Here is a 56,930-nt window from a genome sequence, read left to right as displayed (position 1 = left end):
AGGAGGCCGTTGGCGCCGAAGGGCGCGCTCGCCGCCTGCTCGAACAGCGCCTCGTAGCCGTCCTCCGCCATCAGCATCTCCTTGACGAAGGCAAGGCTGGTTCCGGACGAGAAGATCGAAGTGGCGGAGATGACCTGGCCCGGCACGACATGGGCGAAGGCGAAGGGACGGACGCGGCTGTCGAGCACCGGCTTCGCCGACGACACGGTGAGCCAGCTCGACGAGCCCATCGAGCCGTAGAAATCGCCTTCCGAGAAGGTGCGGGCGCCGAGCGCCATGCAGCTGTTGTCGACGCCGCCGGCGACGACGACGACGTCGCCCGGCAGGCCGAGTTCGGCGGCGATCTCCGGCAGGACCGTTCCGAGGATGGCGGTCGACGGCACTATCTCGGGAAAGAGCGCGCGGTCGACGCCGGCCGCGTTGAGGATTTCGTCCGAGAAGGCGCGGGCATGCAGGTCGTAGGCGCCGCTGCCCGAAGCATAGGACGGGTCGGTGGCGTGGATGCCGCAAAGGCGCAGGTTGATGAAATCCTTGCTGCCGGCGATCGAGCGGGTGCGGGCGAAGATTCCGGGGTGGTTCGCCTTGAGCCAGAGGATCTTGAACAGCGGATAGAGCCCGGCCGGAAAGCCATTGCCGGTCAGGCCATACCAGCGCTCATAGTCGAAGCGGCGGAAGAAGTCCTCCGCCTCGGCGCCGGCCCGTGCGTCCGACCAGATCGGCACGCGCTGCATCAGCGGCCGGTCGTCGGCGTCGAGCGGGATGCAGCCGAGGCTGTGGCCGGAAATGCTGATCGCGCCGACGGCGGCGCGGTCGACGCCTTCGGCGTCGAGCAAAGCGCGGATGCTGGCCGAGACGGCGTCCCACCACTCGCCGAGATTCTGCTCGTGCAGGCCCGGCGCCGGGAAATAGGTGCGGTAGTTTTGTACCCTCTCGGCGAGGCAGGCGCCGGTCGCGTCATAGAGCGCCGACTTGACGCCGCCGGTGCCGAGATCGAGCGCCAGGACCGTCCGGGCCATGATGGTCAGGCCCTCTCGTTGGCGGGGGCGATGGCGAGCCGGCCGCCCGGCAGCGCGTCGACCTGCTTCACCAGCTCGATCGCCGAGGCGGTGTTGATGCCGAAGCGGGTGACGCCAAGCGCCACCATCTCGGCGACGGTGGCGAGATCGCGGATGCCGCCCGAGGCCTTGATGCCGGCGCGGCCGGCGACGACCGCGGCGATAAGGCGGATGCGCGGCAACGTCGCCGCCGCCGGCGTCCAGCCGGTGCCGGTCTTGACGAAAGCGGCGCCGCTCGCGGCGACGATGTCGGCCGCCGTCTCGATCTCGGCATCGGTCAGGTGATGCAGTTCGAGGATGACCTTGAGCGGCACCGGCGCGGCCGCTTCGATCACCGCCGCGATTTCGTCGCGGACATAGTTGAGGTCGCCCGACTTCAGGCGGCCGACATTGATCATCATGTCGAGTTCGTCGGCGCCGGCCTCGCGCAGCGCCGCCGCCTCGGCGACCTTGATCACCGTCATGTGGCCGCCGGACGGGAAGCCGATCGGCCCGCCGACCAGCGTGCGGCCGCCGGCCGGCACCAGCGAGCGCAGCAGCGGCACGAAATTCGGCAGCGCATGCGCCGCGATGAAGCCGTTCTCGACCGCGAGCGCCGCGAGCGAGCGGATATCGGCCTCCGCGTGGAAGGTCTGGACCGCGCTGATGTCGATCCTCTGCGCGAGGTCGGCGGCGCTGAGGCTGGTGGGGGTCTTGAACATGGGGCCGCTTTCTTCGGTTTGGTACTGTCGCTACGGGCATGGCGGGGCGTGGCTCGGGCTCGCCCAAGCCGGCCCTCTTGGACTGCCGCGTCTAGATCCGGGCCGTCGAGCGCATGTGGCTCAGCGTCTTCTTCATCCGCTTGAAGCTCTCGACATGCGCCTCGCCGCGCCGGAGCGCCACGGCGGTCGACAGGATGTCGACCACGACGAGGGCGGCGATGCGCGAGATGGTCGGCGTGTAGATGTTGGTGTTTTCGAGCGTCTCGGTCAGCAGGACGATGTCGCAGGCGTCAGCGAGCGGCCCCTCATTGCCGGTGATGCCGATGACGGTGGCGCCGTTCTCGCGGGCGAGCTTCGCCACCTCGACGGTCGAGCGCGTCGTGCCGGTATTCGAGATGGCGACGGCGACGTCGCCGGGCTTCAGGAGCGAGGCGACCATCACCTGCTGGTGCGAGTCGATCTCGGCGCCGCAGGGCACGCCGAACAGCGGGAACTTCTGCTGCGCGTCGAGCGCGACGATGCCGGAGGCGCCGAAGCCGAAGAACTCGATCCGCTGCGCCGCCACCAGCGCGTCGACGGCGCGGGCGAGCGCCGGCGATTCCAGCCGGTTGCGGGCCCAGTCGAGGCTGGTCATCGTGTAGTCGAAGATCTTGCGCGCCACCTGGTCGGGACTGTCGGCGTCGGTGATGACCGAATGGGTCGCCGGCACGCCGAGCGCCAGGCTCTGCGCCAGGCGGAGCTTGAAGTCCTGGAAGCCGTCGCAGCCGATCGCGCTGCAGAAGCGGATCACGGTCGGCTGGCTGACGCCGGCGAGCAGCGCCGTCTCGGCCACCGTCGCGGAGAGAATGCGACGCGGGTCCTCGAGGACGATGTCGCAGACCTTGCGATCGGACTTCCTCAGCTCGGCGCGGAGCCCGCGCGCGACTTCGAGGATGTTGCCGGTCCCGCCGACCGAGGCGGAGACGTGAGTTTGCATGGTCGTTTGATCCTTGCGCCTGGGCTTGGCGCTTACCGCGTGCGTGATCGGAAGACGAAGAGCAACGATTGCATGACGTTGGCATGCCGGAAAGAGCCCTGCCGGAACTGGTCGAAGATGGCGGCGAGCACGATCACCAGGCCGACGCTCATCTGCTGCAGGAAGGGCGAGAGTTCCAGCAGGATGAAGGCGTTGCGCAGCGCGCCGAGCAGATAGGCGCCGAGCATGGCGCCGAGGATCGAGCCGCGGCCGCCGGAAAGGCTGGCGCCACCGATCACCACCGCCGCGATGACGTCGAGCTCGAGGCCGGTGCCGGCTTGCGCCTCGGCGACGCTGACCTGCGCCGTGTAGACGATGCCGGCGACGGCGGCGAGGGCGCCGCTCGCCACGAAGACGGCTATGCGGGTGGCGTTGATCGGGATGCCGGAAAGGCGGGCCGCCTCGTCATTATCGCCGACGGCGACGATGCGCTGGCCGACGACGCTGCGGGTCAGGATGAGCTGGAAGGCGATGCCGAGGCCGATGAAGATCAGAACCTGGACGGGGATGTCGAGGAAGCTGCCCTGGCCGATGAACATCACCGAGGGGTCGACCATGATAGGCAGGCCGCCGGAGATCACCTGGGTCAGGCCGCGCGCCACCGAGAGCATGCCGAGCGTGGCGATGAAGGAGTTGACGCGGAACACCACCACGACGATGCCGGTGACGAGACCGGCGGTGGCGCCGACGCCGATCGCCAGCAGGATGGCGAGCCAGGGCGACAGGCCGGCCGCCATCAGCCAGGCGCCGCAGAGGCCGGAGAGCCCCATCACCGAGCCAACCGAGAGGTCGATCTCGCGGGCGATGATGACGAAGCACTGGCCGATCGCCATGATGCCGACCACCGCCACCGCGACCAGCACGTTGCGGAGATTGTCCGTCGTCAGGAAGCTCGGATTGAAGAAGGAGAAGGCGATGGAGAGGCCGATGATCACGCCGATCAGCCCGGTCTCCTGACCTCGCAGCAGAGGCAGACGCTTCAGGCTGGCGATACTCATCCGATTACCCTTGTTCATGGTTTCTGGGCCGCTGGCGCGCGACGGCCGGTTCGAGGTTGCGCTCATGTCAGGTCATGTCCGAGGCGAGGGCGGTCGTCGCCGCGTCCTCGATCTTCTCGCCGAGCGCCGAGGCGACGACGCGCGCCGCCTCCGGGCCGCGGGCGAGGCTGTCGGCGATCTGGCCGCCTCGCACGACGACGATGCGGTCGGCAAGCTGCAGCACCTCGTCGAGCTCCGAGGAGACGAACCACACCGCCAGCCCGCGCTCATGCGCCAGCGTGCGGATCAGGCGGTACATGTCCGCCTTGGTGCGGACGTCGACGCCGCGCGTCGGCTCGTCGAGGATTACCAGCGACGGGTTGGAGGCGAGCGCGCGGGCGAGCAGCACCTTCTGCTGGTTGCCGCCGGAAAGCGTGCGGATCGGCACGTCGACATTGTCCGCCTTGACGCCGATCTCGTCGGCGCTCTTCTGCGCGAAGGCGCGCCGCCGGCGCGGGCTGAAGAAGCCGAAGCGGCCGAAGCGGTCGAGCACGTTCGAGGTCAGGTTGAAGGCGATGTCGTGGCCGTAGAAGACGGAGGTGCGCCGTTCCTCGCTGATGAAGGCGATGCCGCCCTTGAGCGCGGCGCGCGGCGAGCCGAAGCGGACCGGGCGGCCTTTGAGGCGGATGTCGCCTGAAAACAGCGGGTCGGCGCCGAGGATGGCGCGGATGATCTCGGTGCGGCCGGAGCCGACGAGGCCGGCCATGCCGACGATCTCGCCGGCGCGGATGTCGAAGGAAACGTCGGAAAAGGCGAGGCCGGAGGCGTTGCGCACGGAAAGCACCGGCTCGGCGCCGGCGGCGGGCGGCGGCGGCGCGCTCTCGGCGAGGTCGAGCGCCGCCTTCAGCCGTTCGCCGGCCATCAGCTGGATCGCCTTCTGCTTCGGCAGTTCGTCGACCGGGCCTTCGCCGACCTTGCGGCCGTCGCGCATCACGATGACCTCGTCGGAGATCTCGTAGACCTCGCCGAGGCGGTGGCTAACCAGGATGACGGCCGTGCCGCGATCGCGCAGCCGGCGCACGATGTCGAACAGGCGGTCCGTCTCCTTGCGGGTCAGGCTGGAATTGGGTTCGTCGAGGAAGAGGACGTGCGGGTCGTCGGCGAGCGCGCGGGCGATCTCGACCAGCTGGCGCTCGGCGGCGGAGAGGCCGACGCAGCGGGCGCCGAGATCCGGCAGCTCCTTGTCGAGGCCGAGGCCGGCGAGCAGCCGCTCGGCCTCGGCGACCAGGCCCGAGCGGCGATGGAGGGAAGTACCGCCGCGCGAGCCGAGCCGGGCCAGGAAGATGTTCTCGGCCACCGTCATCTGGGTGACGAGCTGCGGCTCCTGGTGGACGACCGCGATGCCCTTCGCCTTGGCGGCGAGCGAGTTCTGCAGGCGCTCCGCTTTGCCCGAGACGCGGACTTCGCCGGCATCGGGCTGGTGGACGCCGGAGCAGACGCGGATCAGCGTCGACTTGCCGGCGCCGTTCTCGCCGAGCAGGGCGGTGACCCTGCCGGCGCGGAACTGCATGCTGACATCGGCGAGCGCCTGAACCGAGCCGAAACGCTTGTCGACGGAGACGACTTCCAGGGCGATTGGATTTTCCATGGCGATCTGGTCTTCGACGGGCATTCGTTCGGCTCGGTCCTGCATGGCGATATCTTCGATCAGAGCTTCGGAACGGTGCCGACCGGCAGCTTTTCCGGATCGAGCTGGTCGACATTGTCCTTGGTCATGAACAGGCTGACGGCCGGCTGCAGGACCGGCTCGGCCTTCTGCTGCGCCACGATGTTGTTGAACAGCGCGATCGCCACGTTATAGCCCTGGCCGAACTCGTCCTGGCCGGTGACGCCGAACATGCTGCCGTCACGGATCGCGGCGACGTTCTCCTTGGTGAAGTCGTAGCCGATCACCTTGACGCTGTCCTGCTTGCCGGCCGCCTTTACGGCCTGGGCGGCGCCGAACGGTCCGCCGGCGGTGGCGTAGATCGCCACGAGATCCGGGGTCGAGGTCAGGAAGTCCTTGGCCGAGGCGAAGGTGGTGCCGGCCGAATCCTTGGCTTCAACGCCGTCATTGACGACGGAAAGCTTCGAGCCGGCGAGGCCCTCGACGAAGCCCTTGCGGCGCTGCTCGGAGCCGGGCGCGGTGAACTGGCTGACGATGACGCCGACCTTGCCTTCCTTGTCGCCGACGGCCTTGATCAGCTCGGCGGCGGCGTTCTTGCCGGCCGCGACCTGGTCCTGGGCGTAGTTGATGACGCCGCCGGCTTCCTCGACGCAGGGGAACAGCGTGTTGTAGGCGCCGATCGAGATCTTCTTCTCAGCGATCAGGTTCTTGACCAGGGCGCAGTTGCCTTCGCCGGCGATGAAGAAGCCGATGCCGTTATAGCCCTGGGTGGCGGCGGCATTGATGGCCTGGTTGACGGTGGGCACGTCGATATTGGCGCCGCCGACGATCCAGCGCACTTCGCCGCCACGCGACTTCAGCACGTCGTTCGCGGTCTCGGCGCCCTTCTGCACCGCGACCCAGTACGGATTGTTGGCGAAGCCGATGATCGCGATCTTGGCCTTGGTGCCAGCCTCGTTGGCGACGGGCTCGGGGCGGCCGGCGATCGGCGCAACGTCCTCGGCGGCGGCGCTGCCGGCTGCCGTCAGCAGGGCGGCGGCGGAAGCGAGCGCCAGCATCGAGGCGCGCAGGCCGAGGGCCGGCTTGGCGATGGTATGGGTCATGTAGCTCCTCCCAGAGCTGTGAGACGCGGCCGGCTCGACGCCATGGGCCGCTGAGTTTCCCGAAAAAGCGATGACCCCACGAGCGAGGCCGGCATGTTTGGGCGACGAACGCCTGCGCCCGGCAGGCCCGGCAGCATCGGCGCCGGCTACGTACTGATACTACATAAATTTGGCATGACAAGACGGAATTTGCACCGAAACCATCCGAAATTATTCCTGTATCGCCCAAATCGATTGCATTGCGATACCGATTGAGTAGTGTTGCTACCGATTTGGAGACCCCTATGGCCATTGCCCCCACTTCCCACCGCATCGATCCCCAAAGCGGCGTTTTGTCCGCCGCCACCGGCCGCTACGAGAAGCGGCTTGCCGATCTCGACGGTATCTACGCCGACAACGCCGCCTTCGCGGAATCCGTTGCCCGCGAAGGCGACCGCGTCGTCTACTACGTCCATGAAGTCCGCCCGGCGGCGGCGCGCGGCGACCTGATCTTCGGCACTACCTTCATGGAGCCGGGCCGGATCGGCGACGAATTCTTCGTCACCCGCGGCCATATCCACGCGATCGGCAACCGCCCCGAGACCTATTACGGCGAGGCGGGCGAGGGGCTGATGCTCTTGGAATCGCCGGAAGGCGAGACGCAGATCCTCGAGATCGCGCCGCGCGTGATGGTCTATGTGCCGCCGCTCTGGATCCACCGCTCGGTCAATACAGGGGCTGCGCCGCTGGTCATGAGCTTCTGCTACCCGAGCGATTCCGGCCAGGACTACGGGCTGATCGCCCGCTCCGGCGGCATGGCGATACGCATCGTCGCTGACGGCGCCGGCTGGAAGGCCGTGCCGAACGCTGCCTACCGGCCTCGCAGCAAGGCCGAGATCGACGCCATCCTCGCCACGCAGGACTGACCTCCGATGTCCATCTTCGACAGAATTTCCGCCCATGCGGTGGTGCCGGTGATCGCGCTCGACGATCCCGCCGCCGCCCTTCCGCTCGCCGATGCGCTGATCGAAGGCGGCCTGCCGGTCGCCGAGATCACCTTTCGCACCTCCGCCGCCCGCGCCACGATCGAGGCGATCGCCAGGGCGCGGCCGGAGCTGCTGGTCGGCGCCGGCACCGTGCTCGACGAGGCGCAGCTGGACCAGGCCGTCGATGCCGGCGCCCGCTTCGCCCTGTCGCCCGGCCTCGACGCCGCCGTGCTCGCTCATGCCGCCAAGCGCGGCCTGCCGTTTGCGCCCGGCATCATGACGCCGACCGATCTGCAGGCGGCGCTCCGGGCCGGCTGTTCCATGGTGAAATTCTTCCCGGCCATGCCGGCCGGCGGCCCGTCGATGCTCAAGAACATCGCCGCGCCGTATCTCCATACCGGCATCCGCTTCAATCCGACCGGCGGCGTCAGCATGGACAATCTGGCCGAGTGGCTGGCGATCAATGAAGTCGCCGCCGTCGGCGGCACCTGGATCGCCAGCCGCGCCGACATCGCCGCCGGCAACTGGTCGAAGATCACCGCCAATGCACGCGCCGCCGTGGCGCGCGTCGCCGAGATCCGGGGGAATTCATGAGCTACCAGCCCGCGATACGGCCGACCTTCTATTTCATCGGCGTCACCACCGCGAAGTCCTCGATCATGAAGGTGTTCCCGGAATGGGCGCGCCATCTCGGCCTCGGCGACGTCGAGATGAAGGGCATCGATTTCGTGCCGCATGACGAGCCGGAGCGCTACCGCGAGGCGGTCGCCTTCCTGAAGAGCGATCCGCTCTCGCTCGGCGCGCTGGTGACGACGCACAAGCTCGATCTCTTCGCCGCCTGCCGAGACATGTTCGACGAGATCGACCCGCATGCGCTGTTGATGGAAGAGACGAGCTGCCTGTCGAAGCGCGACGGCCGGCTGATCTGCCACGCCAAGGACCCGATCTCGTCCGGCCTCTCGATCGACGGCTTCCTGGCGCCGAACCATTTCGCCGATACCGGCGCCGAGCTGTTCTCGATGGGCGCCGGCGGTTCGACCATCGCGTTGACCTGGCACCTGATGCAGCGTTCGCGCGGCGCCGACCGGCCTACGCGCATCGTCGTCTCGAACCGCTCGCAGGCCCGCCTCGACCATATCGCCGCGATCCATCGCCAGCTCGGCACGGACATCCCGGTCGAATATCGCCTCGCGCCCCGGCCGGAGGACAATGATGCGATCCTCGCCGGCATGAAGCCCGGCAGCCTCGTCATCAACGCCACCGGCCTCGGCAAGGACGCGCCCGGCTCGCCGCTTACCGACCAGGGCGTGTTCCCGCAGCGCGCCGTCGTCTGGGAGCTCAACTATCGTGGCGACCTCGTCTTCCTCGATCAGGCGCGCGCCCAGGAAGCGGCGCTGCAGCTGCAGGTCGAGGATGGCTGGACCTATTTCATCCATGGCTGGACGCAGGTGATCGCCGAGGTGTTCGACATCGAGATCCCGGTCTCGGGTCCGGAATTCGACGCGATCGCCGCCATCGCCGCGCGGGCGACGGGGCGCGGCTGATGGAGCGCATCCTGATCACGCCGCGCTCGCTGTCGAAGGGCGGCCATCCGGCGCTCGCCCTGCTCGAGGCGGCCGGCTATTCGCTCGCCATGCCGGCGCCGGGCGCGATCCCGGATGAGGCGGCGCTGATCGCGGCGCTGCCCGGCTGCGTCGGCTGGCTCGCCGGCGTCGAGCCGGTCAGCGAGCGCGTGCTGGAAGCGGCCGATCGGCTCCGCGTCATCAGCCGCAACGGCACCGGCGTCGACAACCTGCCGCTCCGCGCCATCGAGGATCGCGGCATCGAGCTGCGCCGGGCCGAGGGCACCAATGCGCGCGGCGTCGCCGAGCTGGCGCTCGCTCTGACGCTGGCGGGTCTCCGGCAGATCGTCTGGACGCATGAGGGCATGCGCAAGGGCGAATGGCCGCGCCAGATCGGCCGCGAGATGTGCGAGGCGACCATCGGCATCGTCGGCCTCGGCGCCATCGGCGCCACGCTGGCGCAGCTCTGCCTCGACCTCGGCGCCAAGGTGCGCGGCTACGATCCCTTCGCCAATGCCGAACGTGTCGTGCACGCGAACTTCACCCGCGTCGATCTCGAAGAGGCGATCACGGGCGTCGACGCGATCAGCCTGCATGCGCCGATGCCGGAGGACGGCCGTCCGCTGATCACTGCGGCGCGGCTCGCCGCCATGGCGCCGGCGACCGTCCTGGTCAACACGGCGCGGGCCGGGCTCGTCGATGCCGGGGCGCTGCTCGCGGCGCTCGATTCCGGCCGCGTCGCCTGCTACGCGACCGACGTGTTCGAGACCGAGCCGCCGATGCCGTCGCCACTGTTCGGCCACCCGAAGGTGGTACTGACCAGCCATATCGGCGGATTCACCGACGCCTCCGTCGAGCGCTCGACGGTGCGCGCCGTCGCCAATCTCCTCGACGCGCTCGCCCGCGATGCGCATTGAGCGCCGGCCGGGCTTCCCGGCGCCCGGCCGCCCCGGCCTTTACTGGCTGGGGCAGGCCGGCTTCTGGATCGAGACGGGCCGGCACCGGATCCTGATCGATCCCTATCTCTCCGACAGCCTGGCGAAGAAATACGCCGGCAAGCCGAACGACCATCGCCGGATGATGCCGGCGCCGATCGCGGTCGAGCAATTGCCGCGCCCGGATCTCGTCCTCGTCAGCCACGCCCACACCGACCACATGGATCCCGACACGCTGCGGCCGCTGGCGACCCGCTTTCCGGACGTGTCCATCGTTGTGCCGGCGGCAAGGATGGATGTGGCTCGGGAGCGGATCGGCGCGGGGGCAAAGCTCATCGGCGTCGATGCGGGCGAGACTTTTGAGCCGGTCGAGGGCGTCACCATCACGGTATTCCCGGCGGCGCACGAGACGCTGGAGCGCGACGGGGAGGGGCGGCATGTCTTCGTCGGCTACGGCATCCGCGCCGGTGGCATCCGCCTCTATCATTCCGGCGACACCATCCCGTTCGAGGGCCTCACCGAATTGGTGCGCGCGTTCCGGCCCGATATCGCGCTGCTGCCGGTCAATGGCCGCGACGCCCAACGTCTCGCCGCCGGCATTCCTGGCAATTTGACCCTCGCCGAGGCGGTCGCGCTTGCCGGCGCGGCGCAGGCGGCATTCCTCGTGCCGCATCATTTCGGCCTGTTCGCCTTCAACACGGCCGACGAGGCGGCGATCGACGCCGCCGCGCTTGCGAGCGTTCGCCCGAAAATCGTCAAGCCGGCCGCCGACGAGACGCTGGCGCTTTTCGACGATATCGGCCCGGCGGAATAGGCGGAGCCGCGATCCCGTCGCGGTTTGGCGCAGCCGGATCTAGGTTTTCTGGCGCAGCATTTCGCGCATCTTGGCGAGGTTGTTGCGGTTCTTTTCAAGCAGCGTGGTCATTACCGCTCGCGCGGCGTCGGCGTCGCGGCGCTGGATCGCCTCCGCAACCAGCAGGTGGTCGTCCGGATATTGCGTGGCGGCCAGGTCGACCTCGATCGCCAGCGAGAAATTGGAGCGCAGCACCACCGCCACCGTCTGCATGAGGCTCAGCAGCATCTTGTTGTGGCAAGCCTCGAACATGCGGCGATGGAACAGGATGTCCGCTTCCACGCCGGCCAGCTTGTTGGGCGCCTTCTCCATCATTTCATAGGCTTCGAACAGCCGGAGGATCTCGATGGTCGTGCCGACCCTGGCTGCCATGGCGGCGACCTGCGGCTCGACAAGCTCGCGCAGCGTGTTGAGTTCGTCGACCAGATCCTCGTTGAGCGCTGGCTGGCTCAGCGACCATCCGAGCAGGTCCGGGTCGAGATAGTTCCATTCCTTGCGCGGCAGCACGGTCATGCCGGAGCCGCGGTCGGTGCGGACCAGCCCCTTGGCGGAGAGCAGCTTGATCGCCTCGCGCAGGACATTGCGGCTGACGCCGAGTTCGGCTGAGATCGTCGCTTCGACCGGCAGGTGCGTTTCCTCTGGATAGCGACCCTGCACGATCGCCGTGCCGAGGTCGTCGACGACCCGGTCAACCAGCGACACCTTGCGGTCGGGCTGCGCGTCCGCGGCCTTGCGCCGAGCCAATGCTTCCTTCACCTGCGGCGGTTCCCTCTGCAGAAGAATCAGATGACGTAACGCAAGGCCTACCTCATTTGCCCTGGATGAGCGATACGGCCTTGCTGCCGAGGGCGAGGGCGATCGCGTTGGTATTGCCCGAGGGGATGAAGGGCACCGAAGCGCAATCGATCACCCGCAGGGCCTCGACGCCGCGCACGCGCAGCTGGCTGTCGAGCACGGCCATGGGATCGCTGTCCGGTCCCATCTTGGCGGTGCCGCAGGGGTGATAGTTGGTCTTCACGAAGCGATAGCAGTGCTGAGCGAGGGCCTCGTCGCTCTCGACGTCGCGGCCCGGCAGCATTTCGGCCGCGATGTTGGATGCGATCGGTTCGGCGGCGAGCAGCCGCCTCGCAAAGCGCAGCGAGCGGATTGTCGTCTGCAGGTCCTCGTCCTCGCCGAAGAAGTTCGAATCGACGATCGGCTGGTCGGTGGCCCGGTCCGAACGCAGCTTGACCGAGCCGCGGGCCTTCGGGCGCAGCAGGCACGAGGTCAGCGTGACGCCATGCGTCGACTTCATGTCGGTGATGTCGCGGTCGAGATAGACGATCGGGGCGCAATAGAGCTGGATCGTGGGCCGCTCGCCGCCATCGGGATCGTAGAACAGGCAGGATTCGATGCCGGTCGTCGTCACCGGCCCCGTGCCGAACAGCAGGTACTGGAGGCCGTTGCGGATCATGTTCCAGCCCTTGTCCTGGCCGAAATAGCCGCTGGCGCGTCGGCTCGAGCAAATGACGGGGACCTCGTGGTGGTCCTGCAGGTTCTGACCCACGCCCGGCAGGTCGGCCTCGACCCGGATGCCGTGCTCGGCCAGATGCGAAGCCGGCCCGATGCCCGACAGCATCAGCAGCTTGGCGGTGTTGTAGGTGCCGGTGGCGACCAGCACTTCCTCGCTGGCCGTGGCGCGCTCGCTGCGGCCCTCATGGGTATAGTCGATGCCAACCGCCCGACCGTTCTCGACGATGATTCGGGAGACCAGCGCGTCGGTGACGACGGTCAGCCGCTTGTCGCGCATCGCGTCGGCGAGGAACGAGAAGACGGCGTCGCTCCGCCGCATCGCGCCGCCGGCCTTGCCCATGGTGTGCTGCATGATGCCGACGCCATTTTGCCGGCTGCCGTTGAAGTCGGCATTGAAGGGCAGGCCCATCGCCTGTGCGGCGAGGATGAAATCCTCGGTCATCTCGCAGAGCTGGCCGGGATCGGAGACCAGCAGCTTGCCGCCCGTGCCGTGATAGGCGTCGTTCAGGCGCCGGTTGTTTTCGAGCGAGGTGAAATGCGGCAGCAGGTCCTTGTAGGACCAGCCGCTGTCGCCGCCGAGATAGGTGTCCCAGTGATCGTAGTCCGCCTGCTGGCCGCGCATGTAGACCATGGCGTTGACCGAACTGCCGCCGCCCAGCACCTTGGCCTGCGGCACGATCGGCGCGCGGCCGTTCAGCCGCGGCTGGGCCACGGTCTTGTGCATCTCCAGGAAGTCTTCGCGGCCGAGATATTTCATGTAGCCGGCCGGCATGCGCATCAGCCGCGCGCAGCGGGCCGGGCCGCGCTCCACCAGGAGGACGCGCGCGCCGAATTCCGACACGAGCCGTGCCGCCGCGACGCAGGCAGACGAGCCGCCGCCGGCAATGATGTAGTCGTACTTCACGCTTGTCCCCCCGGAAAAATGCCCCGCGCGGCCGGGCCGCGCGAGGCCTGTCATCGCATCAGCGGCTGGTGTAGCCGCCATCGACCGGAATGACGGCGCCGGTGATATAGGCCGAGGCCGACGAGCACAGGAACACGGCCGCGCAGGCGACATCCTCGGGCTGGCCGGGCCGCGCCATCGGCGTCATCGCCTTCCAGGTCGGCGCCATTTCCGGGTCGGCGAGACCGCCGGCGGTCATGTCGGTGACGATGTAGCCGGGGGCGATCGCGTTGACGCGGATGTTCTCCGCCGCATAGTCGCTGGCGAGGCTCTTGGTCAGCATGTGCACGGCGGCTTTCGAGGCGTTGTAGGCGGCCTGGGGCTGCGGCACGAGCGAGACGAAGCCGGCGATGGAGCCGATGTTCAGGATTACGCCTTCGCCCTGCGCCCGCATCGGGCCGAGCGCCGCGCGGCAAGAGCGGAAGACGGAATCGAAGTTGACGGTCATCGACCGGCGAAAGCGCTCGTCGGAAAAGTCATGCGTATCGCCGTGGTCGGCGATGCCGGCATTGTTGACGAGTATGTCGAGGCGGCCGGCGAGGCGGACCGCTTCGCGCACGAGCTCTCCCGGCGCCTCGGGATCTTCCATGTCGGCCTGGACATAGTCGACCTCGACGCCGTGGCTGCGCAGGCGGTCGAGCGCGGCCGGGTTGGCGGTGCGAGACGACACGATCAGCCGGGCGCCGGCTTCCGCAAAGGCTTCGGCAATGGCGAAGCCAAGTCCACGGGTGGCGCCCGTGACCAGGGCGACCTTGCCATCGAGACGCAGTTTTTCGGTGAGGACGGACATTCTGTCTCCTTTTTCGGTCGGAATGGGCGCGTCTGCGGCGCGGCCTCAGGAAGTCGTATCGGTTGTCGCGGGTATCTGGCGGCGTCTGGCGCGGGCCTCGTTCCAGAACCTGCGCAACCGCGTGATCAGGACCGAGTCGCTGGCGACGGCAACAAGGATGAGCAGGCCGAGCAGCGCGTCGAGCCAGAACTGGTTGATCTGGAGGCGGAACAGGCTCTGTTCCAGCGTGCCGATCAGGATGGCGCCGAGCGTCGCGCCGATGATCGAGCCGGCGCCGCCGAAGATGTTGACGCCGCCGACCACGACGGCCGCGATCGATTCGAGTTCCAGCCCCATCGCCGCCTCGACGGTGATGGTGCCGAAGCGCGCCAGCGTCATGAAGCCGGCGAGGCCCGACATCGCGCCCGAGAGCAGGAAGGCCGAGAAGATCACGCGACGGACCGGCAGGCCGGTGAAATGGGCGGCGTCCGGGTTCGAGCCGACGGCATAGAAATGGCGGCCGACGCGCAGCACCGACATGCCAAGCTGGAACAGGATGATCGTCACCAGCGCCAGCGCCACCATGGCGCGGATGTCGAAGCTGCCGATCGACAGCACGGTCATCTGCGGCAGGTTGACCAGCCAAGACGGCAGGTTGGCGGTGGTGATCGACTTGGCGCCGGAGAATTCGACCAGCAGCCCGCGAAACACCGCCATGGTGCCGAGCGTGACGATGATCGACGGAATGCCGGCGAAGACGACGAGGGCGCCGTTGATCGCGCCCATCGCGGTACCGATCGCCACGGCGAGGGCGATTGCCAGCACGGGCGGCAGGCCGTGATTGGCGGCGAGCAGCGCGCCGGTGAAATAGGCGACGCAGCCGACCATGGCGCCGACCGACAGGTCGATGTTGCGGGTCAGCACGACCAGCGTCTGGCCGGCGGCGACGACGGCGATGATGACGACGCTCGAGGCGATGCGGTTGAAGGTGCGCGGCGAAAGATAGCCGTCGATGATGGTGGCGAACACCAGCACCGCGACGACGATGATCGCCAGCAGGCTGAGCTCCCGGACGCGTTCGGGACGCAGGCGTAGTCCGTTCATGGCGACTTCCTATCTATGCGGCCTGGTCGCCCTGGCCCGTGGCATGGGCCATGACGACCTGTTCGGTCGCGTCCTTGCGATCGAGGGTCGCCATCTGCTTGCCCTCGCGCATCACCACGATGCGGTCGCTGAGCGAGAGCACTTCCGGCAGATCCGAGGAGATGAGCATGATCGCCATGCCTTGCGCGGCCAGTTCCGAGATGAACTGGTGCACTTCCGCCTTGGCGCCGATGTCGATGCCCCGGGTCGGCTCGTCGAGGATCAGCAGGCGCGGCGCGGTATTGAGCCATTTCGCCAGCAGCACCTTCTGCTGGTTGCCGCCGGACATCCGGCCAACCGGCGCCTCGACCGAAGCGGTCTTGATGTGCAGGCGGCGGCGGAACTCGTCGGCGACCTCGGCTTCCTTCCTGCGCGACAGCATTCCGAGCATGCCCTTGAAGCGATCGAGCACGGGGAGAGAGATGTTGGCGGAGGACGACATCGGCAGCGACAGGCCCAGCTGCCGCCGGTCCTCGGAGACATAGGCGATGCCGCCGTCGATCGCCTGGCGGGGCGAGCGCGGCGCATGCGGCCGGCCGTCCAGCGTGGCGCGGCCGCGATGGGCCGGCGCGATGCCGAACAGGGCCAGGCCGACATCGGTCCGCCCGGCGCCGACGAGGCCGGCGAAGCCGAGGATCTCGCCCTTGCGGATCTCGAAGGAGACATCCTCGAAAACACCGTCCCTTCCGAGGCGATCGACCGACAGGACGACGCCTTCGGCGGCGGTCGTGGCGCGCGGGGCGAGCAGGCCCATCTCGCGGCCGACCATCTCCGCGATGGCGGATTGCGGGGTGACGTCGGCGCGTGGGCGGGACGAGATGTGCCGGCCGTCGCGGAACACCGTTACCGTGTCGGAGAGGCGGAAAACCTCGTCCATGCGGTGGCTGATGAAGACGATCGAGACGCCGCGTCCGCGAAGATCCTGCATCAGCTGGAACAGGCGCTCGGATTCATAGGCCGACAGCGATGCCGTCGGCTCGTCCATGATCAGGACGCGGACCTTGAGCGAAATGGCCTTGGCGATCTCGATCGATTGCTGCTCGGCAAGCGTCAGCCCGCGCGCCGGGGCGCGGACGTCGATCTGCACGCCGATCGAGGCGAGGATCTGGGCCGCTTCCTCGTACATCGTCGACCAGCGGGTGAAGGGCCCGCGATCCTGATGGCCGATGAAGATGTTCTCGGCGACATCGAGATCTGGAAACAGCAGCGGTTCCTGATAGATGGCCGCGACGCCCTTGCGCTGCGCGTCGGCGCTGCTGGCCATCTGCACCGGCGCGCCGTCGAGATGGATGGCGCCGCGATCCGGCTGGTGCACGCCGGTCATGATCTTGATCAGCGTCGACTTGCCGGCGCCATTCTCGCCGAGCAGCGAATGGATCTCGCCCGGGCGGAGCGTCAGCGAGACGTCCTGCAGCGCGTGGGTCGCGCCGAAGCTCTTGCTGATGTTCAGCAATTCCATCACGGGCGAGCCATGATTCTCGACTGGCAAAGCGGCCACTTGAACTCCCCCTCAAAGCCGTCGCGCAGGCTTGAACACCCGACCAGACGCCCCTCCAGGCGCCCGGCAACGACGACATCTTCCTCGGATCCGCGGGTTCCGCAGTGTCCGATATCCTCCCGAATTGATCCTATCAATATCGAGATGAATCCTACTTGCAATATCAAAAAATAGGATCTATCCAAAAAAGGAGAATTGGACCGGGTTAGTGGCCTTGCGGCTCAGACTAGCCATCCAATATGGGGCAGCTTCGATGCGGAGGGGCAGATTTATCTGCTTATTCGTTGCGGCTCGGAGGGAAAATGCAGCTATCAAAGGCCTTTCGCGGCTGGGAGATTTTCCTTCTCCTATTGCTCGCAACGACTATTGTCGCAAACATGTTCATGTCCCCGCATTATATTTCGGGGTCAAACATCATTAACCTGTTTCAACTCTCCATAGAGAAGATCGTCGTCGCGCTGATCATGGCGCTGCTGATCATCAATGGCGAGATCGACCTCTCCGTCGCCTCGGTGATGGGCTTTGCCGCCTGCCTGCTGGCCTATCTGACGTCGCAGGGCGTCGGCATGCCTCTCGCGATCACGGCAGCCCTGCTGGGTGGGCTGGCGGCCGGCTGCATCAACGGCTTCTTCGTCGCCTATGTCGGCCTGCCGTCGCTGGTCGTGACGCTGGCCGGGCTGATCGGCTTCCGCGGCCTCGCCCGCGTGTTGCTCGAGGACCGCGCGATCGGCGGCTTCCCGCAATGGTTCACCGACCTCGGCCAGAAAGCCTTCCTCGGTCCGCTGCCGTTCGCCCTGATCGTCTTCGTCGCGGTGCTGCTCGTCGCCGTCGCGATCCTGCACCTCTCGACCTTCGGCCGGAAGATCTACGTGATCGGCAACGGCGTCGATGTCGCCCGCTATTCGGGCGTCGCCGTGGCGCGGGTGAAATTCTCGCTGTTCCTGATGTCGGGATTCATCGCCGCGCTCGCCGGCGTCCTGTATGCCGCCCGGCTCGGCTCGGTCCGCGGCGACCTCGCCCAGGGTTTCGAGCTGGAGATCATCACCATGGTCCTGCTCGGCGGCGTCAGCATTTTCGGCGGATCTGGATCGCTGCTCGGCGTCTTTCTCGCGATCCTTCTCGTCCTCAATCTTCGAAACGGCATGGGTCTCGCCAATCTCACCGGCAATTCCCAGTCGATCGTGATCGGCGTTCTGCTGATCCTGTCGGCGGCGGTGCCGTTCCTCGTCTCGAAAGTTCGTTCCAGGGTAGCATAGGGAGGAAAATACCCATGAAAGCGAAGTTGTTGGCTGCCGCCGCGGCGATTTCCATGCTGGCGGGCTCGGTTGCGGTTGCACAGGACGCCGGCGCGGGGAAGCCGGTCGACATGGTGCTGCTGCCCAAATATCTCGGCATCATCGTGTTCGACCAGGCGAACAACGGCGCCCAGGAAGCCGCCACGGAGCTCAAGAACGAGCGTCCGCTGCAGTTCCTCGGCCCGACCCCGGAGAACAGCGTCGCCGGCCAGATCGAGATCGTCACCAACGCCACCACGCAGGGCGTCGGCGCGATCATGATCTCCAACAATTCCGGAGACCAGATCGCCCCGGCCGCCAAGGCGGCGCACGACAAGGGCATCAAGGTCGTCACCTGGGATTCGCCGATCCCGTCGGCCGAGGGCGAGGACGTCTTCGTCGCGCAGGTCGACTTCGACGAGACCGGCCGCGTGCTCGCCGACATGGCGCTGAAGATCCTGGGCGAGGCCGGCGGCGAGTTCGCCATCCTCTCCGGTTCGGCCGATGCGGCCAACCAGAATGCCTGGATCAAGTCGATGAACGAGGTGCTGAAGAGCGATCCGAAGTTCGCCTCGCTCAAGCTCGTCGACACCGTCTATGGCAACGACCAGGCCGAGACGAGCTATAACCTCGCGCTGGCGCTCGTCGACAAGCACCCGAACCTGAAGCTCATCGTCGCCCCGACCACAGTCGGCGCGCCGTCCGCCGCCAAGGCGCTGCAGGACGAGGGCCTCTGCGAGAAGATCAAGGTCACCGGCCTCGGCGTGCCGTCCGAGATGCTCTCCTACACGCAGAACGGTTGTGCGCCGGAATTCGCGCTCTGGAGCTTCAAGGATCTCGGTTATCTCGCCTACCAGACCGCCTATGCGCTGGCGACCGGCACCGTCAAGGCCGAGGAGGGCGCCGTGGTCAAGGCCGGTCGTCTCGGCGACCGCACCATCACCAAGGATCCGACCCGCGAGAAGGGCCTGCGCATCCTGATGGGACCGTTCTCGCTCTACAACGCCGAGAACGTCGAGGCCGCGGCCAAGGAGTAGCAAACCTGGAGGCGGCGCTTGCGCCGCCTCCGCCCATCCCGGCGGTGCATGCGGATAGGCGCCTCATCCGTTCAGGATGCGGTCGACCGCCGTGGCGCAGGCGAGCAGGTCCGCATCGCCGAAGCGCGGCCCGACGAGTTGAAGCCCGAGCGGCAGGCCCGAAGATCCGCTGAAGCCCGGCAGCGCCACGCAGGGCGCATGCAGCGCCGACCACATCTTGTTGAAGCGCGACGATCCTGTCCCGTCCGCCCATGATGGCGCCTCGCCCGGCGCGCCCGGCGCCAGGATGGCATCGAGGCGCGGGCCGAAGAGGCCGTCGAAAAGCGTCCGGCAGCGGGAGATCCGTGCCGCCGCAGTCCAGATGTCCGCGCGGCCGATGCCGCGCGCGTTGGTCGCGATCGCAGCGAGATCGGGGTGGAGCGCCGCCCCGTGCCTCACATGCTCGTCGCGCAGCGAGAGATGGCCCTCGCCATACATCACCACTTCCTGGTCCGACGTCAGGGCGTCGAAGCTTGCCGGCAGATCGACGGGCCGGATTTGCATTCCCGCCCGCCGCAGGCGTCGCTCGGCTTCGAGCAACGCCAGTTGCATGTCGGGTGCGGCGCCTGCCCAATGCGGCCCCCTGCAGATCCCGATGACCCGGCCTGCCGCCGGCACTCGCGTTTCCTGCATCGGATCCGGCGCGGCGAGCGCCGCGAGCAGGAGCGACAGGTCGTCCACCGACCGCGCAAACCAGCCGATCGTGTCGAGCGAGGGGGCAAAGGGGCTCATGCCCTCGCGCGCGACGGTGCCGAATGTCGGTTTCAGGGCGTAGATGCCGGTGAAGGCGGCCGGCCTGATCTGCGAGCCCCCGGTCTGGGTGCCGATGGCGAGCGGAACCATGCCCGCCGCAACCGCCGCGGCAGAGCCCGAGGACGAGCCGCCCGGGCTGCGTGCGGGATCGCGCGGATTGCGCGTCGGCGGGACCGCGCCGGCGGCCGCGAAGGCGACGGTCTCGGTCTTGCCGACGATGACCGCTCCCTGCCGGCGCAGGAGGGCGACGACCCGCGCGTCGCGCTCCGCGATCCGCGGCGCCCGGTAGGTCACGCCATGTCCCGTCGGCATGCCCCGCACATCGATGACGTCCTTGATGGCGACGGGAACGCCGCAGAGCAGGCCGGGCCCTTCGCCCGTGGCGGTCGCTTCCGTTCGTCTCGCGTCGGCGAGACGGGCCTCGGCCCGCGCCGCCTCGACATCGACATGGCAGAAGGCCCGGATCGTTGCGTCATGGCGGGCGATGGCGGCAAGGCAGCTCTCGAGCAGATCGACGGCCGAGAGCTCTCCCGAAGCCATCGCCGACAGGGCCCCGGAGGCGGGGAGGCCGGCGCCGTCGATCAACCGGCCGCCTTCTGGTCGGTCGAGAGTTCGGCCGTCAGCAGCTTCTTCGTGTAGGCCTCGCTCGGCGTCTCGAAGATCCTTTCGGTCTCGCCATATTCCACGATCTTGCCGAGATGCATCACCGCCACCTTGTGCGCGAGCGAGCGGACCGAGTTGAGGTCATGCGTGATGAAGAGCGCCGACAGGCTCATCCGCGTCTGCAGATCGCGGATGAGGTCGATGATCTGCGCCCGCACGCGGATGTCGAGCGCCGTCGTCGGCTCGTCGAAGACGACGAAATCGGGCGTGGTGGCGAGCGCCCGCGCAACCCCGACGCGCTTCTGCTCGCCGGCCGTCAGTTCGTGCGGATAGCGGCCGGCGAAAGCGGGATCGATATGCACGGCCTCGAGCAATTGCGCGACCCGCCTGGCGCGCTCGCCTCTTGTCATCGGATCCAGCAGACGGAACGGTTCCGAAAGCAGGTCGGCGACCCGCCAGCGCGGATTGAGCGCCACATAGGGCTCCTGGAACACCATCTGGATCCGCCGCCGCAGCGGCCGGAACTGGCGTTCGGACATGTCGGAGACGTCGGTGCCGTCGAAGAAGATCCGCCCGTTGGTCGAATTCAGGAGGCGAAGGATGCACTGGCCCGTGGTCGTCTTGCCCGAGCCGCTTTCGCCCACCAGCGCCAGCGTCTCGCCCCGCGCGATCGAGAAGCTGACGCCGTCGACGGCGCGGATCGGTCCGGCATTGCCGGAGGTGGCGAAATGCATGGTGAGGTCGCGCACGTCGAGCAGGTTCCGCTGCCTGTCGTTCCGCTCCGGCGACCGCATGGCCGGTCGGGCGCGTGCGGCCGCGACGAGTTCGCGGCTGTAGTCCATCGCGGGACGTTCGAGGAACGCCTCCACGCTGCCCGTCTCGATCAGCTTGCCGCCCCGCATCACCGCGACGCGGTCGCAGTAGTGGCGGACGATGCCGAGATCATGCGTGATCAGAATCGCCGCCATGCCGCGTTCCCGGCAGCGCCGCACGAGATTGTCGAGAACCTGCGCCTGGACGGTGGCATCGAGCCCGAGCGTCGCGTCATCCGCCAGCAGGACCTTCGGGTTGGCGACCAGCGCCATGGCGATCACCACGCGCTGGGCCATGCCGCCGGACAATTCGTGCGGATAGGCGGCCGCGCGCTCTTCCGCATTGGTGATGCCGACATCCTGCAGGAGGGCGATCGCCGCCGCCCGCGCCTCCGGCCGGCTCATCCTGCCATGCGCCCGCGCTACCCGGGCAATCTGCTTGCCGACGGGCACGACGGGATCGAGCAGGGATTTGGCATTGGTGCCGATGATGGCGATGTCGCCGCCCCGGAGCTGGCGCATTTCCGATCGCGACATGCCCGAGACGGACTTGCCGCCATAGGTGATGTCGCCCTTCAGCAGGCGCCCGCCCTTCGGCAGCAGGCCGAGGATCGCCTGGGCGAGCAGCGACTTGCCGGCCCCCGTCTCGCCGACGACCCCGAGGATCTCATTGGCGCGCAGCGCGAGCGAGATTCCGTCGAGGGCGAGCCGGTCGCCTTCGAAGCCGACGCTGACATCGTCCAGACGGAGCACGGATTCGGCCGCTTGGCCCTGCCGTGGCGCCGGTGCCGGCGTTTCGTTCGCATCACGCATTTTGGCCGGCCTCGCTGTGGGTGCGCGGATCGAGCAGCGTGCGCGTCGCTTCCGAAACCAGCGCGAAGGAGAGCACCGAGAGAACGATGGCGACGCCGGGGAACAGTGCGATCCACCAGATGCCGAGGATCATCTGCTGCGATCCCGAACTCACCATCAGCCCCCACTCCGGCGACGGCATGCGCACGCCCGCGCCGATGAAGGAGAGGCCGGCCGTCAGCAGGATCGCCATGCCGAGCGCGATCGAGATCTGCACGATCACCGGCGTCATCGCGTTGGGCAGGATATGGCGGAACATGATCGCCGCATCGCCTGCGCCGCTGCACCTCGCCGCCGTGATGAACGGGCGTTCCCGGAGGGACAGCACCTCGGCCCGGACCAGGCGGGCGAACATCGGCACGAAGAGAAAGCCGAGAACGATCGCGACGCTCCAGATCTCCTGTCCCATCACGGCGACAAGCGCCATGCCCAGCACGAAGACGGGAAAGGACTGGATGAAGTCGAACACGCGCATGACGAGCGCGCTGAGGATGTTGCGGTAGTAGCCGACCAGCAGCCCGAGCGTGACTCCGGCGAGGAGCGAAGCGAAGACCGCCACGAAGCCGATCAGGAGATTGACGCGCGTCGCGTAGACGACGCGGGAAAAGACATCCATGCCCACCTCGTCGGTGCCGAACCAGTGCAGCTCGCTCGGCGGCTGCATGGCGTCGAGCAGATTGGCCTCGACCGGCGAATAGGGAGCGATCCAGGGCGCGAACAGGATGGCGAACAATTGCAGGGTCAGCAGCGACAGGCCGATCAGCGCGCCGGGACGCGCTGCGAGTTCGCGCAGGAGAGCTTTCCACGTCAAGGATCAGATCCTAATCCGGGGGTCGGCGATCTCGTAGAGGATGTCGGCGACCGAATAGACGATGAGGATGAAGGCGGACGAGACGAGCACGAAGCCCTGCAGCGCCGCGTAGTCGCTGTTGATGACCGCCTGCACGGCGTACTGGCCGAGACCGCCCCAGGAGAACAGGGTCTCGACCAGCACCGCCGCGCCGAGCAGGAAGCCGAAGGTGAAGCTGGCGATCGTGATGATCGGCGGCAGGCTGTTGCGCAGGCCGCTCAGGATGATCTGCGGCTCGGTCAGGCCGCTGGCGCGCATGTGGCGCACGAAATCGGATTCATAGACGCCGCCGAATACCGTCTGCGCCATCTTCATCACGGCGCCGGCGTTGACGGCCGTGATGGTCAGGACGGGAAGAACCAGTCGGCCGAGCGCCGACCAGAGATTGGTCCAGTTGCCGGAGGCGAGGCTGTCGAGGGTGTAGAAGCCGGTGATCCGCACCGGCGGGGACAGCATCGGATCGATGCGGCCGAACGGGGCAGGCGCCCAGCCGAGCAGGTAGAAGAAGACGAAGATCAGGATCAGCGCCATCCAGAAGTCGGGAATGGCGCCGGCGGCGAGACCGTAGAGGCGGGCGCCGTAGTCGACGACGCCGCCCTTGCGCACGACCGAGACGACGGCGATGCCGATCCCGATGATCAGGGTCAGGATCATCGCGCAGGTGATGAGCTCGAGCGTGGCGGGCGCGCGTTCGGCGAGGTCCGTCAGGATCGGGTTCGAGGTGAAGGGCGACGTCCCGAGATCGCCCCGGAACACGTTCTCGACATAGGTCATGAACTGCGTCCAGACCGGCTTGTCGAGGCCGAGGCGCTCGCGGTAGAGCGCGATCGAATCCTCGGTCGCGAAATTGCCGAGCATCAGCCGGGCGGGATCGCCGGGTAGCATGCGCACCAGCAGGAACGTCACCAGCATCACGCCGAACATCTGCGGGATGATCAGCGCCAATCTCGTCAGGACGATCCTGCTGACGCGCGGCATGCGCCGCCAGACGGCCAGGATATTCATGGTCGACCTCGTGGCTTGCTAGGCTTTCCGGCCGCGGCAATTGCCGCGACCGCCGGCGGGCAGGAAGGGCCCGGCGCCGGGGCGCCGGGGCCGGCAGGGATCACTCCTTGTGGAAGTCGAACCACGCATTGCCGTTCGGCGTGTACCAGGAGTAGCCCTTGATGTTGTCACGCAGGGCGAGCTGGTAGCCGGGGTTGAAGAGGAACACCCAGGGTGCGTTCTCGACGACCAGTTCCTGCACCCGCTTCATGTCGGCGAGGCGCGCGGCCTCGTCGGTCGCCGTCAGGTTCTTGTCGATGAGCTTGTCGACTTCCTCGTTCTTGAAACGCGAGAAATCGACCATCGAGGCGCTGTTGAGCCAGAGGTTGGTCACATAGGCCGCATCCGGCACGATCGCCATGTCGCGCAGGAAGTACATCGGGATCGTGCCCTTCGAATAGCGCTCGACGAGCGTCGAGCTCGGCAGCTTGTTGAGCTGCACGTCGATGCCGGCGCGGGCGAAGGCGGTCTTCAGGATGACGGCGATCTGCTCCTCGATCTCGTCGCCCGTGCGATAGCCGAGCTCGGTCTTGAAGCCCTCGGCCAGTCCGGCCTCGGTGAGCAGCGCCTTCGCCTTCTCGACGTCCTCCGAATAGGCGAAGAACTCGTCGGTGTAGCCCGGATAGATCTCGGAAACGGGGCTCTTCGTCTGGCGCGCCGTGCCGAAGTAGATCGCCTTGCCGATCTGGTCGCGCGGCACCAGGTAGTTCAGCGCCTGGCGGACCTTGGGGTTGGTGAAGGGCTCGATCGTGTTGTTGAGATCGATGCGGTGGATGTAGTTGCCGAAGACCTTCTCGACCTTGACCTTCGGGGCCTTGCTCAGCAGGTCGAGCTCACGCGGCAGCAGCCATTCGGCCACGTCGATCGAGCCCGCCTGCAGGGCGGCCACGCGGTTCGACGAGTTCGGGATCTCGCGGAAGATCACCTTCTTCAGCTTCGGCGCGCCGCGGTAATAGTCGTCGTTCGCCTCATAGACGATCTCGCGGCCCGGCGTGTAGGTCGTGACCTTGTAGGGCGAATAGGAGGCGGTGTTGGTCGACAGCCAGGTCTGGCCGACCGGATCGGCGTCCGTCAGGTGCTTCTTCACTTCGGTCGCGTCGATGATGCCGAGGTCGGAGTTGACCCAGAGCCGTTCGATCAGCGGCGACGGGCCCGGGAGCTGGACCTTGACCGTCATGTCGTCGATCTTCTGGAACGCCGTGTCGAAGTCCTGGATCTTCAGCATCTGGTGCATGTACCAGTAGAAGGTCGCCTTCAGGTCCCAGCCGCGCTTGAACGTCCACATCACGTCGTCGGCGGTCAGCGTGTTGCCGGCATGGCTCTTGGCCGGGCGCAGCTTGAAGGTGATGCTGGTCCGGTCGGGCGAGACTTCCCAGCTTTCGGCGAGCGCGCCGACCAGCTTGTCGAAGTTCTCGACCATGACGCCGTCTTCGTTCTTCACCATCTCGTAGGCGAGAAGGCGCTCATAGACGTTCTTGCGCGCCTCCTGGACGGCTTCCGTTGACGGATAATCCAGCTCGAGCGACTCGGGCGTGCGCGGCCCGGCGACGACCAGTGTCTCCTTCACGTCCTGCGCAAAGGACGGCACTCCTGAACTCAGCGCAAGCGCCGAGGCTAGCATTACAGATCGCAACAACTTCATAGCTCGTCCCACTCTCTTTTGTATCGTTTTGATCGATGTATAAAAGGTATAGTCTGGATGCTACGCTGCCTCTGACTTGCCGTATCCCCCGCCACCCCCGGTTTCGATTATCAGGACATCGTCCTTTTGGAGGTGGATATTGTAGAACTTCGACGGGCTCTTCAGGCCGTACCATTCGGCCAGATCCTTGGTGATGCCGTCGCGGCGGAGCGTCCAGCGGTTCGGCGCGCCCGGCTCACCGCCGGAGAGCCCCCAGGGCGCGACCCGGTGGCGATCGCCGAGGCCGGAGAGGTAGTGGTCCTGCAGGAGCTTGTATTCGTGCACCGTGCCGCGGCCGCCCTTGTGCTTGCCGTTGCCGCCGGATCCATCGCGCAGGCCGTAGCGTTCGACGAGCACCTGGTACTTGTGCTCCCAGACCTCGATCGGCTGGTTGTGCGAGGTTTCGCCCCAGAAATAGACGGCGTCGTTGCCGTCCGCGGCGGTCGTCGCGCCCTGGCCGCCCTCGTAGTAGTTGTACCAGACGAGGTCTTCGCCGGTCTTTGGATCGACGGCGCGTCCGGCGAGATTGTTGCCCGATGCATGGCTTCCGGCCGCCACGCGCTCCGGCACCTTGTCGGCGAAGGCCTTCAGGATCGTCTCGGGTACGCGCTTCGCCATCTCGAAGGTGCAGCCATAGACCGGCGCCGGCCAAGCGGCGTTGACGATGCTGCGTTCCGGCGCGCGCATCTCGATCAGGTCGAAGATGCCGGCATTGACCGGGGTCGCCGGATCGACGATCGCGACGATCGCGGCATAGGCGGACGCGCGAGCCGAGGTGAAGGTGGCGTTGACCGGGGTCGGCGCCTGCGGCGCCGAGCCCTCGAAATCGATCAGGAAGCCTTCGGGGCTCTTGGTGACCTTGACCTGGATCGGGTAGCGGGCGTCGGAAAGTCCGTCGTCCTCGATGTAGTCGACCGCCTCGTAGACGCCGTCCGGCACCTCCTGCATCTTGGCGAGGAAGCGGGCGCGCGAGTAGTCGATCGACGCGCTCATGCCGTCGATCACGGCGTCGACGCCGTAGCGCTCGGCGAGCGACTGGATGCGCTGCTCGGCGATGGCCGTCGCCGAAAGCTGGCTCATCAGGTCGCCCCAGTCATCCTCCGGCAGGCGCACATTGGCGAGGATGAAGTCGCGCGTTTCCTCGACCAGCACGCCGGCGCGGAACAGCCGCGACAGCGGGATGATGAGGCCGTCCTGCACGACATGGGTGGAGGTGCCGGCGCAACCGCCGGCGCTCATGCCGCCGATATCGGTCCAGTGGCCGATATTGACCGCGAAGCCGACATGCTGCGCCTCGCAGAAGATCGGCCGCGCGACGATCACGTCTGACTGGTGCGTGCCCAGATAGGGGTTGTTGGTGATGAAGACATCGCCGGAGACCGGTTCGGGGAACTTCGCGACCATCGCCTGCATGGCGCCGACGAGCGAGCCGAGGTGCACGCCGACGCCGCGCGACTGGATCACCATCTTGCCGGAGCGGTCGAACAGCGCGCAGGAAAAGTCGAAGCCTTCCGAGAAGGTCGGCGAATAGGCCGTCAGCACCGTGGTCTGGATCATCTCCTCGGTGGTCGAGAAGAGATAGTTGCGGATGATCTGCTGGGTGAAGGGATCGAGGTTGGACATGGTCTTTTCGGTGCCCTTCAGGTGGCGATGATCAGGTTGCGGTAGGCGTCGACGGTTCCGACCATGCCTTCCGGGACGTAGAAGGACGTGTCGACCTCCTCGACGAGGCAGGGTCCGGCAAGTCGCATGCCGGGCAGCAGGGTGGTGCGGTCGAAGACGGCGACCGGAGCGTCGACGCCGGTCAGCGCGGTCCGCGAGGTCGGCACGGCGTCAGTTTCGACAGCGGCCGAATCCGTGCCCAGCGACAGGCGCGGGAGCTCCGAGATGGCGGTCAGGCGCCCGGTCACCACCGAGACGGCATGGCCGAGGCGCGTGCCATAGAGCTGGAAGTGGCGATCCTCGAAGGCGGTGGTGATCTGCTCGTTCGACCAGTCCTCCTCGACGACGACGCTGATCTCGTGCGCCTGCTTCGAATATTTGAGGTCGAGCACGCATTCGAAGCGCGGCGGTCCCGCGTCGATGCCGGGCGCGGTCGCCGCGACCTCGGCCCGGAGCGCCGCGAAGAATGCCGCGCGGTCGGCGACGGTCAACTCGGCCAGGGGCTTCATGATACTGGCCGAGCGGCTGATCTTGATCGGCGCGCTCACCATGCCGAAGGCCGAGAAGACGCTCGGCATGTTGGGAAGCAGGATGGTGGGAATGCCGACCTCGCGCGCCAGCACCGCGGCATGCTGGCCACCGGCGCCGCCGAACGGCACCAGCGCGAAGCTGCGCGGATCGACGCCCTTCTCGACGGTCATCTGGCGGATCGCCGACGCCATCAGCGCATTGACGACGCGGTAGATGCCCTCGGCCGCTTCCTGGATCGAGACGCCGAAATGGTCGGCGATCTTCTTTACCGCCTTTTCGGCCAGGCTCTTGTCCAGCGGCATCAGCCCGTCCGGCTTGATCAGGCCGAGCACGAGATTGGCGTCGGTCACCGTGCATTCGGTGCCGCCGCGGCCATAGCAGGCCGGGCCGGGCTCGGCGCCGGCGCTCTGCGGTCCGACGCGCAAGGCGCCGCCCTCGTCGATCCAGACAATCGAGCCGCCGCCGGCGCCGATCGTCTTGATGTCGATGGTCGGCGTCTTGACCGGCAGGCCCCATTCGATCTCGAAGGTGTTCTTCAATTCGAAGCGGCCGTCGCGGATCACGGCGACGTCAAAGCTGGTGCCGCCCATGTCGACGGTGACGAGGTTGCGATGGCCCGTCATCTCGCCGACGAAGGCGCCGCCGAGGACACCGCCGGCGGGACCCGAGACGCAGAGCGTGACGGGACGGCGGGCGGCTTCCTCGCCGTCCTGGATGCCGCCTTCCGAGCTCAGATAGTTGACCAGGCTGTCGCTGCCGACGCGCTCGCGCAGCGCCGAGACATAGCGGCGGACGCGCGGCATCGAATAGACGTTCGCGACCGTGGTGTTGGCGCGCTCATATTCACGGATCTCGCGGCAGATCGCCGACGAGATCGACACATGCAGGTGCGGCGCCTTCGCGCGGATGATTGCCTCGACCATCTGCTCGTGGCTGGGATCGAGATAGGCGTGCATCAGGCTGACGGCGATGCCGTCGACATCCTCGGCGAGGATGCGGTCGACGACAGCAGCGACGTTTTCCGGATCGAGCGGCCGCACGACGGTGCCGTCGGCCATGATGCGCTCGTCGATCTCGAAGCACATGGCGCGCGGGATCAGCGGCGTCGGCTTGCGCCAGCCGAGGTCATAGGGAAGGGGGCGGGTAGCCCTCATGATCTCGAGCACGTCGCTGAAGCCGTGCGAGGTGATCAGCGCGACGCGGGCGCCGTCGCGCTCCAGGATGAGGTTCGTGACGATCGTGGTGCCGTGCACCAGCGCCCTGACGTCGTCGACGGCGACGCCGGCCTTCTCGAGCGCGTTGATGAAGCCATCCTCGGGGGCACTCGGCGTCGACGGCGTCTTGGAGCGGCGGACCTGTCCCGTGCTCTCGTCGAACACCACGATGTCGGTGAAGGTGCCGCCGATATCGATTCCAACTCGTTGCATAATCTGGGTACCAGTTCCTGTTTTTATTTGCCGGCGAAATATCGATCGAAGACATCGACGGTGCGGTCGATGTCCTCTTCGGTGTGGGCGCCGGAGATCAGCAGGCGCTGCGTGCGGCGGGGCTTGGCGTAGATGCCGTTCTCGAACAGGAACGAGGCCAGATCGACGGCATCCGACATGTCGTGGTAGCGCCAGATGTCGCCGAACGAGTTCACGCGCACATTCGTCCTGTGCAGCGCGACGACGGAGCCGTAGTTGCGGACATTCGCGACCGCGCCGTGCCTGGCGATCGACGCCGCGATGCCGGCCCGCATGCGCTCGCCCAGCGTCCAGATCCTGTCGAAGACCTGTCCGTCCGACAGGCGCTCGATCGTGGCGAGCGCGGCCGCGACCGAGGCGGCGTTGCCGTTATAGGTGCCGGAGAAGAAGGCGCGACCGGCGGGAGCGAGATGCTCCATGACATCGCGGCGGCCGCAGAGCGCGGCGATCGGGGTGCCGTTCGAGATGGCCTTGCCGAAGGCTGCGAGATCCGGCGTCACGCCGAGCAGTTTCTGCGCGCCGCCGAGGCCGTGGCGGAAGCCTGTCAGGATCTCGTCGAAGATCAGCAGCGCGCCATACTGCGTGCAGACCTCGCGCAGCTTCTCCAGGAAGCCCGGAAGCGGATCGATGTTGCCCGTCATGGGGCCGTGCATCACCGGCTCGACGACGACGCCGGCAATCTGGTCGCCTTCGGTGCGGAACAGTTCCTCGATGGCGGCGATGTCGTTGTATTCGAGGACGCGGATCTGGGCCCGGGTCTCGTCGGTGATGCCGACCGATTCGGCGATCGGCTGGTACTGGCCGCGATTGTCGGCCGGCTTGTCATAGGACGAGACATTGAACAGCAGGTCCTCGTACCAGCCGTGATAGGAGCCGGCGAACTTGACGAGGATCTTGCGGCCGGTGGCGGCGCGGGCGAGGCGCGCGGCCATGTAGAGGATGTCGGAGCCGGCATTCAGGAAGGCCGAGACCTCGGCGCAGGGAATGATCTCGGCGAGCTTCTCGGCCAGCTCCACTTCGAGCTCGTGCGGCGCGCAGAAGACCGATCCGCGCGTCCGCATCGTCTCGGCCACGGCCGCATCGACGAAGGCGTCGGCATGGCCGAGCACGCAGGGGCCGGCGCCGTTCCAGTAGTCGATGTATTCGTTGCCATCGACATCCCAGAGGCGGGATCCGGCGCCGCGCGCCAGATAATGCGGATAGGGCGCATAGAACTTGCCGTCGCCCTGGGCCCCCATCGGCGCAACCCGGCTGGCCCTTTCCCATAGTGCCTTGGAGCGGGCGGTGCGCTCGCTCGGGATATAGTTCGACGTCAGCATGCGTTGCCTTCCTTCCAGCCTGTCGCGGTCCGGCGCCCGACAGGCCGTCGCCGCGATCCGATATTTGATATGATATCAAACCGGAGAGCGCATATTGGGCAAGATTGAATTTTGTGCACGATGGGCGCTATATGAGGCGGCCGACCTTCGAGCCTCGAGGCGCTGCCGGGCGGATGCGCAATCCGCCGCGGAAATGGGCCATGGCTGCGACTTGTTGGTGCAACCGGCGCGAGCGTGCCCGGAAGGCCTGCGCCGAGGCGTCGGTCGGCCCGGCTCCCGCCGATCCGCCGGTTGACACTCGGAGCTTCGTAGCGGACAGGATGGCAACGGGATTTATCGAATGGACAGGCCCGAACCGTCGCCGAGGCGAGCGCCCTAGATGAACTTTTCCAAGACCCAACACGCCTATGAGATGATCCGCAGGCAGATCCTGGACGGCGTCTTCCGTCCGGGCGATCCGCTGCGGCTCACGCATATCGCGCGCGAGCTCAACCTCAGCGAAATGCCCGTGCGCGAGGCGCTGCGCCTCCTGCAGAAGGACGGGCTGGTGATCATGAACCTGCACCGCAGTGCCGAGGTCGCGCGCCTTTCGTTCCGCACCGCGTGGGAAATCGAGGAGGTCCGGCTGCATCTCGAAATCACCGCCTGCGTGATGGCGGTTCCCGAGCATGACGCCGAATCGATCCGGCAGTTGCGCGCCCTGATCGAGGAACTCGAGAAGGATCTCGATCATCCCGTCACGGTGGCGCGCCGCAACCGCGCCTTCCACACGGCGGTGATGGCGCGGACGCCGAACGCCTTCTTGCGCGAGCATGTCGAGGAACTGTGGGACAGGGCTTGGCAGTCCTCGTCCGCCTCCTTCTTCGACCTGATGCCCGAGCGCAAGCGGCTCCTGCCGGTCGAGAACCGTCGCATGGTCGATCTGATCGAGGCCCGCGATTCGGCCGGACTGGAGCGGCTCTTGGTCGACCGGCTGAGCGCGATCAAGGTGGCGTGGGCCCGGGCGCTGATGAGCGCGCGGGCAAGCGAGGAGCGAGTCTAGGCGGGCGGCACGGGCCATCCGCACGCGGACAGCCCGCCGACCCCGGAGAACCGCACGGCAGCGAAGGCCGCCTACGCCCCCGGAGGGGGAAAGTTGGCGCGCCAGTGCCGGGCGATATCCGCCCGATTGCAGACCCACACGTCCTTGTGCCGGGCGACGTGATCCAGGAAGCGCTCGAGGCCGGCGGCCCGGCCCGGGTGGCCGACAAGCCGCAGATGCAGGCCGACGGACATCATCTTCGGCGCCGTCGCCCCTTCGCGATAGAGCATGTCGAAGCTGTCGCAGAGATATTCGGCGAACTGCTGGCCGGTCGACATGCCGCCGCGCGCAAATTTCACGTCATTGGTGCCGAGGCTGTAGGGAACGACGAGGTGCGGCTTGCCGTCCACTTGCGTCCAGTAGGGCAGCTCATCGTTGTAGGCGTCGGAATCGTAAAGGAATCCTCCATGCTCGACCAGCAGGCGCCGCGTGTTGAGGCTCGGCCCGTAGCGGCAATACCAGCCTGCCGGCGGGCTGCCGGTGGTGGCCTCGATGCTGGCGATGGCGCGCGCGATATGATCGCGCTCCTCGGCCTCGCTCAGGTTCTGCACCCGCTCCCAGCGCAGGCCATGGCAGCAGACGTCGAAGCCTAGCTTCGGGATCGCCTGGGCGAATTGCGGATTGCGCTCCAGCGCGACGGCGCAGCCGAACACGGTCGCCGTCATCCGGCGCGCTTCCAGCAGGCGCACGACGCGCCATATGCCGACCCGGCTGCCATATTCGTACATCGACTCCGCCGCGAGGTCGCGGCCGGCGAAGCCACCGGCGCCGCCCTCCGTCAGCGCGGACTCGCTGACCCCGTCGCCATCGGGGAAGGAGGCTTCCGAGCCTTCCTCGTAGTTGATGACGAGGTTGAGGGCGAGGTGGGCCCCATTGGGCCATTTCGGGTCCGGCGTCATCGGGCCGTAGCCGACGAAATCCCGTTCGAGATGGGCGTCGTCCATGTCAGTTCCCCATCAGGCCGGTGACCGGCACCGGCGTTGAAAGCTCGGCCCATACGGTGTCGCGGCCATCCGCGCGCAGCCCCATGACGATGAAGACGTCGCTGCCACGGCCGAGCGCTACCATGCCGTGGTGCCAGGTATCGCGGTGGTAGATGACGCCGCTTCCCGGCGGGACGCGGAAGGCGCGGAGCCCGCTCGCGTCCGGGCCGCCATCCGCCGCCGTCGGCGCGACCACGGCGAGCAGCCCGTCGCCGCCCAGCGTGACGAAGGCCTGCGTCGAAGCGGGGTGACGCTCCAGCGTCGAGACGACGAGCCCGTCGCCCGGATGCCCGGCGAGGCGCATCGTCCAGTTCCGCGCCCGCAGATCCTCGCCCGCCGTCAGGTCGAGCGGCAGGTAGTCGCGGTCGTCGCCGCCGGCATGGGCGACGATCGACCCGAAGGGCGCGAAGGCGATGGCGTCGATCGATTCTACCAGAACCGGCTTCATGTCGCGGCGCCCAGGCGGCGCTGCTCGTCCTGATACCAGTCGAGGATCTCGGCGCCGGTCCACGTCACCACCTTCTCATGGCCGAGGATGTGGTCGAGCAGCTTCTCCAGATATCTGATCCGGTGCGGCGCGCCGGTCAGATAGGGATGGATGGTGATCGCCATGACGCGCGGCGCGGCTTCGCCGTCGAGATAGAGCCGGTCGAACTGGTCGACGCCGCGCCGGAAGATCTCGTCGGAAGGCTGGTTCTGCACGGCGCTCATCACGACGTCGTTGATCTCGACCGTGTAGGGCACGGAGACGATCTGCCCGCCCGCGGCCTGAAGGGTCACAGGCTGGTCGTCGAGGCACCAGTCGCAGACATATTCGATGCCGGCCGCCTGCAGCAGGTCGAGCGTCGCCATCGTCTCGGTCAGGCCGGGACTTTCCCAGCCGCGCGGCGGCTTGCCGGTGAAGGCGGTGATCGCTTCGATGGTGGCGCGGATGGCTTCCGCCTCGTCGTCGAGCCGGTGCATCGGTCGCTGGACATAGCCATGGCCCATGAAGTCCCAGCCGGCTTCTAGCGCCGCCCGGCAGGCCGGCTCATAGAGCGAGAGCGCGCTGCCGTTGACGGCGAAGCTCGCCTTGATGCCGCGTTGGCGCAACACTTCGACGAAACGCCAGAAGCCGACCCGCATGCCGTATTCGTGCCAGGCCCAGTTCGGAATGTCGGGCAGCAGCGGCTGTCCCATCGGCGGCGGCAGCACCGTGCGCGGCTGCGGCGCGGCCGGGCTCCAGTTCTCGACATTGACGATGACCCAGACGGCGACGCGCGCGTCGCCCGGCAGGCGCAGGGCGGGGCGGTCGGTGATCGGGGAATAGGGAATGCGCGCGCGAATCCGCGCCGCGTCGCTGTCGATGGCGGTCATGCTCATGGCGCTCCGGGATCGGGATGGGATGATGGGCTGTCTCCGGGCCCGATCCTCGCTCCGGCGCGACAGCCTGCGATCCGGTTCCTGCGACGGAGCGCGGCCGATGCGGCGGCGCTTCCGCGCCCGGCGCCGATCCGGCCGTGAAGCCGCTTGATCCGAAGGGAAGTTGCCGATGGGAGGATGGAAGACAACAAGCGAACCGGCCGACCTGGGACAGACACGGTCGTGATGATAATCAGATATGATATCACAAAACAAAGTGAGATGGCGGGCATTGCGCCCGTTTTGTGAGCAGCAAGCGCCCGCTAGTCGGCTGGTCGGGCCTGTTGCCCGGCGCGCAGCGCGCGGCCAGGGCGTTCCGGTTTTGCGCGTCGGCTGCTCAGCGCGTCACCGCTGCTTCACCTGATCGAAGTGCAGGTCATAGCGGGCGAGATACTTCGTCAGCCGATCCGCGTCATTGTTGCTCCTCTTCGCTTCGCGCGAGCGGGCGAACAATTCGCGACCGGCGGCGCTCGCACTGGCATGACGTCGACACGCATGCAGGACCGCCGCGAGTTGCACGGCGTCGAAAGGGTCGATCCGCGCCGCCGCTTCCGTTCCGAGCACCTCCGTCAGGATGGCGTCTGCCGCCGGTCGGGAGGCGGGCCACCAGGCCGCCCGTAGCCGCCCGATCTCGTCGTCGACCACGTCGGCGGTGATGCGCCCCAGCGCGGCCAGCGTCGCCATGCGGGTGACAGATGCCGACAGATCGCGAAAATTCGCGCTCCAGCTGGCCTCCGGCCCGGTCGCGAAGGCGAGATAGCGCTGTCGGCTTTCCTTGTTGAAGGTGACGTTCTGACCCTCGCGCTCGAGGAAGCGCCTGAGCTCGAATTCGATGTTCGGCTCGATATCCTCCTTGCGCTCGCGCAGCGCCGGCAGCCGAAACGTCCAGAGATTCAGCCTCGCGAAGAGATCCTCCCGGAACCGGCCCTGGCGCACCGCCTCGCCCAGATCGCGATTGGTGCCGGCGATCAGCTGGAAATCGGCCGAGGCCTCCCGGTCGCTGCCGACGGGGAGGAAGCGCTTCTCCTCGATCGCGCGCAGGCACATGGCCTGCTCGTCGAGACCAAGCTCGCCGATTTCGTCGAGGAACAGCACCCCCTTGTCCGCGGATCTGAGAAGTCCGGCCCGATCGGTGGCCGCGCCGGTGAAGGCGCCCTTCACATGGCCGAACAGCGTCGACATCGCCTGGTCGCCGCGCAGCGTGGCGCAGTTGACCTCGACAAAGGCGCCTCCGACCTTTCGCTGCGACTTCTTCAGCTCGTAGATCCGCTTCGCCAGTTGCGACTTGCCGGCGCCGGTCGGTCCCATGAGCAGGACCGGGGCGGCGGAGCGGATGGCGACCCGTTCGATTTCATCGATCATCCGGTTGAAGGCGGGATTGCGGGTCGAGATGCCGGACTTCAGGAAGGATGTCGCCTCCGCCTTTTCCGATGCGAAGCGCCTGGCGATCTCGTCGTAGCGCGAGAGGTCCAGGTCGATGACGGCATGCGTGCCCGAATAGTCCCCTTCCGCCTGCCGGTCCCGCGGCGGCGACAGCTGCAGCAGTCGCGCCGGTATGATCCGCGCCTCGGTGAGGAGGAACCAGCAGATCTGGGCGACATGGGTCCCGGTCGTGATGTTGACGAGATAATCCTCGGAATCCGGGTCGAACGGATAGCCATGGGCGAAGTCGCGGAGGCCGGTATAGACCTCCGAGAAATCCCAGGGATCGCGGAAGTTGAGGATGTGCTGGCGCACGTCCGTGGCCGGCGAGACGGTCTCGATGTCCTTGATGATGCTGCGCGCCAGCGGCTCCGCCCTGTCGTCGTGGATCAGGATCAGCCGGTCGATGAAGAGGCCCGATTGCTGGCAGAGCGCCACGTTCGGGCGCCAGCGTTCCCACCGCTCCGGCCGACGGCCGACATCGAGGGTCGTGCCGAGGATGCTGATCGCGACGCGCCGTTTCATGGCTTATCCATTTCGATATTTCTCTATCTCTCTGGATAGAATAATGGAGCATCCCCACCGCCGCAAATTCGAATGGCTGCTGCTTCTCTGGCAGATATTATCTATATAATTCATATAGATAGCAGAAAATTCGGTGCTGGAAAGGCAGCGTTGCTTCGGTTGGCACATCGCTTGAAATGATCCGGGCGTGACCGGAAGCGAGGGATGAGCGGGGTCATCCGCATTTCGTCCATTCCCGTCGCCGCCGTCATTCGAGCGATGCACGACAAATGAAAACCAGAAGGACTGCGACAGAAGCAGAATGTGAAATGATCGAAGTAATCAGCGGACAGGACCTGATCGATGCGGGCATGGCGCAGGGCAAGTGGTTTCGCCCGGCGCTCGACGCGGCCAATGCGATCCTGAGGCAGGGCGGCTCGATGGCCGATGCCCTCGCGGCGGCGCGACGTTTTGAGCCCGCGCCCGCTTTGCCCCTGAAGGGTGAGAATGATGTCCCGATCTACGCGAACATTGCCGCGGAGACGGCCTATGAGCTCGGCAATGTCGAGAAGGTCAGCGCGACGATGCGCGCCCTGGTTCGCACGCCCGTGGTGCGCGCGGCCGCGATCATGCCCGATGCCTGCCCGGCTGGGCCGGTGGGGACGATCCCGGTGGGCGGTGTCGTCGCGTCGGACGGCATTCACCCGGGCATGCATTCCGCCGACATCTGCTGCTCCATGGCGATCTCGACCTTTCCGGGGCTGGATCCGGAGTCTGTTCTCGATGCGATCCATGCGGTCACGCATTTCGGTGCGGGAGGGCGCTCTCCGATGGGGCGCTTCCGTCCCTCCGACGCGACGCTCGCCGCTTTTTCGGAGAACCGCTATCTTTACAGCGGCCTGGAGGGAGCGATCGCGCATTTCGCGACTCAGGGCGACGGCAACCACTTCGCCTTCGTCGGCACGCTGAAGTCGAGCGGCGAGACCGCGCTCGTGACCCATCATGGATCGCGGGGGCCGGGAGCCCGCCTCTATGATCGGGGGATCAAGGTCGCGAACCGGTTTCGCGAACGGCTCTCCCCGGAGACCGCGCCGATCAACGCCTGGATCCCGGCCGATACGGAAGAGGGCGAGGCCTACTGGTCCGCCCTGCAGGCGATCCGCCTCTGGACCAGGGAGAGCCACTATGCGCTGCACGACATGGCGGCGGAAAAACTGGATACGCGCGTTGGCGACCGCTTCTGGAACGAGCACAACTTCGTCTTCCGAAAGTCCGACGGGTTGTTCTACCACGGCAAGGGGGCGACGCCGGCCTTCGACGGCTGGGCCGACGACGCCACCGCGCTGACGCTCGTTCCGCTCAACATGGCGGAGCCCGTGCTCGTCGTCCGCGGATCGAATGCGGCGCGGGGCCTCGGCTTCTCGCCGCATGGAGCCGGACGCAACGTCTCGCGCAGCGCCCATATCCGGGCGCTTGTCGAGGAACATGGCGCCGATTCCCGGGGGCTGAGCCCGAACAACATCGCCGCGATCCTGGCCAGGGAGACGGCAGGCCTCGACGTCCGCTTCTTCTGCGGCAACGCCGACGTGTCCGAGTTGCCGAGCGCCTACAAGAACGCTGCGGCCATGCGGGCGCAGATCGAGCACTATGGCCTGGCCGAGATCGTCGACGAGGTGTTGCCCTATGGCTGCATCATGGCCGGCGATATCGGGAGAGATGCCCCCTGGCGCCGCCGGAAGGCGCAGAAGGCTGGCTGATCGTGGCTCCCGGCCGTCGCGCAGGCGACGGCCGGGAATGGCAGCAGGAGGGTTCCCTTACGAAAGTTTCTTAACCAGGCTGCTCTAGCGTGAGTTGCAGGGCGCTGGATGACGGGTGGCGCCAATCTTTGATCTGGCGGCTGGACCCATGACATCGATGTTCGCAATGCGGCGCCCTCTGACGCTTTCCCGGCGCGGTCTGCTTGGCGGGGCGCTGGCCGCCATCGCCATGCCGCGCGCCTTCGCGGAACCGCTCAGCGATCTCTCCCGCATCTATCGCGAGACGCCGCTCAGGGTCGCGATGCCGAGCTTCGCGTCGCCGCCCTTCTTCGAGGCCGCCGGCGCCGACAATGCCGGTATCGACGTCACGCTCGCGCAAGCGATCGCGCGCACGCTCGAGGCCGATGTCACCTTCGACCGGCAGCCGAGGACCTTCGACGAAGCGGTCGACCAGATCGCCGACGGCGCCGCCGATCTCGCCATCTGCAAGCTGAGCCGCACGGTGCGGCGCGGGCGCCTGATCCGCTATTCGCGGCCCTATGCGGTATTCAACCACGGCCTGATCGCCAACCGCGTCCGGCTGGCGCGCATGGCCGGCAGCCAGCCGGTGGAGCCGGTCATCCGCGATTTCAGCGGCGTGCTGGGCGTCATCGGCCACTCGGCCTTCGCCGAATTCGCCGGCGCAAGTTTCCCGAAGGCCAGCATCCGCGAGTTCGCCGACTGGACGTCGATGATCGACGCGGTCCGGGCCGGAGAGATCGACATGGCGTATCGCGACGATTTCGAGATCAAGAAGCTGCTCGTCGACGATCCCTCGCTCACCGTCGTGGCGCGGTCGATCACGCTGAACGACAAGACCGACACGCTGGCGATCGGCATCCGCCCGGATGCCGCGCATCTCGCCGCCTTCGTCGACCTGTTCCTCGACATCTCGCAGGGCGGCGCCGTGATGAAGACCGATGAAATCATCGCGCGCTATCGCGCCAGCCGGGGTGTTTGACGTGGCGACGGACGAAACCCTCGCAGAGCCGGTGCCGCGCTCGAAAGGCTTCACCCTGTTCAAGCGCGTGCTGCGCTCGCCCGTCACCACGCTGGTGCTGATCGCGGCCGGCATTCTTTGCGGCATCCACGCGCCGGCGGTCGCCCATGCGCTGGCGCCGGTCGCCAAGGTCTATCTGAACCTGCTGACGATGGTGGTGCTGCCGCTGCTCGTCTCGTCGGTGATCTTCTCGATCACCTCGATGGTGCAGGATCCGCGCTCGGTCCGCTATCTCGCCCGCATCGCGCTCGCGGTCGTGGTCGTCTCGGTTCTCGGCGTGGCCCTGATCGGCATGCTGTCGCTCGTCCTGCAGCCCGGCCAGATCGACGATCCGCAGTCGCGCATCGGCCTCGGCATGTTCATCAATTCGCAGGGGGCGGTGTCGACCGACCTGCAATTGTCGCTGGCCGAGCCGGAGAATGCCGGCCAGCAGGCCGGCCCGCTCGGCATCTTCCTCCAGCTCGTGCCGAGCAACGTCTTCGGCGCGCTCGCCAAGGGCGAGACGATCCAGGTGCTGCTGTTCTGCCTGCTTTTCGGCCTCGCCGTCGGCCAGGTGCCGCAGAAATCCGCGACGAGCCTGGCCCAGGGCCTCGATGCGATCTACCGCGCCTGCATCATCCTGACCAACTGGTTCGTCTGGGGCCTCCCGATCGCGACCTTCATCCTGATCGCCGAGCAGACCGCGCAGGTCGGGCCGGAACCGCTGACCCTGATGGGCCGCTTCCTGCTCGTGATGGGGCTTTCGACCCTCGCCGTCATGATCGCGGCGGTCACCATCGTCGCGGTCCGCTCGCGCCGCGGCTACTGGTCCACCATCAAGGCGTTCCAGCCGCTGCTGATGGTGGTGATCACCACGCGCTCGACCATCGCCTCGATCCCGTGGATCATCAACCTGCTGGTGGAGCGGCTGAAATTCAGCCAGGTGATCGTCGAATTGCTGGCCCCGCTGCAGGCGGCGCTGCTGCGCACCGGCGCGATCTTCCTCTATGTCGGCGGCGTCATCTTCATCGCCCAGCTCTACGGACGCACGCTCTCGATCCCCGACCTCGCCTTGATCGGCGTGTCCTCGGCGCTTCTGGCGCTCACCACCACCGGCATGGCGGGGCTGGTGATCCTGTCGCAGATGTCGATCCTCTGCAGCTATCTGCAACTGCCCTTCGAGGCGGCCTTCGCCCTGTTCGTCGCCGTCGACGCGGTCACGGACACGTTCATGACGCTTGCCAGCGTGTCGACGGTCACCGCCGCTACCGCGGCGATCGCCCCGCATTCGCGCGAGATCGACGAGACCGAGGCAATCCCGGCGGGGTTGCAGCCCGTGCAGGACGCGACGGCCTGACCGCCGGCCGGACCTGCGCCGCCCCTCTATCCCGCCTTTCTCTCCCTGTCTTTGCTGCCAGGCTCCTCGCGACCGCCGACACCGGCGGGCGCGGGGCGTCGTCCCTTGGCCCGATTGTTGCTGCCCCGGCGTAGTCGCCGGGTCGCGCTTTCCTTCGTGCCGCGCCGCCGAAGAATAATTTCGCGGCAAACCAGCGAGACCGCTTGAAATCCGGAAACCTGCTTGTACAGTTGACTGGACAAGCTAGGAGGAAGCCATGGCGGCAGGAATGCGGGACCGCGACGGTCCGCTTTATCTGCAGATCGCGGATCGGCTGCGCGAGGACATCGCCTCGCTCGGCGAGGGCGCGCGGATTCCGAGCGAGCCGCAGCTCGCCCGCGACTGGGGCGTCAGCCGCTTCACCGTGGCGAAGGCGGTCGAGCAGCTCGCCGACGAGGGGCTGATCACCCGTCGCCAGGGCAGCGGCTCGTTCGTCGCCGCCGCGCCGCTGCGCCGCCAGCCCGGCTATCTGCTGAGCTTCACCGAGGCGGTCGAGGCGGCGGGCCACAAGGCCACGCACCAGCTGCTCGCCTTCGGCGAGGCGTCCTGGCAGCCCGGCCTGCCTTATCCGGAAGGGACGGCGCTGGTCCGGCTCGATCGCCTGCGTCTCGTCGACGGCATGGCGGTGGCGCTGCACCGCTCGCTGATCTCGGCCGAGCTGGCGCGGTCGATCGGCCTCACCCGCGACGTCGCCGCGTCGCATTCCTTCTCGCTGTACCGCTTCTTCGAGGAGCGTGGTCTTTCGGTGCATGGCGCCACCGAGCGCCTGATCGCCTGCACGGCCGAACCCGGCGACCGGGAGCTGCTCAACCTCGGCGCGGACGCCGTCGTCGTCGCGGTGACGCGACACTCGTTTGCCGCCGACGGCACGCCGCTCGACGCCGTCAACGCCGTCTATGACGCGCGCCGCTACTCCTACGAGGCGACGCTTGTGCGCCAGCCGCGGAACCACGCATCCAACATGGAGAAGTCAGATGAAATCCACTTCGATGGCGCTCGCCACGATGGTCCTCGCCTCGGCCCTTGGAACGGCTAGCGCCCGCGCCGAGGACAAGCCCGTCGCCCTGATCGTTTCGCAGGGCGGCCTCGGCGACCAGTCCTACAACGACCTCGCCCATTCCGGCTTTCTGCGCGCGCTGAAGGAGACCGGGCTCGAGGGCAAGGCGGTCGAATCCAAGGAAGTGGTTTCGCAGGCGACCGAGATCCTGCGTCGCGCCTCGGACGCCGATTTCGGCCTGATCGTCGATCTCGAATATGCCCATGGCGAGCCGATGCTCGAAGTTGCCAAGGATTATCCGGATACCAAGTACGTCATCCTGAACCAGGTGCGCGAAGGCTCGAACATCGCCTCGGTGCTGTTCCAGGAGCAGGAAGGTTCCTACCTCGCCGGCACGCTCGCCGCCCTGGTGACGACCGATACCTCGATCAAGGGCATCAACGACAAGCCGGTGATCGGTGTTATCGGTGGCACCAAGTCGGCCGGCATCGACAAGTTCATCGCCGGCTATGTCGAGGGTGCCAAGGCGGCCAATCCCGAAATCGTCGTCAAGATCGCCTATTCCAACAATTTCGGCGATCCGGCCGTCGGCCTGCAGATGGCCAAGGCGATGATCGAGGAAGGCGCCGACGTGATCTACCACGTCGCCGGCGGAACCGGCATGGGCGTCATCCAGGCGGCCAAGGAAGCCGGCGTCTACGCCATCGGCGTCGATACCGACCAGGACGGCATCGCGCCGGGCAATGTGCTCACCAGCATGGTCAAGCATTCCGACAACGCCGTCGAGGCGGTGATCAAGGACTACGCCGCCGACAAGTTCCCGGGCGGCCAGACGATCACGCTCGGCCTCAAGGAGAACGGCGTCGGCCTGTCGGAGATGAAGTACACCAAGGACCGCATCCCCCCGGCGATCCTGGAAAAGGTCGAGGCGGCGAAGCAGGACATCCTCTCCGGCAAGATCAAGGTCTGGAACGTCGTCGACCAGGGCTACCCGGACTTCCTGAAGTAAGCACGATCCACGCGTAGGGACGGTCCATGTCGATGGATGAATTTCAGCCGGACACGACGATCCGACTGGGGGCGCAGGGCGTCACCCGCCGGTTCGGCGCGCTGGTCGCCAATGATGGCATCACCTTCCGCGCCCATCGCGGAACCATCCATGCCATCGTCGGCGGCAATGGCGCCGGCAAGTCGACGCTGATGCGCATCCTGCAGGGCATGGACCGGCCGGACGAGGGCGTCGTCCTCGTCGACGGCATGCCGACCGTCTTCTTCGGACCCGCCGATGCCTTCCAGAAGGGCATCGGCATGGTGCACCAGGAATTCATGCTGGTGCCGGGGCTGACACTGCTCGAAAACCTGGTGCTGGCGCAGGAACCGCTCGACGGCCTGCGCCGCATCGATCGCCGGAAGGCCCTCGACGCGGCGCGCAAGCTGGAGCGCGAGGCGGGCGTCACGCTCGACTGGGACATGCCGGTCGACGACGCGCCGGTGCATGTGCGCCAGATCGTCGAGATCCTGCGCCTGCTCTATCGCGGCGCCGACGTGCTCATCCTCGACGAGCCGACGGCGGTGTTGGCGCCGGCGCAGGTGCAGGGACTGATCGTCCTGCTCCAGAAGCTGCGCTCGGAAGGCCGCACCATCCTCTTCATCAGCCACAAGCTGGACGAGGTGATGGCGCTCGCCGACGAGATCACCGTCATCCGCGCCGGCAAGGTGATCGGCGCCATGAAGACGGCCGAGACCAGCAAGGCGGCCCTCGCCGAGATGATGATCGGCGAGATCCTGAGCCGGCCGAACGCCCGGCCGAGCGCGGTCGGACGCACCGTGCTGGAGCTGCGCGGCCTCGCCGCCAAGGATGCGCGCGGCGTGCTGCGCCTGAAGGAACTCGATCTCGATATCCGCGCCGGCGAGATCGTCGGCATCGCCGGCGTCGCCGGCAACGGCCAGGACGAGCTGATCGCCGCCGTCACCGGCCTCGGCCGGATCGAGCGCGGCTCGGTCCGGCTCGACGGCGAGGATGTCACCAGGCTCGGCCTGCGTGACCGGCGCGAACGGGGCCTCTCCTATCTGAGCCCGGACCGCGCGGCGGAGGGGCTCTGCCTCGCCGCGCCGATCTCGGAAAACCTGATCGCCGGCCGGCATCGCGCGGCCGCGCTCTGCAAGGGCGGCGTGCTGCAGAAGGGCGCCATCAGGCGCCATGTCGAAACCCTGCTCGACCGCTTCTCGGTCAAGCGCGCCTCCTCGGCGCTGCCGATCTCCAGCCTTTCGGGCGGCAACCAGCAGCGCGTCGCCATGGCGCGCGAGCTCGACGGCGATCCGAAGCTCCTCGTTGCCTGCCAGCCGACGCGCGGCGTCGACATTCGCGGCATCGCCTTCATTCACCAGTGCCTGCTCGATTACCGCGAGGCGGGCGGGGCGGTGCTGGTCATTTCGGAAGAACTCGATGAACTCATCGCGCTGTCGGACCGCATCGTCGTCCTCTATGACGGCCGCGTCACCGGCGAGGTGTCGCGCGGCTCGGCCAAGGTCGAGGAGCTCGGTCGCATGATGCTGGGCGAAACCCGCGCGGAGATCGCCGCATGAGCGCCGTTGCATCCACGGCCCGGACGGCGCCTGCTGTCGGCTGGCGCGATGTCGCGCTGGCGGTCGCGCCGCTCGTGCTGGCGCTCGTCGTCGCCGGCATCGTGCTCGCCGTCGCCGGCCACAATCCGCTCGAAGTCTACTGGCTGCTGCTCAAGGAATCCTTCGGCGGCGTCAAGCGCATCGCCGCGACGGTCGCCGCCTCGACGCCGCTGATCCTGACCGGCCTCGCCACCGCCGTGGCGTTCCGCTCCGGCGTGTTCAATGTCGGCGTCGAGGGCTGCGTGCTCGTCGGCGGCCTCGCCGCCGCCTATGTCGGCTTCACCTTTGTCGGCCTGCCGGCCACGCTGCTGCTGCCCTTCGCGCTCGGCGCCGCCGTCATCGCCGGCACGCTCTGGATGCTGGTGCCGGCGCTCCTGAAGGCGCGGCTCGACGTCGACGAGGTCGTGACGACGCTGATGCTGAACTTCATCGCCGTCAGCCTCACCGCCTGGCTGGTCAACGGCCCGCTGCTGGCGCCGGGCTCGGCCAATTCGGCGACGCCGATGGTGGTCGAGGCGGCGCGCCTGCCGCGCCTGATGCCGCCCTCGACGCTGAATGCCGGCTTCCTGATCGCGATCGCGCTGCTCGTGCTCTACTGGCTCTGGGGCCGCGGCACGGCGCTCGGGCTCGAGACCCGGCTCGCCGGTCTCAACCCGCGCTTCGCCATCGCGTCCGGCATCAACGTGCCGATGCTGATCATCAAGATGATGCTGCTCTCCGGCGCCATTGGCGGCCTCGCCGGCGGCATCCAGGCGCTCGGCACCGTCAACCGCTTCGTCGTCGGCTTCTCGCCCGGCTACGGCTTCACCGGCATCGCCGTGGCGCTGCTCGGTCGAGGCTCGGCGATCGGCATCCTGCTCGCCGCGCTGCTCTTCGGCGCGCTGGCGACGTCCGGCGCCACCATCCAGCTCTTCAGCGACGTGCCGATCGAGATCGTCAACATCCTGCAGGGAACGGTGATGATCTTCGCGGTCGCCCGCTTCGGCTGGCTCCTGAAACAGCGGCAGGGCGGCAAATGATCGACAACATCATCCATGCGGCGTTCCTCATGACGACGCCGATCCTGCTGCCGCCCTCGGCGGACTGGTCAATCGCGTCGCCGGCCTCGTCAATATCGGCCTCGATTCCATGATGCTGGCCGGCGCGCTGGTCGGGCTCATGGTCGCCTCGCAGACGGGAAGCTGGCCGGCGGCGCTCGTCGCCGCCGCCCTCGTCGGCGGCCTGCTCGGCCTCTTGATGTCGCTCACCGTCACGCGGCTGCAGGCGAACGAGATCATCGTCGGCCTCGGCTTCAACATCGCCGTCGCCGGGCTGGTGCGCTTCTTCCTGAAGAGCTGGTACGGCACCTCGGGCACGCTCAGCCTGCCCGACGTCGCCATGCTGCCGCGCATCCACATCCCCGTCGTCGCCGACATCCCGGTGCTGGGCGCGATCTTCTCCGACCACGACCCGCTGACCTGGGCCGCCTGGCTGCTGGTGCCGGCGACGGCCTGGTTCCTGGCGCGGACCCGTCTCGGCCTTCGCCTGCGGGCGGCCGGCGCGGCGCCGCAGGCGGCGCGTGCGCTCGGCCTCAACCCGCTCAATCTGCGCGACGCCTCCACCGTCTTCGCCGGCGCGATGTCGGGCCTTGCCGGCGCCTATCTCTGCATCGGCGTCGTCGGCATCTTCAACGAGGGCATCACCGCCGGACGCGGCTTCCTGGCGCTCGCCGCCTTCTATTTCGGCCGCAACCGGCCCTGGCCGACGGCGCTCGGCGCGCTGCTGTTCGGCCTGTTCGACGCGATCCAGATCCGCCTGCAGGGCCGTGGTCTGCCGGCCGAGCTGGTGCAGACGCTGCCCTACGTGATGGTCATCGTGATCCTCGCCCTGGTCGCCATCACCCTGAAGCGTGCGCGGAACAAAGGAGCCTGACATGGTCGAGACGACAAAGACCGCGCTCATCCTGGTGGATGTCATCAACTCGTTCTTCGAGCCCGGCCAGCCCAACTATTATGCCGGCGTCGAGGCGGTGCTGGAGCCGATGCGGGCGCTGCTCGACGCGGCGCGGAAGTCGGGCACCATCGTCGTGCACGCGGTCGAGAAGCACCGGCCGGCCGGGTTCGACGATTTCGAATGGCGGAAGCTCCCGGTCCATCACCTGGAAGACGCGCATGACGCCGCCTTCTTCGCGGAATTCCGCCCCGAGGGGCCGAACGAGACGACGATCTTCAAGCGCCGCTTCAGCGCCTTCTTCGCCACCGATCTCGCGCTGTTCCTGCACGAGCAGAAGGTGACGCGCGTCGTCATCGCCGGCGTCAAGACCAATGTCTGCATCCGCGCCTCGGCGCAGGACGCCTTCGCCAACGGCTTCGAGCCGGTGGTGCCGCGCGAGGCGACCAACTCCAACCGGCCGCATCTGGCCGAGGCGTCGCTGGAAGACATTGACCGCTATATGGGTCGCGTCGTGCCGCTCGGCGAAGCGCTCGGGATGCTGGCATGACCACCATCGCCATCACCGGCTTTGCCAGCCTCGACCATGTCGCTGTTCTCGACGGCGCGCCGAGGGCCGGCCGGACGACGACCATCCTGCAGCGGCCGCAGGACGCCTGGCCTCGCCTCGGCGGCGGCCCCGCCTTCGTCGCCATGGCGCTGGTCGCCGACGGCATCGCGCAGGCGATCCCCGTCAGCTGGATCGGCGACGATACGGCGGGCGACGCCTATCGCGACCAGCTTGCCGCCAGGGGCGTGCCGGATCGGGGGCTCGACGCCGTCGCCGGCGCCCGCACGCCCGTCTCCGTGCTCGCCTATGAGCCGGACGGCGGCTGCATCTGCCTCTACGATCCCGGCATGCCGGCCGGGCTGACCCTGTCGGCCGCGCAGCGCGAGCTGGTCGGCACGGCCGACTGGGTCTGCATCACCATCGGCCCCGCCGCCGTCAACGACGCCGTGCTCGACGCGATCCGCCCCGGCACGCGGCTCGCCTGGATCGTCAAGCACGACCCGCGCGTCCTGTCGGTGGCGCAGGCGGCCCGCTTCGCCGCGCGCGCCGACCTGATCTGCTTCAGCCATGCCGAGGCCGGCTTCGTCCAGCAGGCGCTGGCCGGGGCGGGCGCGGCGCGGCCGGGCCAAGTGCTGATCGAGACGCGCGGCGGCGCCGGCGCGACCATCACGCGCGACGAGCGCTCCATCGCGGTTTCGGCCGAGCCCCTCGCCGTTACCGATCCGACCGGCGCCGGCGACAGCTTCGCCGGCGGCGTGCTGGCGGCGCTCGCCAAGGGCGAGACCGATAAGGGCGAGACCGATCTCGCCGCCGTCGTGCGCTCCGGCCATGCCGCCGCGCGCCGGCTGCTGCTCGCACGCCAGACTTCCGAAAATGAAAGTGCATTGAGAGAATGACCAAGCAAGACGAAAAGACCAATACCGCCTGGTACATCGGCGCGAAGCGCGACCAGGTCGGCAGCGGTGCCATTCTCGTCGGCGATCCCGCCCGCATCGGCCGCATCGCCGAGCACCTGAGCGATGTCGAGTTCCTGCCGGAAAACCGTGGCCTCCGCACGGTCACCGGCACCCGCAACGGCCAGCGCATTACCGTCAGCGCCTTCGGCATGGGCGCGCCGATCGCGACCATCGTCCTGCACGAACTGTTCGCGCTCGGCGTGCGCAGCTTCCTGCGCATCGGCACCGCCATGGCCGTGCCGCCGGCGAAGCTCGGCGATTTCGTGCTGGCGGATGGCGCGCTGCGCGCCGAGGGAACCTCCAACACCTATGCGCCGCTCGGCTTCCCCGCGATGGCCGATTTCGAGCTGAACACGACGCTGCGCCAGCATCTCGGCCGCTCCGGCCGCACCTGGCACGCCGGCGTCTACGGCACCTATGACGGCTTCTATACCGAGATGTTCGGACTTTCCGGCCAGAGCCGGGCGATGATCGAGACGCTGAAGCAGGACATCCAGCGCCTCGGCCTGATCGGCACGGACATGGAGACCTCGGCGCTGCTGGTGGCGGCCCGCGTGCTCGGCGCCAGCGCCTCGACGCTCTGCGTCGCGACGGTCGACGCCTTCAGCCAGGAGAAGATCGACGACGCGGCGATGGCCGTCGCCGAGCGCGAATTGTTCGAGGTCGCGCTCGATTCGATCGCGGAATTTGCAACGAAGAAGAACGAGGTGACGTCATGACGTCGATGGTCGACCGCTATTTCAACACGCTGGCCGAGCGGCTCGAAAGGGTCCGCACCACCCAGGCCGCGGCCATCGAACAGGCGGCCGAGCTCTGCGCGGCGAGTATTGCCGCCGACAAGCTGGCCTTCACCTTCGGCACCGGCCATGGCGCGCTGCCGGCTCTCGAAAGCTTCCCGCGCACCGGCACGATCACCGGCTTCCGGCCGATCGTCGAGAGCACGATGATCTCGTTCCACCGCGTGCTCGGCGACATGGGCGCGCGCCAGTATCGCTTCATCCACGCCGTCGAGGGCTATGGCAAGGCGATCCTGAACTCGCATCAGCTCGACCCGCTCGACACCATGGTGCTGTTCTCGCATTCCGGCATCAACGCCGTGATCCTCGACATCGCGCTCGAGTGCAAGGCGCGCGGCATGAAGGTGGTCGGCGTGACGTCGCTGCCGCATTCGAGCGTCACCCCGTCGCGCCACTCCTCCGGCAAGCGCCTGTTCGAGGTCGCCGACGTCGTCATCGACACCGGCATTCCGAAGGCCGACGCCTCGCTCGTGATCGAGGGCCTGGAGCATCCGGTCGGCGCCAATTCGACCAGCGTCACCATCGCGATCGCCCATGCGATCGTGGCGACGACGGCCGAGAAGCTCGTTCAGCAGGGCATCAAGCCGTTCGTGATGGTCAACCCCAACACGACCAGCAAGGCCGAAGCCAACGCCCAGAACGACCGCAACTACGAGGAACTGTGGCGGAGACTGAAGTCGCGGTGAGCCAGATGGAACGAGGACTTTTCATCGGCGGCGCCTGGCGCGACGCCGCCAAGGGCGAGCGGATCGAGATCCGCGATCCGGCGACCGGCGAGCTTGTGGGCTCCAGCGCGCTGGCGTCGAGGGCGGATGTCGACCTCGCCGTCGCCGCTGCCGGCCGCGCGCTACCCGCCTGGGCTTCGATGCACGCCGACCAGCGTGCGAAGATCCTGCACCGCGCCGCCGATCTCGTCGCCGAGCGAATCGACGCCATCGCCGCGACGCTGACGCGCGAGCAGGGCAAGCCGGTGCCGGACTCGAAGAAGGAGATCGGCTTCGGCATCGAGGTCATCCGCTACTATGCGGAGGAGGGGCGTCGTCTCGGCGGCTCGATCCGGCCGTCGTCGCGCGCCGACATCAAGAGCATCGTCACGACCGCGCCGGTTGGCGTCGTCGGCGCCATCGTGCCGTGGAACTATCCGGTCGATCTCTATTGCTGGAAGATCGCGCCGGTGCTGGCGGCGGGCTGCACGCTCGTCGCCAAGCCGCCGCACGAGACGCCGCTGGCGATCGGCATGGTGGTGCAGTGCTTCGTCGACGCCGGCGTGCCGGAAGGCGTCGTCAACGACATTCCGGGCACCGGCCCGGAAGTGGGCGCGGCGCTGGCCGAACATCCCGACATAAGGATGATCACGGCGACCGCCTCGGTGCCGGCCGGCCAGTCGATCATGCGCGCCTCCGCCGGCACGCTGAAGCGGCTGTCGCTGGAGCTGGGCGGCCAGAGCCCGTTCGTCGTGCTCGACGATGCCGATCCGGTCGAGGCGGCGGCGGCCGCGGCGCGCCGCTCCTTCTCCAACATGGGCCAGATCTGCATCGCGGTGAACCGCATCCTCGTCTCGAAGGGCATCCACAAGGAGTTCGTCGAGGCGCTGGTGGCGGAAACGCGCAAGATCCAGCTCGGCAATGGCAGCCTGCCCGGCGTGCTCTATGGCCCGATGCTGCATGAGGGCGTGCGCCAGCGCGTGACGACCCATGTCGCCGACGCCGTCGCCAAGGGCGGCAAGCTGCTGGTCGGCGGCCGGATTCCGGAGGGCGAGGAATTCGCCAGGGGCTTCTTCTACGAGCCGGCCCTCGTCGACAATGCGCCGGACGATGCGCTGGCGCTGACGGAAGAGACCTTCGGCCCGCTGGCGGCGATCCGCCCGGTGGCGGACGACGCCGAGGCGCTCCGCGTCGCCAATGCGCTGCCCTATGGCCTCGCGGCCTATGTCTATTCGCGCGATCTGGAACGGGCCTGGGCGCTCGCCGACCGGATCGAGGCGGGCGCGATCGGCGTCAACGTCAACGACACGACGGAACTGCAGGCGCCGTTCGGCGGCTGGAAGATGAGCGGCATGGGCCGCGAGCTCGGACCGGAAGGCCTCGCCGCCTTCCGCGAATCCAAGCACATCAAGATGCGCGTTCGTCCGCTGGCGGTCTGAGCCGCTTCCCGTATCCGGACGCGCCGATCTCTAGCGGCGCGTCCGGCGCTGGCGGGCCTTGCCGATACGGTTGTTCCGTCGGTCCGCTCCGCGAGGCTTTCCCCTGCCTTTCGCGATGATTTCGCCGACGCTGGTCCGGCCCTGAATCCTCTGGAAGAACCGCCATTTCCCGTTGCCCGGGCTTCGTCATTCGACGCGTCCGGCCGAACCCGCATGGCCGCGAACGGCTTCGAAAGATGCAGCGCCTTCACGGCGGCGGTTGACAGCGCAATCTGGTTGCAGCATGGTGAGAACGTTCTCAGAGAACGTTCTCACTGACGATATGGACCTTGGGAGGGGCGCATGGTCAGAGACGGGCAAATTGCGCTCGCGGTCGGCGCTGTTTCCAAATCCTACGGCGCCACCGTCGCGCTCGAGCGCGTCGATCTGGTCCTGAAGCCGGGCGAGGTGCATGCGCTGCTCGGCGAGAACGGCGCCGGCAAGTCCACCCTGGTGAAGGTCCTGAGCGGTGTCGTGCGGCCCGATAGCGGCAGCATGTCGCTCGACGGCGGCGCCTTCCAGCCGCGCACCATCCTCGAGGCGCGCGGCGCCGGTGTTGCCACCGCCTTCCAGGAACTGAGCCTGCTTCCCAATCTGACGGTGGCCGAGAACCTGATGCTGCCGCGCATGCCGCGCGGCGTTGCGGGCCTCGCCTCCGCTTCCGCCGCACGCGCCGCCGCCGCGGCGATCCTGAAGCGCTACGAGCTTTCGCGCATCGATGCCGGCGAGATCGTCTCCGACCTGTCGCTTGCCGACCGGCAGCGGCTCGAGATCGTCCGCGCCATGGAGCACGCTACCAAGGTTCTCGTCCTCGACGAGCCGACGGCGGCGCTCGCCGAGGTCGACTGGCTGTTCGGATTGATCCGCCAGGCCACGGCGCGCGGCGTCGCGGTCCTCTATATCTCGCATCGGCTTGCCGAAGTGCGCGCTCTCTGCAGCCGCGCGACGGTGCTTCGCAACGGCCGCAGCATCGCCACCGTCGATCTCGCCGGGGCGTCCGATGCCGACATCTTCGAGATGATGGTCGGGCGCGCCGTCCGCAGCGAGAAGGCGGACCGGCCGGTGCGGGCCGCCGGCGCAACGGCATCGATCGCCGTCGACAAACTGTCCGGCGGCCAGTTGAAGGACGTCACCTTCGCGCTCCGCCAGGGCGAGGTTCTCGCCGTCGCGGCGCTGGAAGGGCAGGGCCAGCGTGACCTTTTCCGCATGCTGGCCGGCCTCGCGAAGCCGGCGGGCGGTGTCATTCGGGTCGACGGCAAGCCGACGACCCTGCGCAATCCGCAGGCGGCGCTGAAGGCCGGCCGCGGCATTGCCTATGTGCCGGAGGAGCGCAAGACCGAGGGTATTCTGTCGAGCCTGACGGCGGCCGGCAACATCACGCTGCCGGTCGCGGGGCGGATCGCGCGCGGCGGCCTGGTCTGGAGCGGGCTGGAGGCGGAGGCGGCTGCGTCGGTCGCGGCGAGCGTCGATCTCGCGGCGCGCTATCTCGCCTTTCCGATCGCCGATCTTTCCGGCGGCAACCAGCAGAAGGCGCTGCTGGCGCGCACCCTGCTGACGGGCGCCAGCACGCTGCTCCTGTTCGATCCGACCCGCGGCGTCGATGTCGGCACCAAGCAGTCGATCTATGCCGCGATCCGGCGCTTCGCCGACGCCGGCGGCTCGGTGCTCTTCTATTCGTCCGAACTGCCCGAGGTCACCGACCTCGCCGATCGCTGTCTCGTCCTCTATGGCGGCCGCATCTTCGCGGAATTCAGCGGCGACGAACTGGAAGAACAGCGCCTTGTCGGCGCGCTGGTGGGGCATGCGGCAGCACCGAAGGGCGCAGCGCATGCCGCCGGTCTGGAGAAAGCGTCATGAGTGTGAGTGCGGTGGGGTCGCTCGAGGGTGAGCGGGGTGGCCGGCGGCCGGGATGGGTACGGGCGTTGACCAGCGGCGCGGCGATCGTCACGCTGCTCTATGTCGTGCTCTATGCGCTCTATGCGATGTGGGAGCCGCGCGCGCTTTCCTCCTATACCTTCACCAACCTGATCAACAACGCCGCGCCGCTGGCGATCGCCGCCGCCGGCGAGACGTTGGTGGTGCTGAGCCGCGGCTTCGACCTCTCGGTCGCCGGCGTCGTGTCGCTCACCAACGTCTTCATGGCGGTCAAGCCGATGGAGGGTCCGGGCGGCGCGCTGCTGAGCTTGCTCGGCTGCTGCGCGATCGGCGCGGCGGTGGGAACGGTCAATGGCTGGCTGGTCGCGGTGCTGCGTCTTCAGACCATCGCCGCCACGCTTGGCACGATGATCGTTTGCCAGGGCCTGGCGCTGGTCGTGCTCGACGCGCCGGGCGGCATGGTCGCCGACTGGGTGTCCTATGAACTGACGGGAACGCTGTTCGGCGTGGTGCCGGTCGCGGGCCTGATCGTCGGCGCCGTCGCGCTCGCCTGGCTCGCTTTCGTACGCACCAATACCGGCATCGGCATCTATGCGGTTGGCGCCGACGAGCAGGCCGCCATGCTTTCCGGCGTCTCGGTGACGTGCGTTCGCTTCGCCGCCTTCGTCGGCGCGGGTATGCTCTATGGCGTCGCCGGCTTCATGCTGAGCGCGCAAACCGCCACCGGCAATCCGAACGCCGGCGCACCCTTCCTGATGCTGGTCTTCGCGGCGGTGGCGCTCGGCGGCACCTCGCTCTCCGGCGGTCGCGGCGGCCTGATCGGTTCGATCGTCGGCGCCGGCTGCCTGATGCTGCTGCAGAAGGTGCTGTTCTCCGGCGGCGTGTCGTCCTTCTACACCGGCATCTTCCAGGGCTTCGTCCTGATCCTCGCCATCCTGTTCGGCCGTTTCATGCCACGCCTGTTCAACGCCGGAGCGAAGAAATGAGCGGATCGGAACCCAACAGCGCTGCCTTCCAGGCGTCGGCCGACCTTCGCCGCGGCGGCGGCATGTCGCGCGAGACCGCCAATGCGATCATCGTCTTCGGGCTCGCCATCCTGCTGATCCTCGGATCACGCTTCGTCAGCCCGGCGCTTGGCTCCTGGAGCCAGGTGCTGACCGTGCTGATGCTCGCCTCGTTCCTGATCGTGCTCTCCTTCGGCCAGGGCCTGGTCATCCTCGTCGGCGGGCTCGATCTCTCCATCCCCTCGGTGATCACGCTGGGCGGCGTGCTGGCGACCGGCTGGTCCGGCGCTGGCGAATGGTACGTGCTGCCGGCGATCCTGGCGGTCTGCGCGCTGGTCGGCGTCTTCAACGGTCTCGGCGTCACCGTGCTCAGGATCCCGCCCTTCATCATGACCATGGCGACGTCGATCATCCTCGCCTCGGCCGCCCTCGGCTATACCAGCGGCACGCCGCGAGGCGCCTCGCCGGCGGTGCTGACGGCGCTGATGAAGACGACGTGGCTCGGCGTGCCGGTGGTCGTCTATTTCGTCGTCCTGTTCGTCGCCGCCGGTTGGCTGCTGCAGAGCCGGACCGTGTTCGGCCGCAAGCTCTACGCCGTCGGCGCCAACGATCAGGCGGCGCGCGTCGCCGGTGTCTCGGTCGGTTCCGTCACGGTCCAGGCCTATGTCGTCAGCGCGGTCTGCGCCGGCTTCGTCGGCATGATGCTGGTCGGCTACGCCAATGGCGCGACGCTCCGGATGGGCGACAACTACCTGCTGCCCAGCATCGCGGCGGTGGTGATCGGCGGCTCGTCGATCCTCGGCGGCCGCGGAAGTTTCATCGGCACGGTGGGCGGCGCCTTCCTGCTGACGACGCTCGGCACCGTGATCGCGGCAATCGGCCTGGAGCAGGGCTGGCGGACCGTGATCGAGGGCGGGATCATCGTCGCCGCCCTGTTTTTCATGCGCGAGGAGTTCTTCGCTCGGCTGCGACGGCCGAAGCGGAGCTGAAGGGGAGGTCGCTCCGGTCGATGCACGTCTTTGTCTTCGGGTGAGAACGTTCTCACTGCATCGTCGGGCCGTCCAAAGCGAAGAAAGAGGAGAGGAAACATGCGGAATTGGAAGCGTCTCGGCAGGGCGACGATGCTCTGCACCACGGCGGCGGTGGCCCTGGCCGGTCTGGTCGGGTCGGCCCATGCCGAGGACAAGAAGTTCAAGATCTATCTGAGCCTCAGCTACAGCGGCAACGCGTGGCAGTCCGAGGCGGCGAACATCGTCAAGGCGCTGGCCGCGACGCCGCCCTATGACAAGCAGGTCGAGCTGATCGAGGTGATCTCGGGCACCGACCCGCAGGCGCAGATCTCCGCCTATGAAAGCATGATCGAGGCGGGCGCCGACGGCATCGTCACCTTCCCGATCTCCTCGACGGCGCTCAACCGCGTCATCAAGCGCGGCTGCGAGCAGGGCGTGAAGTTCTTCACCTACGACGCCACGGTCACCGAGCCCTGCGCCTACAATGTCAGCTACATCACCTCCGGCTTCGGCGAGAATTCGGCCCAGGCGCTGGTCAACGAGCTCGGCGGCAAGGGCAAGATCTTCCTGAGCCGCGGCGTGCCCGGCAATTCGGTCGACAAGCGCCACACCGACGGCGCGATGCACATCTTCAAGCAGTATCCGGGTATCGAGATCGCCGCCGAATATTATTCCTACTGGGACGACCGCACGACCCAGCAGGAGACCGCCAAGGCGCTCGCCGCACATCCGGATGTCGACGGCATCTGGGCGCAGGCCGGCGAATATGGCGCGATCCAGGCGCTGCAGGACGCGGGCTCCAAGCTCGTGCCGATCACCGGCGAGAACTCCAACGGGCTCCGCCTCGCGCTTGCCAATCCGGACATGCAGGCAAAGGGCCTGAAGGGCGTTTCGGCCGGCTCGCCGCCGGCGCAGTCGGGCTATGCCTTCAAGCTGCTGATGGAAATCCTGACCGGCAAGCGCACGCTGGAGCCGACCAACATCGAATACCCGCTGCCGTGGGTTCCGGCCGCTTCGGTCCAGGTCTGCGCCGGCGACACGTTCGAGAATGGCTGCAACGTCTTCCCGGAAGGCAAGGTGCCGTCCTCCTTCGTGACCGAAGTGTTCAATCCGGAACTGCTGCCCGAGCTGTCGCTGACCTCGGCCCTCGACGGCAAGCCGACCCCGGGTGCGACGATCCAGCCGCTGCCGGCCGACGTCGTCAAGGCTCCGAACGAGCCCGGCATCAACTGCCAGAACTGCGAGCCGCCGGCCGATCTCTACAAGCTGACGAAGATCCAGCCGACCGTGAGCCCCTGATGCAACCGGTGGACGGCTCCGGCCGTCCACCATCCCATTGACGAGACGAGGAACGAGAATGGCCAAGTATCTGAAGCGCGGTCAGGATTCGAGCGCTGTCGCCGAGAATGACGCGAAGGTCCGCGCGACGGTGGAGGGCATCCTGGCCGATATCGGCAAGCGCGGCGACGCGGCGGTGCGCGAGCTTTCGGAGCGCTTCGACGCCTGGTCGCCGGAGACCTTCCGTCTGAGCGACGCCGACATCGAGGCAGCGCTCGCCAAGGTCTCGAAGCAGGATCTCGACGACATCCGCTTCGCCCAGGCCCAGGTTCGCAATTTCGCCGAGAAGCAGCGCGCCTGCATTCTCGATTTGGAGGTCGAGACGCTTCCCGGCGTCGTGCTCGGCCACAAGAACATTCCGGTCAACGCCGTCGGCTGCTACGTGCCGGGCGGCCAGTATCCGATGGTCGCCTCCGCCCATATGAGCGTGGTGACCGCCAAGGTGGCGGGCGTGAAGCGCATCGTCGCCTGCGCGCCGCCGTTCAAGGGCGGGCCGCACCCGGCGATCGTCGCGGCGATGCACCTCGCCGGCGCCGACGAGATCTATGTGCTTGGCGGCGTCCAGGCCGTCGGCGCCATGGCGCTCGGCACCGAGACGATCGCCCCGGTCGACATGATCGTCGGCCCGGGCAACGCCTTCGTCGCCGAGGCCAAGCGCCAGCTCTATGGCCGCATCGGCATCGATCTCTTCGCCGGCCCGACCGAGACGCTGGTGATCGCCGACGACAGCGTCGACGGCGAGATCTGCGCGACCGACCTGCTCGGCCAGGCGGAGCACGGCAAGAACTCGCCGGCGGTGCTGCTGACCAATTCGGAAAGGCTCGCCCGCGACACGATGGCGGAGATCGAGCGCCAGCTGCAGACGCTGCCGACGGCGGCGCTGGCCGGCCAGTCCTGGGCCGACTATGGCGAGGTCATCGTCTGCGACAGCTACGAGGAGATGGTGGCGGAAGCCGACCGGATCGCCTCCGAGCATGTCCAGGTCATGACCCGCGATCCCGATTATTTCCTCGCCAACATGACCAACTACGGCGCCCTGTTCCTGGGCCCGCGCACCAATGTCGCCTTCGGCGACAAGGTGATCGGCACCAACCACACGCTGCCGACCAAGAAGGCGGCGCGCTATACCGGCGGCCTGTGGGTCGGCAAGTTCATCAAGACCTGCACCTATCAGCGGGTTCTGACGGACGAGGCGAGCGCGCTGGTTGGCGAAGTTTGCTCGCGCCTTTGCATGCTGGAAGGATTCCACGGCCACGCCGAACAGGCGAACATCCGCGTCCGTCGATTCGGGGGGCGCAACGCCGCCTGAGCACCATGGACCGCGGAGGGATGATCATGGCTGACAACGCGAAGGGCCGGGAGCGCAAGCCGCGCATCACGGTCAAGGATCTGGCGCGCGACCTGAACATGTCCGTGTCGACCGTGTCGCGCGCCTTCCATCCCCACGCCGTCATCGCGCAGCAGACGCGCGACGTGGTCCTGAAG

General features: G+C 67.5%; 50 protein-coding genes (2 of these 50 only partly in view). 27 read left to right on the top strand and 23 right to left on the bottom strand.

The annotated features are described in order from the left end of the window. From WFK98_RS16620 to WFK98_RS16595, 6 genes are all read right to left on the bottom strand, one after another. Window positions 1-1,016: the 5' portion of a xylulokinase gene (locus WFK98_RS16620; RefSeq protein WP_336801016.1), read on the bottom strand. It extends 493 nt beyond the left edge of the window; 1,016 of the gene's 1,509 nt are visible here — the first part of the coding sequence; its start codon is at window positions 1,014-1,016; its stop codon lies off the left edge, out of view. A 5-nt stretch (window positions 1,017-1,021) separates the two neighbouring features. Further along, window positions 1,022-1,756, bottom strand: a complete 735-nt coding sequence (gene deoC, locus WFK98_RS16615) for a deoxyribose-phosphate aldolase (RefSeq protein WP_336801015.1) — start codon at window positions 1,754-1,756, stop codon at window positions 1,022-1,024. 91 nt (window positions 1,757-1,847) lie between these two features. Next, a complete protein-coding gene (locus tag WFK98_RS16610; protein WP_266338881.1) occupies window positions 1,848-2,732 on the bottom strand; it encodes an SIS domain-containing protein in 885 nt (294 codons plus the stop codon). Window positions 2,733-2,764: 32 nt separating this feature from the next. Beyond that, entirely contained in the window at window positions 2,765-3,769 is a 1,005-nt protein-coding gene (locus WFK98_RS16605) for an ABC transporter permease (RefSeq protein WP_336801014.1), read from the bottom strand. A gap of 67 nt (window positions 3,770-3,836) precedes the next feature. Further along, window positions 3,837-5,420, bottom strand: coding sequence for a sugar ABC transporter ATP-binding protein (locus tag WFK98_RS16600; protein WP_336801013.1), 1,584 nt, complete (start codon window positions 5,418-5,420; stop codon window positions 3,837-3,839). Window positions 5,421-5,455: 35 nt separating this feature from the next. After that, window positions 5,456-6,517, bottom strand: a complete 1,062-nt coding sequence (locus WFK98_RS16595; RefSeq protein ID WP_336801012.1) for a sugar ABC transporter substrate-binding protein — start codon at window positions 6,515-6,517, stop codon at window positions 5,456-5,458. Between the two features lie 284 nt (window positions 6,518-6,801). Here WFK98_RS16595 and WFK98_RS16590 point away from each other — a divergent pair, with 284 nt between their 5' ends. From WFK98_RS16590 to WFK98_RS16570, 5 genes are read left to right on the top strand one after another with little or no spacing between them, the layout of a single operon-like run. Beyond that, on the top strand, window positions 6,802-7,422 hold the full coding sequence (locus WFK98_RS16590) for a glucose-6-phosphate isomerase family protein (RefSeq protein WP_336801011.1): 621 nt from the start codon (window positions 6,802-6,804) through the stop codon (window positions 7,420-7,422). 6 nt (window positions 7,423-7,428) lie between these two features. Next, window positions 7,429-8,076: a bifunctional 4-hydroxy-2-oxoglutarate aldolase/2-dehydro-3-deoxy-phosphogluconate aldolase gene (locus tag WFK98_RS16585; protein WP_336801010.1), complete on the top strand. Its 648-nt coding sequence runs from the start codon at window positions 7,429-7,431 to the stop codon at window positions 8,074-8,076. Beyond that, on the top strand, window positions 8,073-9,026 hold the full coding sequence (locus WFK98_RS16580; RefSeq protein WP_336801009.1) for a shikimate dehydrogenase family protein: 954 nt from the start codon (window positions 8,073-8,075) through the stop codon (window positions 9,024-9,026). Before WFK98_RS16585 ends, WFK98_RS16580 begins: the two co-directional genes overlap by 4 nt. Continuing rightward, on the top strand, window positions 9,026-9,961 hold the full coding sequence (locus WFK98_RS16575; protein WP_336801008.1) for an NAD(P)-dependent oxidoreductase: 936 nt from the start codon (window positions 9,026-9,028) through the stop codon (window positions 9,959-9,961). The genes WFK98_RS16580 and WFK98_RS16575 overlap by 1 nt, the downstream gene beginning before the upstream one ends. After that, entirely contained in the window at window positions 9,951-10,793 is an 843-nt protein-coding gene (locus WFK98_RS16570; protein ID WP_336801007.1) for an MBL fold metallo-hydrolase, read from the top strand. Before WFK98_RS16575 ends, WFK98_RS16570 begins: the two co-directional genes overlap by 11 nt. 39 nt (window positions 10,794-10,832) lie before the next feature. On the opposite strand, the gene WFK98_RS16565 is transcribed toward WFK98_RS16570, so the two are convergent. The 5 genes from WFK98_RS16565 to WFK98_RS16545 are packed head-to-tail and all read right to left on the bottom strand — an operon-like array spanning window position 10,833 to window position 16,697. Continuing rightward, window positions 10,833-11,588, bottom strand: a complete 756-nt coding sequence (locus WFK98_RS16565) for an FCD domain-containing protein (protein ID WP_266338872.1) — start codon at window positions 11,586-11,588, stop codon at window positions 10,833-10,835. Between the two features lie 52 nt (window positions 11,589-11,640). Beyond that, window positions 11,641-13,302 (bottom strand): GMC family oxidoreductase, encoded by a 1,662-nt coding sequence (locus WFK98_RS16560; protein WP_336801006.1) that lies wholly within the window; start codon window positions 13,300-13,302, stop codon window positions 11,641-11,643. Window positions 13,303-13,306: 4 nt separating this feature from the next. Then, the gene (locus WFK98_RS16555; protein WP_266338870.1) at window positions 13,307-14,077 is read right to left on the bottom strand and encodes an SDR family NAD(P)-dependent oxidoreductase; all 771 of its coding nucleotides are present in this window, start codon (window positions 14,075-14,077) and stop codon (window positions 13,307-13,309) included. 45 nt (window positions 14,078-14,122) lie between these two features. Continuing rightward, complete coding sequence (locus WFK98_RS16550; RefSeq protein ID WP_336801005.1) at window positions 14,123-15,160, bottom strand: ABC transporter permease; 1,038 nt, start codon at window positions 15,158-15,160, stop codon at window positions 14,123-14,125. A gap of 13 nt (window positions 15,161-15,173) precedes the next feature. After that, a complete protein-coding gene (locus WFK98_RS16545; RefSeq protein WP_336801004.1) occupies window positions 15,174-16,697 on the bottom strand; it encodes a sugar ABC transporter ATP-binding protein in 1,524 nt (507 codons plus the stop codon). Window positions 16,698-17,080: 383 nt separating this feature from the next. Between WFK98_RS16545 and WFK98_RS16540 the strand changes: the two genes are divergently transcribed. After that, window positions 17,081-17,953, top strand: coding sequence for an ABC transporter permease (locus tag WFK98_RS16540; RefSeq protein WP_336801003.1), 873 nt, complete (start codon window positions 17,081-17,083; stop codon window positions 17,951-17,953). A 14-nt stretch (window positions 17,954-17,967) separates the two neighbouring features. After that, the gene (locus WFK98_RS16535; RefSeq protein ID WP_336801002.1) at window positions 17,968-19,008 is read left to right on the top strand and encodes a substrate-binding domain-containing protein; all 1,041 of its coding nucleotides are present in this window, start codon (window positions 17,968-17,970) and stop codon (window positions 19,006-19,008) included. A gap of 63 nt (window positions 19,009-19,071) precedes the next feature. Here the strand turns inward: WFK98_RS16535 and WFK98_RS16530 are convergent, their stop codons facing one another. The 8 genes from WFK98_RS16530 to WFK98_RS16495 all read right to left on the bottom strand — a co-directional run bounded on the left by WFK98_RS16530 (window position 19,072) and on the right by WFK98_RS16495 (window position 30,620). Next, window positions 19,072-20,340 carry an amidase gene (locus WFK98_RS16530; protein WP_336801001.1) on the bottom strand — a complete coding sequence of 423 codons (1,269 nt, stop codon included), beginning with the start codon at window positions 20,338-20,340 and terminating at the stop codon, window positions 19,072-19,074. A gap of 41 nt (window positions 20,341-20,381) precedes the next feature. Next, entirely contained in the window at window positions 20,382-22,028 is a 1,647-nt protein-coding gene (locus WFK98_RS16525; protein ID WP_336801000.1) for an ABC transporter ATP-binding protein, read from the bottom strand. Further along, window positions 22,021-22,878, bottom strand: coding sequence for an ABC transporter permease (locus WFK98_RS16520; protein WP_336800999.1), 858 nt, complete (start codon window positions 22,876-22,878; stop codon window positions 22,021-22,023). Before WFK98_RS16520 ends, WFK98_RS16525 begins: the two co-directional genes overlap by 8 nt. Before the next feature lie 3 nt (window positions 22,879-22,881). Then, window positions 22,882-23,922 (bottom strand): ABC transporter permease, encoded by a 1,041-nt coding sequence (locus WFK98_RS16515; protein ID WP_266338862.1) that lies wholly within the window; start codon window positions 23,920-23,922, stop codon window positions 22,882-22,884. Window positions 23,923-24,022: 100 nt separating this feature from the next. Then, window positions 24,023-25,549 (bottom strand): ABC transporter substrate-binding protein, encoded by a 1,527-nt coding sequence (locus WFK98_RS16510; RefSeq protein ID WP_336800998.1) that lies wholly within the window; start codon window positions 25,547-25,549, stop codon window positions 24,023-24,025. Between the two features lie 114 nt (window positions 25,550-25,663). After that, window positions 25,664-27,265 carry a hydantoinase B/oxoprolinase family protein gene (locus tag WFK98_RS16505; protein ID WP_336800997.1) on the bottom strand — a complete coding sequence of 534 codons (1,602 nt, stop codon included), beginning with the start codon at window positions 27,263-27,265 and terminating at the stop codon, window positions 25,664-25,666. Window positions 27,266-27,282: 17 nt separating this feature from the next. Further along, window positions 27,283-29,262, bottom strand: coding sequence for a hydantoinase/oxoprolinase family protein (locus tag WFK98_RS16500; protein ID WP_336800996.1), 1,980 nt, complete (start codon window positions 29,260-29,262; stop codon window positions 27,283-27,285). Between the two features lie 23 nt (window positions 29,263-29,285). Next, window positions 29,286-30,620 (bottom strand): aspartate aminotransferase family protein, encoded by a 1,335-nt coding sequence (locus tag WFK98_RS16495; protein WP_266338858.1) that lies wholly within the window; start codon window positions 30,618-30,620, stop codon window positions 29,286-29,288. A gap of 379 nt (window positions 30,621-30,999) precedes the next feature. Here WFK98_RS16495 and WFK98_RS16490 point away from each other — a divergent pair, with 379 nt between their 5' ends. After that, the gene (locus WFK98_RS16490) at window positions 31,000-31,662 is read left to right on the top strand and encodes a GntR family transcriptional regulator (RefSeq protein ID WP_266338857.1); all 663 of its coding nucleotides are present in this window, start codon (window positions 31,000-31,002) and stop codon (window positions 31,660-31,662) included. Between the two features lie 71 nt (window positions 31,663-31,733). On the opposite strand, the gene WFK98_RS16485 is transcribed toward WFK98_RS16490, so the two are convergent. The 4 genes from WFK98_RS16485 to rtcR form a co-directional block, all read right to left on the bottom strand. Then, window positions 31,734-32,645 carry an allantoinase PuuE gene (locus WFK98_RS16485; RefSeq protein WP_336800995.1) on the bottom strand — a complete coding sequence of 304 codons (912 nt, stop codon included), beginning with the start codon at window positions 32,643-32,645 and terminating at the stop codon, window positions 31,734-31,736. A 1-nt stretch (window position 32,646) separates the two neighbouring features. After that, the gene (locus tag WFK98_RS16480) at window positions 32,647-33,132 is read right to left on the bottom strand and encodes an ureidoglycolate lyase (RefSeq protein ID WP_336800994.1); all 486 of its coding nucleotides are present in this window, start codon (window positions 33,130-33,132) and stop codon (window positions 32,647-32,649) included. After that, on the bottom strand, window positions 33,129-34,046 hold the full coding sequence (locus WFK98_RS16475; protein ID WP_336800993.1) for a polysaccharide deacetylase family protein: 918 nt from the start codon (window positions 34,044-34,046) through the stop codon (window positions 33,129-33,131). Before WFK98_RS16475 ends, WFK98_RS16480 begins: the two co-directional genes overlap by 4 nt. 384 nt (window positions 34,047-34,430) lie before the next feature. Continuing rightward, window positions 34,431-36,032 carry an RNA repair transcriptional activator RtcR gene (gene rtcR / locus WFK98_RS16470; RefSeq protein WP_336800992.1) on the bottom strand — a complete coding sequence of 534 codons (1,602 nt, stop codon included), beginning with the start codon at window positions 36,030-36,032 and terminating at the stop codon, window positions 34,431-34,433. A gap of 308 nt (window positions 36,033-36,340) precedes the next feature. On the opposite strand from rtcR, the gene WFK98_RS16465 reads away from it, so the two are divergent. The 19 genes from WFK98_RS16465 to WFK98_RS16375 all read left to right on the top strand — a co-directional run. Next, window positions 36,341-37,768 carry an RtcB family protein gene (locus tag WFK98_RS16465; protein WP_336800991.1) on the top strand — a complete coding sequence of 476 codons (1,428 nt, stop codon included), beginning with the start codon at window positions 36,341-36,343 and terminating at the stop codon, window positions 37,766-37,768. Window positions 37,769-37,934: 166 nt separating this feature from the next. After that, on the top strand, window positions 37,935-38,768 hold the full coding sequence (locus tag WFK98_RS16460) for a substrate-binding periplasmic protein (protein ID WP_336800990.1): 834 nt from the start codon (window positions 37,935-37,937) through the stop codon (window positions 38,766-38,768). A gap of 1 nt (window position 38,769) precedes the next feature. Beyond that, window positions 38,770-40,143 (top strand): dicarboxylate/amino acid:cation symporter, encoded by a 1,374-nt coding sequence (locus WFK98_RS16455; protein ID WP_336800989.1) that lies wholly within the window; start codon window positions 38,770-38,772, stop codon window positions 40,141-40,143. Window positions 40,144-40,399: 256 nt separating this feature from the next. Beyond that, on the top strand, window positions 40,400-41,218 hold the full coding sequence (locus WFK98_RS16450) for a GntR family transcriptional regulator (RefSeq protein WP_336800988.1): 819 nt from the start codon (window positions 40,400-40,402) through the stop codon (window positions 41,216-41,218). Next, a complete protein-coding gene (locus WFK98_RS16445; protein ID WP_336800987.1) occupies window positions 41,157-42,188 on the top strand; it encodes a BMP family lipoprotein in 1,032 nt (343 codons plus the stop codon). Before WFK98_RS16450 ends, WFK98_RS16445 begins: the two co-directional genes overlap by 62 nt. Window positions 42,189-42,214: 26 nt before the next feature. Further along, the gene (locus tag WFK98_RS16440) at window positions 42,215-43,765 is read left to right on the top strand and encodes an ABC transporter ATP-binding protein (RefSeq protein ID WP_336800986.1); all 1,551 of its coding nucleotides are present in this window, start codon (window positions 42,215-42,217) and stop codon (window positions 43,763-43,765) included. After that, window positions 43,762-44,823 (top strand): ABC transporter permease, encoded by a 1,062-nt coding sequence (locus WFK98_RS16435; RefSeq protein WP_336800985.1) that lies wholly within the window; start codon window positions 43,762-43,764, stop codon window positions 44,821-44,823. Before WFK98_RS16440 ends, WFK98_RS16435 begins: the two co-directional genes overlap by 4 nt. 109 nt (window positions 44,824-44,932) lie before the next feature. Further along, window positions 44,933-45,715: an ABC transporter permease gene (locus tag WFK98_RS16430; RefSeq protein WP_336800984.1), complete on the top strand. Its 783-nt coding sequence runs from the start codon at window positions 44,933-44,935 to the stop codon at window positions 45,713-45,715. 1 nt (window position 45,716) lies between these two features. Next, window positions 45,717-46,283 (top strand): cysteine hydrolase family protein, encoded by a 567-nt coding sequence (locus tag WFK98_RS16425; RefSeq protein ID WP_336800983.1) that lies wholly within the window; start codon window positions 45,717-45,719, stop codon window positions 46,281-46,283. Beyond that, a complete protein-coding gene (locus WFK98_RS16420) occupies window positions 46,280-47,179 on the top strand; it encodes a carbohydrate kinase family protein (protein ID WP_336800982.1) in 900 nt (299 codons plus the stop codon). Before WFK98_RS16425 ends, WFK98_RS16420 begins: the two co-directional genes overlap by 4 nt. Beyond that, on the top strand, window positions 47,176-47,958 hold the full coding sequence (locus WFK98_RS16415) for a nucleoside phosphorylase (protein WP_336800981.1): 783 nt from the start codon (window positions 47,176-47,178) through the stop codon (window positions 47,956-47,958). The genes WFK98_RS16420 and WFK98_RS16415 overlap by 4 nt, the downstream gene beginning before the upstream one ends. Then, window positions 47,955-48,722: an SIS domain-containing protein gene (locus WFK98_RS16410; RefSeq protein ID WP_336800980.1), complete on the top strand. Its 768-nt coding sequence runs from the start codon at window positions 47,955-47,957 to the stop codon at window positions 48,720-48,722. Before WFK98_RS16415 ends, WFK98_RS16410 begins: the two co-directional genes overlap by 4 nt. A 5-nt stretch (window positions 48,723-48,727) precedes the next feature. After that, entirely contained in the window at window positions 48,728-50,179 is a 1,452-nt protein-coding gene (locus WFK98_RS16405) for an aldehyde dehydrogenase family protein (protein ID WP_336800979.1), read from the top strand. A 342-nt stretch (window positions 50,180-50,521) separates the two neighbouring features. Further along, entirely contained in the window at window positions 50,522-52,075 is a 1,554-nt protein-coding gene (locus tag WFK98_RS16400) for a sugar ABC transporter ATP-binding protein (RefSeq protein ID WP_336800978.1), read from the top strand. After that, the gene (locus tag WFK98_RS16395) at window positions 52,072-53,079 is read left to right on the top strand and encodes an ABC transporter permease (RefSeq protein WP_336800977.1); all 1,008 of its coding nucleotides are present in this window, start codon (window positions 52,072-52,074) and stop codon (window positions 53,077-53,079) included. Before WFK98_RS16400 ends, WFK98_RS16395 begins: the two co-directional genes overlap by 4 nt. After that, the gene (locus tag WFK98_RS16390; protein ID WP_336800976.1) at window positions 53,076-54,086 is read left to right on the top strand and encodes an ABC transporter permease; all 1,011 of its coding nucleotides are present in this window, start codon (window positions 53,076-53,078) and stop codon (window positions 54,084-54,086) included. The genes WFK98_RS16395 and WFK98_RS16390 overlap by 4 nt, the downstream gene beginning before the upstream one ends. A 99-nt stretch (window positions 54,087-54,185) precedes the next feature. After that, entirely contained in the window at window positions 54,186-55,406 is a 1,221-nt protein-coding gene (locus tag WFK98_RS16385; RefSeq protein ID WP_336800975.1) for a sugar ABC transporter substrate-binding protein, read from the top strand. 58 nt (window positions 55,407-55,464) lie between these two features. After that, a complete protein-coding gene (gene hisD, locus WFK98_RS16380; protein WP_266338835.1) occupies window positions 55,465-56,754 on the top strand; it encodes a histidinol dehydrogenase in 1,290 nt (429 codons plus the stop codon). 26 nt (window positions 56,755-56,780) lie between these two features. After that, on the top strand, window positions 56,781-56,930 hold the 5' portion of the coding sequence (locus tag WFK98_RS16375; protein WP_266338834.1) for a LacI family DNA-binding transcriptional regulator. It continues 894 nt past the right edge of the window; the window shows 150 of its 1,044 coding nt (coding positions 1-150); the start codon lies at window positions 56,781-56,783; its stop codon lies off the right edge, out of view.

Origin of the sequence: Kaistia sp. MMO-174 (assembly GCF_037147815.1) — a bacterium.
Lineage (GTDB): Bacteria > Pseudomonadota > Alphaproteobacteria > Rhizobiales > Kaistiaceae > Kaistia > Kaistia nematophila.
This window is presented reverse-complemented; position numbering and strand designations above follow the sequence as displayed.

Coding starts and splice junctions, on each gene's coding strand:
- WFK98_RS16540 (WP_336801003.1), top strand. CDS start 17,081: ATGTCCCCGCATTATATTTCGGGGTCAAACATCATTAACCTGTTTCAA.
- WFK98_RS16570 (WP_336801007.1), top strand. CDS start 9,951: ATGCGCATTGAGCGCCGGCCGGGCTTCCCGGCGCCCGGCCGCCCCGGC.
- WFK98_RS16435 (WP_336800985.1), top strand. CDS start 43,762: ATGAGCGCCGTTGCATCCACGGCCCGGACGGCGCCTGCTGTCGGCTGG.
- WFK98_RS16465 (WP_336800991.1), top strand. CDS start 36,341: ATGATCGAAGTAATCAGCGGACAGGACCTGATCGATGCGGGCATGGCG.
- WFK98_RS16480 (WP_336800994.1), bottom strand. CDS start 33,132: ATGAAGCCGGTTCTGGTAGAATCGATCGACGCCATCGCCTTCGCGCCC.
- WFK98_RS16555 (WP_266338870.1), bottom strand. CDS start 14,077: ATGTCCGTCCTCACCGAAAAACTGCGTCTCGATGGCAAGGTCGCCCTG.
- WFK98_RS16490 (WP_266338857.1), top strand. CDS start 31,000: ATGAACTTTTCCAAGACCCAACACGCCTATGAGATGATCCGCAGGCAG.
- WFK98_RS16550 (WP_336801005.1), bottom strand. CDS start 15,160: ATGAACGGACTACGCCTGCGTCCCGAACGCGTCCGGGAGCTCAGCCTG.
- WFK98_RS16535 (WP_336801002.1), top strand. CDS start 17,968: ATGAAAGCGAAGTTGTTGGCTGCCGCCGCGGCGATTTCCATGCTGGCG.
- WFK98_RS16605 (WP_336801014.1), bottom strand. CDS start 3,769: ATGAGTATCGCCAGCCTGAAGCGTCTGCCTCTGCTGCGAGGTCAGGAG.
- WFK98_RS16500 (WP_336800996.1), bottom strand. CDS start 29,262: ATGCAACGAGTTGGAATCGATATCGGCGGCACCTTCACCGACATCGTG.
- WFK98_RS16530 (WP_336801001.1), bottom strand. CDS start 20,340: ATGGCTTCGGGAGAGCTCTCGGCCGTCGATCTGCTCGAGAGCTGCCTT.
- WFK98_RS16575 (WP_336801008.1), top strand. CDS start 9,026: ATGGAGCGCATCCTGATCACGCCGCGCTCGCTGTCGAAGGGCGGCCAT.
- rtcR (WP_336800992.1), bottom strand. CDS start 36,032: ATGAAACGGCGCGTCGCGATCAGCATCCTCGGCACGACCCTCGATGTC.
- WFK98_RS16410 (WP_336800980.1), top strand. CDS start 47,955: ATGACGTCGATGGTCGACCGCTATTTCAACACGCTGGCCGAGCGGCTC.
- WFK98_RS16610 (WP_266338881.1), bottom strand. CDS start 2,732: ATGCAAACTCACGTCTCCGCCTCGGTCGGCGGGACCGGCAACATCCTC.
- WFK98_RS16405 (WP_336800979.1), top strand. CDS start 48,728: ATGGAACGAGGACTTTTCATCGGCGGCGCCTGGCGCGACGCCGCCAAG.
- WFK98_RS16515 (WP_266338862.1), bottom strand. CDS start 23,922: ATGAATATCCTGGCCGTCTGGCGGCGCATGCCGCGCGTCAGCAGGATC.
- WFK98_RS16525 (WP_336801000.1), bottom strand. CDS start 22,028: ATGCGTGATGCGAACGAAACGCCGGCACCGGCGCCACGGCAGGGCCAA.
- WFK98_RS16395 (WP_336800977.1), top strand. CDS start 52,072: ATGAGTGTGAGTGCGGTGGGGTCGCTCGAGGGTGAGCGGGGTGGCCGG.
- WFK98_RS16445 (WP_336800987.1), top strand. CDS start 41,157: ATGAAATCCACTTCGATGGCGCTCGCCACGATGGTCCTCGCCTCGGCC.
- WFK98_RS16415 (WP_336800981.1), top strand. CDS start 47,176: ATGACCAAGCAAGACGAAAAGACCAATACCGCCTGGTACATCGGCGCG.
- WFK98_RS16595 (WP_336801012.1), bottom strand. CDS start 6,517: ATGACCCATACCATCGCCAAGCCGGCCCTCGGCCTGCGCGCCTCGATG.
- WFK98_RS16460 (WP_336800990.1), top strand. CDS start 37,935: ATGCGGCGCCCTCTGACGCTTTCCCGGCGCGGTCTGCTTGGCGGGGCG.
- WFK98_RS16560 (WP_336801006.1), bottom strand. CDS start 13,302: ATGACAGGCCTCGCGCGGCCCGGCCGCGCGGGGCATTTTTCCGGGGGG.
- WFK98_RS16505 (WP_336800997.1), bottom strand. CDS start 27,265: ATGTCCAACCTCGATCCCTTCACCCAGCAGATCATCCGCAACTATCTC.
- WFK98_RS16425 (WP_336800983.1), top strand. CDS start 45,717: ATGGTCGAGACGACAAAGACCGCGCTCATCCTGGTGGATGTCATCAAC.
- WFK98_RS16580 (WP_336801009.1), top strand. CDS start 8,073: ATGAGCTACCAGCCCGCGATACGGCCGACCTTCTATTTCATCGGCGTC.
- WFK98_RS16385 (WP_336800975.1), top strand. CDS start 54,186: ATGCGGAATTGGAAGCGTCTCGGCAGGGCGACGATGCTCTGCACCACG.
- WFK98_RS16600 (WP_336801013.1), bottom strand. CDS start 5,420: ATGCCCGTCGAAGACCAGATCGCCATGGAAAATCCAATCGCCCTGGAA.
- WFK98_RS16585 (WP_336801010.1), top strand. CDS start 7,429: ATGTCCATCTTCGACAGAATTTCCGCCCATGCGGTGGTGCCGGTGATC.
- WFK98_RS16430 (WP_336800984.1), top strand. CDS start 44,933: ATGATGCTGGCCGGCGCGCTGGTCGGGCTCATGGTCGCCTCGCAGACG.
- hisD (WP_266338835.1), top strand. CDS start 55,465: ATGGCCAAGTATCTGAAGCGCGGTCAGGATTCGAGCGCTGTCGCCGAG.
- deoC (WP_336801015.1), bottom strand. CDS start 1,756: ATGTTCAAGACCCCCACCAGCCTCAGCGCCGCCGACCTCGCGCAGAGG.
- WFK98_RS16485 (WP_336800995.1), bottom strand. CDS start 32,645: ATGGACGACGCCCATCTCGAACGGGATTTCGTCGGCTACGGCCCGATG.
- WFK98_RS16475 (WP_336800993.1), bottom strand. CDS start 34,046: ATGAGCATGACCGCCATCGACAGCGACGCGGCGCGGATTCGCGCGCGC.
- WFK98_RS16420 (WP_336800982.1), top strand. CDS start 46,280: ATGACCACCATCGCCATCACCGGCTTTGCCAGCCTCGACCATGTCGCT.
- WFK98_RS16590 (WP_336801011.1), top strand. CDS start 6,802: ATGGCCATTGCCCCCACTTCCCACCGCATCGATCCCCAAAGCGGCGTT.
- WFK98_RS16390 (WP_336800976.1), top strand. CDS start 53,076: ATGAGCGGATCGGAACCCAACAGCGCTGCCTTCCAGGCGTCGGCCGAC.
- WFK98_RS16495 (WP_266338858.1), bottom strand. CDS start 30,620: ATGCTGACGTCGAACTATATCCCGAGCGAGCGCACCGCCCGCTCCAAG.
- WFK98_RS16450 (WP_336800988.1), top strand. CDS start 40,400: ATGGCGGCAGGAATGCGGGACCGCGACGGTCCGCTTTATCTGCAGATC.
- WFK98_RS16440 (WP_336800986.1), top strand. CDS start 42,215: ATGTCGATGGATGAATTTCAGCCGGACACGACGATCCGACTGGGGGCG.
- WFK98_RS16400 (WP_336800978.1), top strand. CDS start 50,522: ATGGTCAGAGACGGGCAAATTGCGCTCGCGGTCGGCGCTGTTTCCAAA.